The sequence below is a fragment of the Thermobrachium celere DSM 8682 genome, assembly GCF_000430995.1.
GTDB lineage: Bacteria > Bacillota > Clostridia > Clostridiales > Caloramatoraceae > Thermobrachium > Thermobrachium celere.
Genome location: NZ_HF952022.1, coordinates 44,402 through 102,072, shown reverse-complemented (window position 1 = coordinate 102,072; position 57,671 = coordinate 44,402). Strand labels below are relative to the sequence as shown.

Here is a 57,671-nt window from a genome sequence, read left to right as displayed (position 1 = left end):
GATAGCTTAATTAAATTTCTAAATCCAACAATATAAAATCTTCTCCCTGCATAGACTGTAGGTATAGTTAGAATTAACTGAACAAGTGCAAAATTTAATGGGTTTTTGTGATGGTGTATTATTTCTGGAATTGGAAAATTTAGCATATGTCCCATTGCTATATATAAAAGAGGGAGAGTAAATATTGCTGCAATCTTTAAATTAAATAAAGACTTATTATTTTTACCTTTTGTATCCCCTTTTTCTTTCTCTTTTAAATCTTCTACTACATCATATCCTGCCTTTTTTATTATGGACTTTATCATAGAGAGTCTTACCTTTGATGTATCATATTTTACATAGAGTTTTTCTAATGCAAAGTTTACCTCTGCATTTAAAATTCCATCTGACCTACCTAACACCCTCTCTATCGTTTTTGCACAAGTCGCACAGGTCATTCCGCTTATCTTCAAAGTAACTTCTTTTATATTCTTTAAATAGGCACCATAGCCTGCCTTTTCTACTGCCCTAATAATATCATCTTCACTTACCTTTTTTTCATCATACTCCACATAAAGCTCCTCTATAGCCAAATTAACCTCTGCCTTATCTATACCATCAAGCTTTTTGACTGCTCTTTCAACAGCCCTTGAGCAGGCTGCACAAGTCATACCTGTTATTTTAAATTTATTTTTCATATATTCACCTACCTTGTTAATTTATCAAATACATCTATTATTTCATCCACCTTTTCTTCTCCACTATTGTTTAAAAAGGCCTCCTTTACACAGCTATTCAAATGTCCCTTTAAGATTAACATATTTGCCTTTCTTATCTGTTTTTCTGCTGCAATAATTTGATTTGAAATGTCTATACAGTATCTTCCCTCATCTATCATTTTTAATATTCCTTCAATTTGCCCTTTTGCAGTTTTTAAATATTTTTTTGCCTCTTCTCTTTCCTTATTCATAGCATCCTCCTTCCTCCCCCACCCTGTGGGGGTATTATTATAATAACATACATATTTATTTTTTTCAATATGTATAGTAAAAATAAATAGGTGGCCTTCGCCACCTATTGCAGATGCTTTAGATTTTCAAGCTGTTCTCTTCTATGCTCCTGTTTTTCCATTGTTTTTTGTAGGGTAAATTCATCCATATTGTGCTTATTATGGTCAAGATAATGCTCTGTATAGATTAGATTTTTTTCAATATTTTCTACTTCCCTCTTGTAAAAATCATCATCTTTACCATATGCAATAAGATTTCTTAAATGCTTAATCTGTTCCTCCCTCTGTCTTTGAAGTTCAAGTACATATTTAATCTCATCTAAATCAGTAATATTTGAATGCTCTTCAAGATGTCTCTCTGTTCTTGTATGTTTTTCAACTAAATCTATAAGCTGATCAATCCTTCTTGCATTAACTTCCTTCAAGCTGTCCTGTCCGTCACATTCATTATGATTATTCTTCATATGAGGCATATAAACACCTCCTTTTAGATCTTACTATTAGTTTGTATAAATTAAAACTAAATATGTCTTTAAAATTAAATCAAATATTCCAGCCTTTAACCTTAACAACATTATTTAAAATATTTGTTGCTTCTTTTATATCTATACCACTATTTAATGATAGAATAAGTCCAAAGATTGCAGATTTAGTCAACATCTTTGGCAAAAAGTTTATTTGTTGTTTATCTATAATCTTATTATCCTTTGATATCAAACTAAACCATTTATTGTTAATTGAAAAGGCTAAATTTTTGTATATTTTATCTAACTGCTTTATATTAAAATCTATTATTTGTATTCCCCTTGAGTTTTCTGACTTAAAGCATACTATGTTGTTTATTTTTTCATATATACTTAAAAGTCCTATTTCCTTTTTTACAAATTCAATGTCTTCATATCCTTTATCAATACATTGCTTTGCAAAACTATTACAGAACTCTTTAATTTCCTTTACCTTTGATTTTAATGGTCTACTTAATATAAGGTTATCTCTCTCAAGAAAATACAAAAATTTTTTATCCTTCTCAATAAGTTTATAAAAATTTTCAATAAAGCTTATATAATCAATTCCTCCAAAATCTCCTTCACCATAATATGTTAAAACATAATGTATATTATCGTGTCTTCTTTTTAATTCATATAGTATTTCTATATAGTTCATATAACACATATCTAAAAAGAGTAAATCCAATCTTTTTCTACAGTCTAAAAGAGCTTTATTTATGCTATAGCACATATCCTCTATAGGCATAACATAAGGAACATCAAAGGTTAAATCAGTAATTCCTCCAACAAAGGAAAAACCATGGGAGGCAATAACAAGTACATTATATTTTGCACTACAGCCATTTAATCCCCAACATATAAAATCATATAGTTCCTTGGGGTTTGCCATATTTCTTTTACCTAAATCAATATACTCTATATTTCCATCCTTTATGTGATACCTTTTTACACCAGTCCATGTATCTTTTGAATAGGATATATTTTCAAAGGGTCTTATCACCTTAACAAATTCTCTATCCTCCCTTCCAACCTCAACAAATAAATCAACATCCTTACATTTAAATTGCAAAAGCTTTTCTAATGAACTATATATTTCAGGTTCAATCTCATTATTTCCATCTAAGTAAAAAAGAACACATAAACTCTTCATATAAATTCCTTAAGCTTGCTTTATTTTATTATATGTATACTTATTAAAAAGTCTTCTAATAATTTAATATAATCTTATCCCATTCATCATAATTATATAAAGTGAATATAATAATACGAGAAATAATCCTAAAGGAGGTTATTATGGCACTATCTCCATCAGAATTTATAGTTAACCAGTCACCACAACCATTAAAAATTGTACTTGGTAAAGTTTCAACATTAAATCTTACCTTCTCTAATACAAGTCTTATAAATAGAGGCTACAACCTATATTTTGAACTTACAATTCCAGATGGTTTTTCTTATGAATCAAGTAGCATCTCTCCTACAGAAATTGTTAATAATTTAGATGGAACAAGTACAATAAAGTGGGTTAATGTTAAAGATCTTGCTCCTAATGAGATAAATTATACAGTTTCCGTTCAAATAAAATCCGATGAATACTTTAGAAACACTCTACTTCCTGTTCCCTTTGATATACCTGTACCAAATCTAACCCTAATTGCAAAGGTTGATACTCTCCCAAGAGGAAATGATGACCCAGGTAATGTAGAAATTATAAAAAACGTTTCAAACACTATAGTTCCTTTAAGATACAATTTAATTAAAAAAGGTCCTGGTAAGATGCCAAAGGGTGCAGGATTAATTCCAACACCAAATCCACTTTGGCCCTTCACCTACACGCTAATACTCGATAACAATACTCGTGAATCATCGGATATAACATTGATTGATAACCTACCAAACGGCATTAGATATCTAAATAATATTTCAGCAACCGGTCCTAATGCATCAAGTTTTTTAAACCCAACTGTCACAACTCCAACACCTTCTCCAAACTGCAAAAACTATACAGTAATAAACTGGGGAAATAAAACATTGTCTGCTGGAAGTACAAATACAATAAATTTTGATGTGGCAATATGGGATAATTATTCTACTTTATGTGTTGAAAATTCAGGAAGTAAAATACCTCATAATACACCATTAGTAAATACCGCAATACTTGATGGCCTATCTGGTCCTGTAACTGCAAACCTAACTACTATTGCAAAGGATATAACAATAGATAAGTCTATTATAGGCTCATCTATGACTGATGTAGGCCTTACAAATTCTTATAGACTGGTTTATAAAGTAAATCAATATGATAATGTAAACAATGTTGTAATTGAAGATATAATACCTGATGGAATGGAATATGTTTTGGGCTCTGCCAGTCCTTCTCCTTCATCTATTTTAGTAAATCCAAATGGAACAACTACACTTACCTGGAATTTAGGAACTCTCCTTGCCGGTACAACAGGCACAATAACATTCCAAACACTAACTAAATCAACCTATATAGATAACAGTCCTGTCGCATCAAACGACAGCCTAACAAATAGTTCAAATGTAAATGGAATAAATGCAAATACACTCTGGCAAACACCTGATAGTTCCTCTGTAACACAATACATCAGAAAACCTTATATTAAGAAACAAATACTTGGATACTACTATAAGGATGGTACACCAAAACCATATTCTGTTGCCTCTCCAGGAGATTTAGTTGAATTTTATATAGAGTATAATGCCTCAAATTTAAATGCAACCCAACTTAATATTGAAATAGATGACTATGTGCCTTATAATATGGGACCATTGCCACCTTCACCTATTACCTATGGTGGAAACCTTCCAGGACCATTTACACCTTATACTGTGTCACCAAATGGATTTAGATGGGCTTTGGGAAATTTACCCGGTAATACACTATGGACTGCAACCTTCAAAGTTCCTGTTTTAAATATACCTATTAATGCTGTTAAAAATAATCTTGCAAAGCTTGCAGGTAGAAATAGTTTAGAATTATCCTACAGCGATAGAGACCAAGTTTTAGTTAACTTTGGAACACCAAATATTGAATTCTATAAATCTGTTACAGGTCCTAATGTAAATGCAATTAAATCTGGCGAAGTTTATACCTATACAATAACAATAAAAAATACTCAAACTTTAGATAACTTGACAACCGATGCCTTTATGATGACTTTGACTGACGTAATACCTGATGGACTTGTGTATAACGGAAGCTATACTATAACAGGTACAGGAATTTATGACCCCCCAAACTTTGCAGGTCAAAATGTAACAATGCTAATAAAAAAACTTGCCCCTGGTGATAGTTTAACCTTTAGCTACGATGTATTAGTCACAAACTCTGTTGTAAGCGGTCAAGTTTATATAAATAAAGCCACTCTTACAAGACCTTATTCGCAAATGGATATGTCCTATCAATATGAAGGTGACCCCTTTGAAGACTCTACAATACTAAAAACTGAAAGGCTAAAAATAGTTAAAACCATATCCCCTGCCTACCTTAAAATTGGTGATATTGCAACCTATATGCTTGAAGTGACTATTCCAAAAGGAACTATTGCATATAATATTAAGGTTACAGACACTTATAAAACTCCTGAGCAGACCTATATAGGAAATGCAACACTAAATGGAAACCCAATATCTCCAACGGTTACGCCACCAAATGTAGTTTTCCCAACAATACCAATTGTGGATGCTACACAAAACGAAGTTAAACTACTTTATTCATTTGATGTTAGAGTAATATCTGCTGCCCATACTCCTCCATTTAGTGAAAACCAACCTAATACCGCAAAGGTTGAATGGGAAATAGATAGCTTAGGAACTCCTGCAATACCTGAATCAACAACTAAAAATTTAGTAGTTAGAACTCCAAATATAATTGCAACAAAGGAACAGAGAAACTATACACTAAATGGAACCTTTAGAACTACTGATTTAAGCTTCAACGTAGGAAATATTATAGAATATAGAATTACTGTAACAAACAATGGGCTTGAAACAGCATACAACACAGTTGTTACAGATGTATTAAATCCTCTTTTAAACTTTGTAGCAGGAAGCTTTAACGCAACTTTAGGTACTCCATCCTATTCAATGGGAACAGTAAGTTGGACTATACCTGAACTTCCCTTTGGCCAGTCTGCAACTTTAACTTTTAGAGTTGAAACTCTACCAGGCTTTGCTGCAAACTCATCAACTCCAAATAAAGCAACATTTATATATAATACCAATAACAATGGATTTGGAGTGGAATATAGTGGAAGTTCAAATACTGTTAACCTTATTGCTCCAAATTTAACTTTAGTAAAATCTGCATCGCTTCTTCAGGCAGAAATAGGAGATGATATCGAATACACCTTAACTGTTACAATACCTTATGGAGTATATGTATATTCCCTTAGAGCAAGAGATACACTGCCAACTGGTCAGATTTATATAGGGCCTGCAACAAGACAACAGGATGAAGGTCCTATTACACCTATAACTCCTTCTGTTGTAGGCCAAGTAGTAACCTTCCCAACAGAACCAGACCTATACTCCTATCCTAATGCAATAACAATTAAATATAGATTCACTGCAAGAGTAATAAGTGGAAACCATACTCCACCATTTACCCAAACACAACAAAATCAATCAAGAATAGACTGGGCACTTGTATCTGGAGGAGCTTTAACAAAAAATAGAACATCTAATCTAAATATAACTGTTAGAACACCTAACATTGTAATTACAAAAGAACAAAAGAACTATACACAGGGAGGAAGCTATACACAAAATGAAATAGCTGCAAATCCAGATGATATAATTTACTATAGAATAACAATAAATTCAAACGGCGCATCACCAGCTTATAATATAAACCTTACTGATACATTAGATTCCAATTTACAGTTTATTTCAATTATTGGAGCATCCGCAGGCACTCCGTCCTACTCTGAAGGTCCTCCAGAGACAATAACTTGGAATATACCAGTTTTAAATAATGGCTCTAATGCCACACTTGAATTTTCTGTTAAAATTAAAGCCCCAATTGCAGCATCAAGTTCAATTACAAACAAATCAACATCAACCTATGATTCAAACGATGTAAATCCAGTAACCTATACTGCAGATTCAAACACAACTAAAATAAATATACCTGCACTTACAATTACAAAGGAAGCTATGCCAAACCCTGCAAAGATAGGTGATGAAGTAACCTACACCATAACCATACCAATACCACAAAATATAGTTGCCTATAATTTAACATTAACAGATGTATTCTGTATAAAACAGGAGTATGTATTAGGTAGCTTTACAAGAAATACTATTCCTGTTACCCCAACAGTTGTAGGAAATACAATAACCTATCAAGAAACAGCACCCGTATATGGTCCAACAACACTCATATATACCTTTAAGACTATTGTTAGAGATGGAAAAACAACATCACCTTATACAGAAATGCAAAGAAATAATGTATCAATAAAGTGGAACTTAACCGAAGGTGGCCAATCTGCACCAATTGTTTCAACCTTTGTGGATGTTGAAGTTAGAAGCCCTCATATAAAAATTGAAAAGTGGCAAAAGAACGTAACAAAGGGCGGAGATTTTACTAAAAATCCTCTACTTGATGTTGAATCAGGTGATGAAATTCATTATAGGATAACAATTACAAATGACGGGCTATCTGATGCATTTAATATAGTAACAACAGATAACCTCTCAAATTATCTAACATTTTCATCAGTTGTTCCACCTGCACCAACAGGTACTGTAAATCATCCAACTCCTCCAACACCCGATGGAACAGTTACTTGGACAGAACCTACTTTAAATGTTGGTGAAACAAAAACACTTATATTCTCCTGCATAGTAAATTCTAACCCTACTCCAGGTGAAGCTGTTGAAAACTATGCTGAGAGCCTATATGATACAAATACAGTTAATCCAAAAACTTTAGGCCCTGTTAAGTCAAATATAGTAACCTTTAACTATGCTTACCCTGAAATAATAAAATCAGTAGATAAAGAAGCTGCACTTGTTGGAGAAGAAGTTTTATATACAGTAAATGTAAAGGTACCACTTGGAGTTAAGGTATATGATGTAACTATAAACGATATACTTCCAACAGAGCAGAGCTATGTTCCCTTTACCCTAACTAAAAATGGTATAAATATTGGTGCTGCAACTTTAACCTTCCCAGTTGAAAACGAAATAGATGCATCAATATCAGAAGTTAATATTGAATACAAGTTCAGAGCAAAAATAAATAGTATATCAACACCCCCTCAACAAGAACAAATAAATACTGTTACACTTGATTGGAAGTATACCCCACTTGGTCCAAGTGGACCACAAAAAACAGCAAATTCAACTATTTATGTGTCAAATGCAAACCTAATATTAACAAAATCCCAAAAGAACTCAATGACTAATCCATTTACAACTGATGATATAAAAGTTAATGTTGGAGATTTAATATATTATGAACTAAAGGTTTACAATCCAAACAGCTATGCACTTGTTGATGTAGTTGCAACTGAAATATTTGAAGAATTATTGTCATTCATTGAAATTATTTCAATAGATACAGGAACGTTAACTACAGAATCTGGTAACTTAACTTGGACTATACCAATAATTCCTGCAAATACTGAATATAAAGCAGTAGTTGCCTTGTCTATTAATTCAGGTGGACTCACAGGGCAGAGGATTCCAAATAAATTTAGTGCAACCTTTGGTATTGAAGGTATAACACCACTTGTTTACTATGGTCCAAAAACATCAAATATAGTCTATACTGTTTTAGGTGAACTTTCCGTTTTTAAATATGCTTCAAATGACAGTTTTAAAGTTGGAGATATAATAACCTACTTTATTGAAATAACCGTACCATATGGAACAAAGGCTAAAAATATAATGATTAAGGATACACTTCCTTCTAAACAGATTTATTTAGGACCTGCAAGTTATAACTCAACAATGTTACAACCATTGTTTTCTAATGGTGATATCGTATTTACTATTCCACTTGTTGATGCAACATTAGAGGAGAAGAAAATAACAATAACATTCCTTGCAAGGGTAATTGATGGTAATAACGAAGAACCATATATCGAAATTCAAAGAAATATTGTTAAAGTGAAAAGTGAAATAGACGAAGAAGGAACATTTGGACCTGAAATCGAAGAATATGTAGATGTTGAAATAACAAGACCATTTGTATTTGTTGCAAAAGAACAAAGAAATATAACACAAGAAACCTCATATACAACAGAAATGATATCTGTTTTGGCAGATGACACTTTAGAATTTAGATTGACTGTCCACAACTTTGGTTCATCACCTGCATACAACACTATAATTGAAGATGATATATCACCTTATTTAGAATATACAGGTTATTATGAAGCACCTATCGGAGCAGTAAATTACTCCTCTCTTTTAAGAAAAATAGAATGGGTAATTGATGAACTTGAACCCAGTAAAGTTTATTCTTTAATATTTAGAGTAAAAGTAATCGGTGGTATTCCTGCTGGTGGATTCTCTAAAAATAAAGGACGTTTTATTTACTCTACAAACAATACAACACCAATAACCTATCCTAAGGAGGATACAAACGAAGTTATTCAAAAATTCCCTGATATTGAAATAAGTAAAGTTGCAAATATATACTATACTACAATTGGAAGCATAATTAGATATACTGTAACCTTCAAGCTACCAAAAGGAACAAGCATAGTAAATGGACAGTTTACCGATATACTTCCTATAGGTCAAACCTACGTTGGAAATGCAACATTAATGGGGCATCCTATACAACCTGTTTTAGTTGAAGCACAAAAGGTTGTATTCCCTGTTGTTCCCTATGCCTATGCAGAAGAGGATGAATACTTTAACTATGCCTTTGATGTATTGATAAGTTCTGCTGTTCCTAATCCTATAACTTTAATTGACACACAACAAAACTGTGCTTATGGAGTATGGTATTTAAAACCTGATGAAATTGGTCCTGGAATTCAAACATGTACAAATGTATATGTAACTGATTCTGAAATAAATTTATTAAAAGAGCAGAGAAATAAAACAAAGGAAGGAGAATTTACAGCTAATGATATTATAGGTTCTCTTGGACAACTTGTTGAATATAGACTTGCTATAACAAATAGTGGACCACATCCAATTTATGAAGTTAAAATAAAGGATGTATTAAGCGATGACCTAAGATTTGTTGAGGTTGTATATTCTGAGGGAACAGTAACCCATACAGGAGAAACAAGCAATGGAACAGTGGATATCTATATTGACAGTATAGCTGTAGGAGAAACAAAGACCTTTATATTTAAAGTTAAAATATTAAGACGTTCTAAAGGAACTATAAAAAATAATGCTAATTTGACTTTTAAGTTATCTCCTGAATCTGAAACTGTATTCGAAGGAATTAAATCAAATACAACCACAATAAACAACCAAGGTTCTGGCAGCCGTGGAGTATCTGTTAAAAAGCTATTAGAATTAAATAATACTAACCTTGATTAACAAAAACCCCTGAACATCTTTAGATGCTCAGGGGTTTTTTAGCTTTTTATTCTACTAATTATTAATTTTAGATTTAGCATCCCTTTAAATAACCTAAATTTAACCTTATCTTAAATCTGTCTTATTTTAAAACAAATAACATTTAATTAGAGAATTCTTATTATAGGATGTGAGTTTATGCTATCTGCAACCCATAAATTAATAGGTAAATCTATTCTTTTGAATATAAAACAAAAATATAATATACCCATAAATGAAGAAAGCTTCTTAAATGGTTGTCTAAAGCCTGATTATTCTCTTCCATTCTTTTTTATACCACACTATAAAGAAAAGTCATTTAATTTTATAATTCAAATGATAAAGGACCTTATAAATTACAACCTATCTAATACTAAAAGTATAAAAAACTTTTACACTAAACTTGGTATTATTACTCACTTTCTATGCGATTACTTCTGTTATGCTCATAACAACAAAAAATTAGATAACATGTTTTTGCATTTAAAATATGAAAAAGCTCTCCACAGCCTTTATGAAGAACTTGTAATTGATAAAATAAACACTACATCTATTCAAAAAGTTTACTCCCTAGACAACCTTATAAATTTTATAAACAACATGCACTATGAATATATGATTATACCACCTTCTATGGAAAAGGACATCCTTTACGCATTAGAAGTATCAAACTATACCGTAAATTTTATTATAGACTATGTTAAAAACTGTAATAAATATAATGTAGCATAAAAAAAATATATGATATATAATATAATTGAAACATATCTATAGGGGGTAAACTTATGAAGAAAGTGGCTGTTGTTTTTAATGGCGGAACTATTACAATGAAAGTTGATCCAAAATTAAAAGCTGCTGTACCTAGCTTAAGTTCAGAAGAAATAATGGCGATGGTAACAGGTGTTGAGGGATTTGCTTCAATAGAAAGCTTCACATTTTCAAAACTTCCAGGACCTCATATGACTCCTGAAAAAATGCTGGAATTATCAAAATATCTAAAAGATATACTTGATAGAGAAGACATATGTGGCGTAGTTGTAACCCATGGTACAGACTCTCTTGAAGAAACTGCATACTTCTTAGATTTAACATTGAACACAGAAAAGCCTATAATTGTAACTGGAGCCATGAGAAACAGCTCTGAACTTGGATATGATGGACCTGCTAATCTTGCAGCATCAATATGTACTGCAATCTCAGAAGAAGCAAAAGGAAGAGGCGTTCTTGTATGCTTTAACGATGAACTATTCTGTGCAAGTGAAGTTACTAAGAGAAATTCAATGAGTTTAAATGCATTTCAATCACCTTTATTTGGGCCAATTGGAATTATAGACAGTAACAAGGTTATATTCTATCGTGACAGCATTAGAAAGCAGCATATCGAAATAGACAGTGTAAATGCAAATGTTCAGCTCATCAAATGTGTAACAGGTATGGATTCCACTTTAATAGATTACTGTATTGAAAAGGGAATAGATGGTCTTGTAATTGAAGGAATGGGAAGAGGAAATGTTCCTCCTAATATGGTACCTGGAATTAAAAGAGCAATCGATCTTAACATTCCTGTTGTAGTTGTTTCAAGATGCTTTGAAGGACGTGTTCTTGATAGCTATGGATATCCAGGTGGAGGACGCGACCTTAGAAACTTAGGTGTAATATTTGGAGATACTCTACCAGGTCAAAAAGCAAGAATAAAACTTATTGTTGCCTTAAGCAAAACGAGAAATATAAATGAAATAAAGAAGATATTTGAAATGGAATTGTATAATTAAAAAAGTGCCATTGATGGCACTTTTTTAATATGCTCTTCCCCAGTAAACCATATGCTTTGCTGGTTTACCACAGCATACACACTTGTCACTTAGAGTCTCTTGTTCAAATGGTATACATCTTGAAGTTGCACCTGTTTCCTCTTTTATCTTATCTTCACATGCTCTATCTCCACACCACATAGCCTTTATAAATCCTGGCTTATTTTCAACTATATCCTTAAATTCTTCCATATTTGTTGCTACATATGTGTGTTCATCTCTATTCTTTCTTGCCATTTCAAGCATGTTGTTGTGTATATCATCAAGAAGTTTTAATACTTCTTGTTCTAGGTTATCCATTGAAACTGAGATCTTTTCCATTGTATCACGTCTAACAAGAACAACTTGGTTCTTTTCTATATCCTTTGGTCCTACTTCAAGTCTTACTGGAACACCCTTCATTTCATATTCTGCAAACTTCCAACCTGGCATCTTATCAGAGTCATCAAGCTTAACTCTTACTACCTTTGAAAGTCTATCTTTTAATTCATTTGCCTTATCAAGTACTCCTTCTTTATGCTGTGCAATTGGAACTATTACTACCTGAATTGGTGCCACCCTTGGTGGAAGTTTCAAGCCATTGTTATCTCCATGTACCATAATTACTGCACCAATTAATCTTGTTGTAACTCCCCATGATGTTTCATGCACATATTGAAGTTGACCATTCTTATCAAGATATCTTATATTAAATGCCCTAGCAAAATTATCTCCAAAGTAATGGGAGGTTCCTGTTTGAAGAGCCTTTCCATCATGCATCAAGCTCTCAATTGTGTATGTTGCTTGAGCTCCAGCAAACTTTTCTTTATCTGTTTTTCTTCCCTTTATTACTGGAATTGCTAAAACTTCTTCACAATGCTGTGCATACACATTTAACATTCTAATTGTTTCTTCTTCAGCCTCTTCTGCTGTTGCATGAATAGTATGGCCCTCTTGCCATAAGAATTCAGTTGTTCTTAAGAAAGGTCTTGTAGTTTTTTCCCATCTTACAACAGAACACCATTGATTATATAGCTTTGGAAGATCTTTGTATGATTGAACTATCTTTGAAAAATGTTCGCAGAATAAAGTTTCTGATGTAGGTCTTACACAAAGTCTTTCTGCAAGCTGTTCACTTCCTCCATGTGTAACCCACGCAACCTCTGGAGCAAAACCTTCAACGTGTTCTGCTTCCTTTCTTAATAGGCTCTCTGGTATAAAAAGTGGCATATAAACATTTTCATGTCCTGTAGCCTTAAATCTTGCGTCTAAATCCTTTTGGATATTTTCCCATATTGCATATCCATAAGGTCTAATAATCATACATCCCTTAACACTTGAATAATCTGCTAGCTCAGCCTTCTTTACTATGTCAGTGTACCATTGTGCAAAATCTTCATCCATTGAAGTTATTGCTTCAACAAGCTTCTTATCCTTTTCATTTGCCATATTCTCTCCTCCTTTATTTTATGTATATAGTTTACTTTATTTTCTAAAACTTAAACTATAAACAAAAAGCCTCGAATCCCAAAAGGGACCGAGGCATGAATTCGGCGGTACCACCCTAATTAATATGCAAAAAGCATATTCTCTCAATAGGATAACGGTCAAACCGCTGCAGCCTACTTATATTTCGGTGCAGGACTCCGAGGTGGGTTCAAAATTAGTCCTTTAGGAATTCGCACCAACCATTCCCTCTCTGAAAAGGATCTAATTTTTACTATTCCTCATCATAGTCTTAAATATTGTGTTTTCTTTATTTTACCATATTTCATCATTTTTTCAATAGCTATATGATATCATTATATATAATTTCATTTATTATTTCAATATTTTATTCATATTATGCATGTTTTATAGTATTATATTCTAGGGGGTGAAAAAATGTTAATAGCAGTTGTTGACGGACAAGGTGCTGGAATTGGTCAAACAGTTATAAAAAGAATTAAAAAGGAATTTGAAGATAAAGTCAGAATTGTAGCCTTAGGCCTTAATAAAACTGCCCTTAAAAACATGTTAAAATCAGGTGCAGAAGACGGAATAATAGGAAGCAAAAACATTAGTGAGTTTATATTAAATAATCATATAGATTTCATAATAGGACCTATTGGGGTACTTTGTGTAGGTGGAATATGTGGAGAGGTTACCTCTACTGTCTCAAAGGCAATATTCAACTCCCCTGCAACCAAACTAATTATTCCACTACAAAAACACGGAATATACATACCTAATACTCAAGACCTATCTATTAAGGAGTGTATAGATATATTTATAGAAAAAATAAGGGAGCAAATTTAGCTCCCTTATTTTATACAAGATTATACTTATCTATCATCTTAACAACAAACGGAATTAAAATAAGCTGTATAACAATTCCCCAAATGCATTTTACAAAGGATGCTGTTATAAACATATTTAATACATACTTCTTACCCATAGAAGTTAAAAGAATATAATTTGCAGCACCTGAAACCAACCTTCCAAGAAGCATAGCAATAACTAGAGAAACAAATACTTTCATTTTTCTTCTCTTATATAAATATCCTGAAACAAATCCATATGTTGCAAGCTCAAAAGCCATAGCTACAGCAACAGGATATATAGGGGGCATCCCTGTGAGTATTGAACTTAAAAATGGAGTTACAAATCCAATAAGTACACCATACTTTTCTCCTAAAACAAATCCACAAAGAAGAACTGGAATGTGCATAGGTAAAAATACATTGCCTGGTAGACCACTCATATGAAATATGCTTGGAATAAGAAGGCCTAGTGCTAAAAATAATGCTGCAAGTACTAATTTTTTTGTTTTTGTCATAAAGAACCCTCCTTAAATTTAATATCAGTGATAAAACTTCCACTTAAAAAACAAAAAAGGTAGAGCAAATCGCCCTACCTTCGTGGTAAGCAAATGTTATTAATAAATCATCTAAGAAGCCTTCGTGACTTCTCCTATATTATAATATATATTCTAATCCATTTCAATATTAGAACTCACAGTTTCCTGGTGTTCTTGGGAATGGGATAACGTCTCTAATGTTACTCATACCTGTTAGATACATTATCATTCTTTCAAATCCTAATCCAAATCCTGAATGTTTAGTTTCTCCATACTTTCGAAGTTCTAAATACCACCAATAGTCTTCCTTCTTCATTCCAAGCTCTTCTATTCTTCTTACTAGAACATCATATCTTTCTTCTCTTTGGCTACCTCCTATTATTTCTCCTACACCAGGAACTAATAGGTCTGCAGCAGCAACTGTCTTACCATCATCGTTTAATCTCATATAGAAGGCTTTTATATCCTTTGGATAGTTAGTTACAAACACAGGCTTTTTGAATATTTCTTCTGTTATATATCTTTCATGCTCTGTTTGAAGGTCACATCCCCATTCAACTGGATATTGGAATTGTTTACCTGATTTCTTAAGTAATTCTATTGCTTCAGTATAAGTAATTCTAGCAAATTCAGAATTTAGAACATTGTTTAATCTATCAAATAGAGTATTATCTATGAAATTATTGAAGAATTCCATTTCTTCAGGAGCATTTTCTAAAACATATTTTATAATGTACTTAACCATTTCTTCTGCAATATCCATATAATCATTTAAATCAGCAAAAGCCATTTCAGGTTCTATCATCCAGAATTCTGATGCATGTCTTGCTGTATTTGAATTTTCAGCTCTAAATGTCGGTCCAAATGTATAAACCTTCTTATATGCAAGTGCAAATATTTCTGCCTCAAGCTGACCACTAACAGTTAAATTTGCTTCTCTTCCAAAGAAGTCTTCTGAAAAATCTACACTTCCATCCTCTTTTCTAGGAATATTATTTAAATCTAATGTAGTAACTCTAAACATTTCTCCAGCGCCTTCACAGTCACTTCCTGTAATAATAGGCGTATTTACATACACAAAACCTTTTTCTTGGAAGAATTTGTGTATAGCAAATGCAGCAACCGAACGCACTCTAAATACTGCTGAGAAGGTATTACTTCTTGGTCTTAGGTGTGCTATTGTTCTTAAATACTCAAATGTATGTCTCTTCTTTTGAAGTGGATAATCAGAGCTAGACATACCTTCAATTATTATTCTTGTTGCATGAACCTCAAAGGGCTGTTTAGCACCTGGTGTTTCAACCAACTTTCCTTCTACTGTTATAGATGAACTTATTGGAAGTTTTTCGACCTGTTTGAAATTTTCTAGCTTTTCATCAAAAACAATTTGCAAATTCTTAAAGAAAGTTCCATCATTTAATTCAATAAATCCAAAAGCCTTTGATGATCTTACAGTTCTAACCCAACCTGAAACTCTAACATCTTCATTTAAATATTTTTGGCTCTCTCTATAGAGCTGTTTTACTTCAACTGTATGCATAAGCAACCTCCTTTTTATATAATTTATATCTAGGATATATATTCTAAATTAAATCTTTTAATAAAAAAACTCTTCATCCCAAAATGGGACGAAGAGCTAATCTTCGCGGTACCACCCAAATTGCCTATACAGGCCACCTTTAGTGGATATAACGTTCCACAGACGTCTTAGTCTACTCTCATTAGATTTCGGTAAGAGACTCCGGGATGTTCTTCAGCTTAAGTCCAGTACCAGTCTCCCACCACCACTGGCTCGCTTTAACCTTCTCTTAAGCCTACTCTTCCCTTCACAGTCTTTACAATATATTATTACCAAAATTATATAATTATTAATTTGTTTTGTCAATCAATAATAAACTCATCATACAGTTTTGGTATCTCCACTTTATAATTAAACATTCTCTCTAATTCATTTTTAAAGTTTTGAGATGCTTCTTGCTCTCCATGTGTAACAAATATCTTTTTGGATACACCATTTTTAATATTTTTTACCCAATTTAAAAGTCCTCCTAAATCTGCATGTCCTGATAAGGATGAAATACTGTAAATATTGGCATTTACAACCATTTCTTCCCCAAATATCTTAACCTTCTTTTGCCCATCTAATATTCTTCTTCCTAATGTTCCCTCTGCTTGGTACCCTACAAAAATAATAGCCGTATTCTTTTTCCAAATGTTATGCTTTAAATGGTGCTTTATTCTTCCTGCCTCACACATACCACTTGCTGAAATTATTACAACACCCTGCTTTTCATTTAAGGACTGTGATTCCTCAACGGTTTCCACAATATGAAGATTTTCAAAATGCAGAACATCAATATCATTCTCAAGTAGTTTTAGAGTCTCTTCATCATAGCACTCTTTATGTTTTTCAAAAACCTCTAATGCCTCCTTCGCAAGAGGACTATCTAAATAAACTTCAATATTTTTAAACTCCTTCTTCTGCTCTATATCAATATACTGATTTAATATATAAAGTATCTCCTGTGTTCTGCCAACAGAAAAAGCTGGTATAATTACGTTGCCTCCAGATTTTACTGTATTTATAATAACATCATATAGAGATTTTATTTCTTGGGCTCTTGTTTCATGATATCTATTACCATAAGTTGATTCTATTATTAAATAGTCAGTATAATCTATATACTCATAATCTCTTATTATTGGAATGTTGAAATTTCCTAGATCTCCACTAAATGTTATTATGTGCTCCTTTTTATTCTCCCTTACCTTTAAAACAACAATAGAAGAACCCAAAAGATGCCCTGCATCTTTAAACATAAATTCTATATTTTTATCTATTACTATCCACTTATTGTAGGATTGCTTTAAAAGATAATCATTTACAATAAGAGTATCTTCTACTGTATATAAAGGCTCAACAGGCTCAAGTCCCTTTCTTAACCTCTTTTTTGTCCTCCATTTTGCCTCAAACTCTTGGATATGCCCACTATCCTTAAGCATTATACTTACCAAGTCACAGGTTGCAGATGTTGCATATACTGTTCCTCTAAATCCCTGCTTAAAAAGCATAGGTAATCTTCCAGAATGATCAATATGTGCATGAGTTAATATAACAAAGTCAATATCCTTTGGATTGAAGGGAAATGGCTCATAGTTTAAATCAAAAACACTTCCTTGAAACATCCCACAATCTATCAAAAACTTTCTTTTGTTTGTTTCAATCAGATAACATGAGCCTGTAACTTGTCCAGCTGCTCCACAAAATTTAATTTTCATATAAACTCCCCCTTTCATTTATTATATCATAAATATAAAAAATTTTCTTTTAATTGACTAAATCATTTTAATTTGATACAATTTTGTTAAAATTACAGTTTGGAGGTGCGATATGAGTCAAATTTTGTCGCTTTTTATCAACCAAATCAACAACATACTATGGTCCTACGTTATAATTGCATTACTAATTGCAGCCGGACTTTACTTTTCCTTCAAAACTAAATTTGTTCAGCTAAGATACTTCAAAGAAATGTTTAAACTTCTTACAGAAGGTACAGACAGTGCAAAAGGGACAAGCCATATTTCATCCTTCCAAGCCTTCTGTATAAGTACTGCATCCCGTGTTGGAACAGGAAACCTTGCAGGCGTTGCAACTGCAATTACTGTAGGAGGCCCTGGAGCAGTATTTTGGATGTGGGTTATAGCACTAATTGGTGGTGCATCAAGCTTTGTTGAAAGTACACTTGCTCAGGTTTACAAAATTAAAGATGGTGAGAACTACAGAGGTGGTCCTGCTTACTACATGGAAAGGGCTCTAGGAAAAAGATGGATGGGAGTTCTTTTCTCAATCCTTATAACTATCTGCTTTGGACTAGTATTTAACTCAGTTCAAGCAAACACAATATCTCAAGCCTTCCAAAAGGCCTTTGGAATACAAACTTATATTACAGGAAGTGTAATCGCTATTATAACTGCCTTTATAATATTTGGTGGTATAAAAAGAATTGCAAAGACTGCAGAAGCAATTGTTCCTGTTATGGCAATAGCTTATGTAATAGTAGCACTTTTTATAGTATTAAAGAACATTACACTAATACCTTCAGTATTTAAGATGATTATTGAAGGTGCCTTTGGAGTAAAACAGGCAGTTGGTGGAGGAATTGGAGCTGCCATCATGATGGGTATTAAGAGAGGTCTATTCTCAAACGAAGCTGGTATGGGAAGTGCTCCAAATGCTGCTGCAACAGCACATACAAGCCACCCAGCAAAACAAGGTCTTATTCAAACACTTAGCGTATTCACAGATACTCTTTTAATCTGTAGTGCAACAGCTTTTATAATATTAACTTCAGGAGAATTTACAAATCCTGAAATTAAAGGAATCCAACTTACTCAAAGTGCGCTTATCCACCATGTAGGTTCATGGGGAAGTATATTTATAGCAATTTGTATATTCCTATTTGCCTACAGCTCAGTTATAGGTAACTACTACTATGGTGAAACAAACATCGAGTTTATAAAACCAAGTAAAACATATCTAACTGTTTATAGACTTTTTGTTGTAGCAATGGTAATGTGGGGCTCAGTTGCTTCACTTCAAATAGTTTGGGATTTAGCCGATCTATTTATGGGACTTATGGCAATCCTTAATATAATTGCAATTTTAATGCTAGGCAATGTAGCATTTAAAGTATTAAAGGACTACGAAAGACAAAAGAAACAAGGTCTTGATCCTATATTTAAAGCTAAAAATATAGAAGGACTAAAGAACGCAGATTGTTGGGAAGAATAAAATAAAGGCTTGGTTTTTAGCCAAGCCTTTTTATTATATACCTGCTATCTTCTTTATTTCACTCTTTATTATATCTGACTTTGGTCCGAATATTGCTTGTATGCTGTCACCAACTTCAAGCACTCCTGCAGCACCAAGTTGCTTTAATCTTTCTTTGTCAACCTTCTTTATATCTGCAACATTTACTCTAAGTCTTGTTATACATGCATCAAGATATTTGATGTTTTCCTTTCCACCTAGAGCTTCAAGTATATTTGCTGCTAGAGTTGAATTTGTAGCTGCAGCTTCAGCTGTTGCTTCAGCTTCATCATCTTCTCTACCTGGAGTCTTTATGTTAAATGTTCTTATTGCAAATCTAAATCCAAAATAGTATATTACTGAGAATACTAAACCTACTGGAATTACAAGCCACCATGCAGTTCTATTTGGTATTACACCAAATAGTATAAAGTCTATTATACCACCTGAGAATGTCATACCTATCTTAACATTTAGTATGTGCATTAACATAAATGAAAGTCCTGCAAATACACAGTGTACAGCATATAATGCTGGTGCTACGAATAGGAATGTAAATTCAATTGGTTCTGTTATACCTGTTAAGAATGATGTTAGTGCCGCTGAAGCCATGATACCTGCAACAACCTTTTTCTTTTCTGGTCTTGCTTCATGGTACATAGCAAGTGCTGCTGCTGGAAGACCAAACATCATGAATGGGAACTTACCTGTCATGAATGTACCAGCTGTAAACTTAACTCCATCCTTAAGCTGTGCAAAGAATATTGTTTGGTCTCCTCTAACAATTTCTCCAGCCTTTGTTGTGTACTCACCAAATTGATACCAGAATGGGTTGTAGAATATATGATGTAGACCAAAAGGAATTAATGCTCTTTCAATAACTCCAAATATAAATGCTGCTAAAGTCTTATTTGCATCTATCATTGAGCTTGAGAATGCATTTAAACCATGTTGAATTGGTGGCCATACAACAACCATTACAAGTCCTAATACTATTGATGTAGCTGCAGTTATAATTGGAACAAATCTCTTTCCTGCAAAGAATCCTAAGAATGGTGGTAGTTCTATAGTATAGTACTTTTCATATAGAGCATAAGCTACAAGACCAACAATAATACCACCAAAAACTCCTGTTTGTAGTGTTGGAATACCAAGTACATTTGCGTATGCTGGGTTTTTACCAATGTGAGCTGGTGTAACACCTGCCACTATTCCCATAGTCACATTCATTATTAAGAAACCTACTATTGCCGCAAGCCCTGCAACACCTTCTCCTCCTGCAAGACCTACTGCAACTCCCACTGCGAAAATAAGTGGAAGGTTACCAAAAATTATACCTCCTGATTGTTCCATAACCCTAGCAATAGCTTGTACACTCGCTGAACCAAAGGCAGGTGCCTTCTCTAAGAATGCAGGGTTTTGGAACATGTTACCTAATGCTAGTAATATTCCTGCTGCTGGAAGTAGAGCAACTGGTAGCATTAGGGCTTTTCCTACTTTTTGTAGGATACCAAATGCTTTCTTTGTTGACATAAACTTTCCCCCTCCTAAAGAGTTTTTTATTTTAAAATTAAATACAAAAGGCATGAGTAAAGGTACAAGAAATTAGGCATTAAATTTAGCCTAATTTTTCATACCTTTTACTCATGCCTGATCGAATCAGTAACACGTAAAGGTCTTTTTATTTATTTTTCACTGCAATATTGATTATAACAGCAAGAAATTAATTATGCAATATGGTATAAATATTAAATTTTCTAAATATTTTACCTTGAAACGTTAGGTAAGTTTATTCCATAAAAAATTTCTGTCATCTCTCTCTTAAGCTTTTCTGTTATATCCTTCTTTTCTGCTTCTGTTAAGTCGCTTTCTGACTTCTCAAATAGATAGTTATCAAGCTTTATATCCCTTACCATCATTTTGGTATGGAATATATTTGATTGATATATATTCATATCAATTAGATTGTATCTATCTATTGTTTCCTTTGCTATATAATCTTGAATTGATGTAATATCATGGTCAATATATAGCTTATGGCCATGAATATCCCTTGTAAATCCTCTAACCCTGTAATCTATTGTTATAATATCTGAATCAAAGCTGTCAATTAGATAATTTAGCGCCTTAAGTGGTGAAATCTTACCACAAGTTGATACATCAATGTCAACTCTGAATGTGCTTATCTCATTTTGGGGATGAGTTTCTGGGTACGTATGCACAGTAACATGGCTCTTATCTAGGTGCGCAACAATATTTTCCCTCGTAGGAGTTATAATACCCCTGTTACATGAAGGGTCTAAAATATATAGAGGAACCTCTTCCTCAGAAATTAATAAAGTTACGCTTGCACCTTGTGGGTCATAGTCCTGCTTTGCTATATTTAAGACGCATGCTCCTATCATTTCTGTAACATCTGTTAGTATCTTTGTTAGTCTGTCTGAATTGTATTGTTCATCGATGTATTCAATGTATCTTTTTCTATCCTCTTCTGTTTTAGTATAGCATACGTCATAAATATTGAAACTCAATGTTTTTGTTAAATTGTTAAATCCATATAACTTTAATTTGTTCTTTCCGCCTTCCAATTCAACTCCCCATTCCTTTCAATTTATATTTTCAGTAAAATTATATAACTTTTATAGCAAATGTCAAGAACTTTATACTTACAATAAAAGCAATTTTTATGATATTATTTTTCCACCTTCTATGTTTATTATTCTATCTGAAATGGAATGGGAAAACTCCTTGTCATGACTTACTATCAAAACAGCAATTTTTTCACTTTTAAATTCCATTATAATTTCAGCAATACTCTTTTTAACTTCATCATCTACTGCCGATGTAGGCTCATCAAAACAAATTATTTTAGGTGATAATATACATGCACGAGCAATAGCAACCCTCTGTCTTTGTCCTCCCGATAGTTCATATGGATAAAAGTCCCTTTTATCTAATATTTTTAATCTATCAAGCAGTAATTCTGCCTTTTTTACAGCCAATTCTCTATCTAAATTATATACATTAATAGGAGCTAATATAATATTCTCTAAAACTGTTAGATTTGAAAAAAGATTAAAGTTTTGAAAAACCAACCCTATAGATTGTCGTATTTTCTTTAAACTTTCACCTTTTGCAACCTCAACATAAATTCCATTTTGCCTATATAGATATTCTCCATTTATTTTTATACTCCCTTTATCTATAGTTTCAAGCCCATTAATGCATCTTAAAAGAGTTGATTTTCCAGCACCCGATTTACCAAAAATAGAAACAATCTCTCCCTCTTTAACCTCAAAGCTTATGTTATCTAAAATTCTCTTTCCTTTATATGATTTTGCTACATTTTTTAATTCTAAAACCACATTACCACCTACCTATAGTATTCAAATCTTCTTTCTACCTTCTTAAATAAATCACTTAAAACATATATAAAACCTGCATAAAACATTGCCACAACCAAAAAAGGTAAAAGCGTTGCATCTCTATTTACAGCTATCTTGCCTTCCCTTAATACGTCAGCAATCCCAACAACATAAACAAGAGAAGTATCTTTAACTAATGTAATAACCTCATTTGCAAGTGCAGGAAGAATGTTTTTAAACATTTGAGGAAGTATTATATATCTATAGGATTGAAATTTACTTAATCCAAGCACCTTTGCTGCTTCAAACTGTCCTTTATCAATAGATTGAATACCAGCTCTAAATATTTCCGTAAAATATGCAGTATAGTTTAGTATAAAAGCAATAAATACAGCTGTATATCTTTCAAACGTTACCCCTATCATAGGTAATCCAAAAAATATAAATATAATTTGAAGAAGAAGAGGTGTCCCCCTCATAATAAAAATATAGAAGGAGACAACCACCCTTATAATTTTTATGTTGGATATTCTAATCATTGCAGTTATAATTCCTAATATAATCGAAAACACTAACGTTATAAAAAATATATAAATAGTTACAAACATACCACCTTTCATAGATAAAAGCAAATTAACAATGTAATTCACAAAATCACCTCTTATTTCTCAAACCAATTATTATATATTTTTTCAAAGGTACCATCCTTCTTCATTTCATCTAATGCTTTTTCTACTTTATCCTTAAGTTGATCTCCCTTCCTAAAACCGACACCATACTCTTCGCTCCCAAAATTTTCTTCTAATATTCTAAAATTCTCTTCACCCTTAAGCTTTATATAATACCTTGCCAATATTTCATCTACAACAACTGCATCAACTCTACCATTTTCAAGTTCCATAAGTGCATCATTATTCGTTTCATAAAGATATAGTTTTCCATCCTTTAGTTTAGATAAAAAATCCTTTTGTTTTTCTACTGCCTCTTGAGAACTTGAATTTAATTGTGCTGCAACCTTTTTACCTTCTAAATCAATTTTTTTATTTATATTTGAATTTTTTAATACAACAATAACCTGCCTATTTATAAGATATGGCTTTGTAAAGTCGACCTTTTGCTTTCTCTCTTCAGTTATTGTATATCCATTCCAAATTAGGTCTATTTTATTAGAATTCAATTCAGATTCCTTCATAGCCCAATCAATAGGTTGAAATTTTACATCATATCCTAATCTTCTAAATACTTCCTTAGCTAAATCAACATCAAATCCAACTATTTCACCCTTTTCATTTTTAAACCCCATAGGTGCAAAAGTATCATCTAAACCTACTACCACAATTTTACTTTCACTGTTTGAAACCTGAGTCTCTCCACAAGATGCAAGAAATATTGCACTAAAAATTAGTAATAAAGCTAAAGTGAATCTTTTCATATCAATTCCTCCTTATCATTTTATATCCAAAGCAGCGCTGCTTTTTGACAAAACAAAAAGCTCCCATCCTCATTTTGAGGACGAGAGCTTACTCCCGTGGTCCCACCCCAATTCATTAATGCCTCGCGGCATTAACCTTATTAGGTACATACATACCCTATCACTATAACGGGTGAAGGTTCCCGTGACAGCCTACTATAATTTCGGTGCCAAGCTCCAAGATGTGTTCAAAATAGCCCTCATACACTCTTCCACCAACCGAGTGCTCTCTTTAATGAGGAGACTATTTTTACTTCTTCTTTTCATCGCCTTTTACTTTATTTGTTTATCAATTTACCATATTAAAGTTCTGCTGTCAATTAAATTTTTGTTAAAAAAATAATTTGCTTAAAATTCAAAATAATTTTAACATTATTGCTGCACAAATGTTTTTTTTATGTTATAATTAAGTTGGAATGAGGGAATGTGTTACACAAAAATCCTCTCAATTATTATATGTGAGGTGAAGGATATGAGTAAAACAGTAAATTTAGATTGGGGAAAACTTGGTTTTAGCTATATCAAAACAGACTTCCGTTATGTATCCTATTGGAAGGACGGAAAGTGGGATGATGGTAAACTAGTAGAAGATAATATGGTTACCATCAGTGAAGGTTCAACTGCTCTTCATTATGGCCAACAATGTTTTGAAGGTTTAAAGGCATACAGAACAAAGGATGGTAAAATCCAACTATTTAGACCAGATCAAAATGCAAAGAGAATGAACACAAGCTGCAGACGTCTAATGATGCCTGAAATACCAGAAGAAAAGTTTATTGATGCATGTATACAAGTTGTAAAGGCAAATGAACACTTTGTTCCACCTTATGGAACAGGAGCTTCATTATACTTAAGACCATATATGATAGGAATTGGTAACAATCTTGGTGTTAAACCAGCACCTGAATATATGTTCTCTGTATTCTGCTGCCCTGTTGGTCCATATTTTAAAGGCGGAATGCAACCTGTTAACTTTACTGTATCAGATTATGATAGAGCTGCACCATATGGAACAGGTGGAGTTAAAGTTGGTGGAAACTACGCAGCAAGCTTACTTCCACATGAACTTGCAGTAAAGAGAGGANACCATCAGTGAAGGTTCAACTGCTCTTCATTATGGCCAACAATGTTTTGAAGGTTTAAAGGCATACAGAACAAAGGATGGTAAAATCCAACTATTTAGACCAGATCAAAATGCAAAGAGAATGAACACAAGCTGCAGACGTCTAATGATGCCTGAAATACCAGAAGAAAAGTTTATTGATGCATGTATACAAGTTGTAAAGGCAAATGAACACTTTGTTCCACCTTATGGAACAGGAGCTTCATTATACTTAAGACCATATATGATAGGAATTGGTAACAATCTTGGTGTTAAACCAGCACCTGAATATATGTTCTCTGTATTCTGCTGCCCTGTTGGTCCATATTTTAAAGGCGGAATGCAACCTGTTAACTTTACTGTATCAGATTATGATAGAGCTGCACCATATGGAACAGGTGGAGTTAAAGTTGGTGGAAACTACGCAGCAAGCTTACTTCCACATGAACTTGCAGTAAAGAGAGGATTTGCAGACTGTATCTATCTTGACCCTGCTACTCATACAAAAATTGAAGAGGTTGGTGCTGCAAACTTCTTTGGAATTACAAGAGATAATAAATTCGTAACTCCAAAATCACCATCAATACTACCAAGTATTACAAAGTATTCTCTAATGCACATCGCAAAGGAATATTTAGGTATGGAAGTTGAAGAAAGAGATGTATATATAGACAAACTTGATGAGTTTATTGAAGCTGGTGCATGTGGTACAGCAGCAGTTATTACTCCAATTGGTGGAATTGAATATAAAGGAAAACTACACGTATTCTACAGCCAAACTGAAGTTGGCCCAATAACTAAGAAGCTTTATGATACACTTGTTGCTATACAATTAGGAGATGAAAAGGCTCCAGAAGGATGGATAGTTGAAGTAAAATAAAAAAGAAGGGGGAGGATGAAAACCTCCCTCTTATTTCTTTTTTATGTACTTTCTTGTATCTATGGCAACTGCACTTATGATTATTAAACCTTTTATTATATATTGTAGGTAAACACTTACACCAATAAACGCAAGTCCATAGTTTATAACTTGGAATATGATTACACCTATTACAACTCCACTTATTGTTCCTATACCACCACTAAAGGATACTCCACCTACAACACAGGCAGCAATAGCATCAAGTTCATACATATTACCAGTATTATTAGTCGCGGTACCAACACGTGCTGCCTCTAGTGAACCTGCAAATCCATATAAGATACCTGCTATTGTATATAGTATTATAAGGTTCTTTGCAACATTAACCCCAGAAACTGCAGCAGCCTCAGGATTTCCACCTATTGCATACATATTCTTTCCTAATTTGGTTTTATTCCATATAAACCACATTATTAACGTTACTATAGCAGCATATATAACTAAGTATGGAATTATGAACCCTCCTATATTAAAGCTTCCCTGTGCAAACTTCATAAACTTAGGATCCAATCCTCCAATTGGCTGTGCACCATAAGGAGGTCTATCAAAATAGATTGAGTTTACTCCATATACAATAATCATCATACCTAGTGTAGCTATAAATGGAGTTACATGCAGTTTTGATATAACAATACCATTTAACATACCAAATATTCCACAAATAATCATAACAAGAAGTATAGGAATAAATATATTAAGTTGCTTTAAATTTGGATACATCCTATATGCATAATTTGGAGCTTGAAGCAATGAAGCAGACACAACTGCAGCAAGTCCAACTTGTCTTCCAGCTGATAGGTCTGTTCCTTGTGTTATTAAAAGTCCTGCCACTCCAAGTGCAATTATGATACGTGTTGAGGCCTGAGTTAATATATTTCTAAAGTTAACTATGGATAAGAAATCCGGAGACATTATTACAATAATAACAAGTAATGCTACTAAAACAACGTAAATTGCATTATTCATTAAAGTCTCTTTTATATTTTTTGTATTTATCAATTTAATCACTCCCTCTATAGATACTTAGCAGCAAGTCTCATTATTTCTTCTTGGTTTGTTTTCTTTGTTTCAACAATTCCTGCAAGATATCCATTACTCATAACCATTATTCTATCTGTAACTCCTAAAAGCTCTGGCATTTCTGATGAAATCATGATAATTGCCTTACCCTTTTTAGCAAGATCAATTATCAATTGATATATTTCATACTTTGCACCTACGTCAATACCCCTTGTTGGTTCATCTAGCATTAATATATCTGGTTCAGTTAAAAGCCATCTTCCTATAATAACCTTCTGTTGATTTCCACCTGATAATGTACCGATTGCAGTCTTTTGAGAAGGCGTCTTAACACGCATACTATCAATAACCCACTGCGTATCCTTTTGACACCTTTTATCATCAACAACTCCAAATTTACAATAACTATTTATATTTGCTATTGTAGAATTAAACTTTATATCAAGCATCCCGAAAATTCCTGTGCTTCTTCTCTCCTCCGTAACTAACGCAAATCCATTTTTAATGGCATCTCTTGGGTTAGATATCTTTATGCTCTTACCATTTACTTCTATATCCCCTTTTTCAATCTCCCTCAAACCAAAAAGCGCTTCTACTATATCTGTTCTCTTAGAACCAACAAGTCCAGCAACTCCAAGTATTTCCCCTCTTCTTAATTCAAATGAAACATCCTTTATCGAAGGCTGTCGTTTTGCTGTAAGATTACTAACTCTTAATATTACATCCCCTATTTTATTATCCTTTTCAGGGAATCTATGGGTTAAATCTCTTCCAACCATCATTTTTATAATTGTATCAATATCAAGTTCACTAGCTGGTTTTGTATCTATCCATTTACCATCTCTCATCACTGTTACATCATCTGAAATCTCAAGTATCTCATCCATTTTATGAGATATATAAATAATTCCGACGCCCTTTTGTTTTAATGCTTTTATAATCTTAAATAGATGAGCAACTTCCTTTTCTGTTAATGATGAAGTAGGCTCGTCCATTACAATTATCTTAGAATTATATGAAACTGCCTTCGCAATTTCAATCATCTGCATCTGTGAAACGGAAAGTTTTGAAACCTTTTCTCTAGGATCTAAATCAATATCCAACTCATCAAATATCTTTTTAGTTTCCTCATACATCCTCTTTTCATCTATAAACAGTCCAGACTGTGGATATCTTCCAAGCCAAATATTATCCATTATATTCCTTTGCCTTACTAAATTTAATTCTTGATGAACCATTGAAACTCCATTATCAAGTGCTTGTCTTGCATTTAAAAACTTTACCTTTCTACCATCAAGATATATCTCACCTTCATCAGGGTGGTATATACCAAACAAACACTTCATCAAAGTCGATTTACCTGCTCCATTCTCTCCTACAAGAGCATGGACCGTTCCCGGTCTTACCCTTAATGTTACTTTATCTAGAGCTTTAACCCCTGGAAACTGCTTGCTTATGTTTATCATTTCAAGTAAATATTTGTTTTGCATATTCTCCTGCATAGGTTACACCCCGCTTATCGTAACTATTTTAAAGCAAGGATGCATTTGCATCCTTGCCTATTTTAATTATTTATAAGCTTCTTCTGCTACATTTAAGTTATCCTTTGTTATAGCTATGTATGGAACACGAACAGCTTTGTTTTCATCTAGTTTCCATTGAGTTCCTTCAATTGGATCCTTTCCTTGAGCTGCATTTAATGCTAGTTCTAATGTTGCTTTTCCTTGGTTCTTTGCATCATTTAATACTGTTCCAACCATTAAGCCATCCTTAATTTGTTGGATAGCATCTGGAATAGCGTCAACTCCAACAACTGGCATAAACTTACCGTTTGTAAAGTATCCTGCAGCCTTTAGAGATTGAATTGCTCCTAATGCCATAGCATCGTTATTTGCAATTACAAATTCAATCTTATCGCCATGCTTTGATAACCATGCATCCATTAATTCTTTACCCTTTACTGTATCCCACATACCTGTTTGAAGCTCAAGCTGTTCAACTTCTATACCAGCATTCTTAATTTCTTCTACAGCATATTTTGTTCTAGCTTCTGCATCTGGATGTCCTGGTTCTCCCTTTAATAAAACATATTGTATTTTACCATCCTTATTCTTATCCCAGTTTGGATTCTTTTTCCATAGATCTGCAATCATCTTTCCTTGAATTATACCTGCTTCCTTTGATTCTGTTCCTACATACCAGCACTTTTCGTAGCTCTTTAAAACTTCTGCGTTTGGTTCTTTGTTGAAGAATATAATTGGCAGATTCTTAGTCTTTGCCTTCTCAATTATTGATGGAGCTGCTTGTGGGTCAACTAGGTTGATTGCAAGTGCCTTTACACCCTTTGAAATCATCATATCAACCTGTTCATTTTGTGTAGCTTGGCTGTTTTGTGAGTCGTTTAAAATTAATTCTGCCTTACCTTGTGCGTTTGTTTCAATTGCACGGCGTACAAATGACATGAAGTTGTCATCGTACTTGTAGATAGTTACACCTATCTTTGGATTACCTGCTTGTCCACTATCTCCTGTCTTTTGACCACATGATGCAAGTGTTAGCATAAGCATACCCGCTAAGGCTAGTGACATGAATTTTTTGTTCATAAATATCCCCCTTCATAATTTAAATTAATTTATATATTTACTCTTTAAAAAAGAGTAAATATTCCGAAAACGCTTTCTAATATTACTCTAATATTTTTATATTTAATTGTCAATATATTTTGTATTTTTAGAATTATATCTAATAAAAGATATTGTTATAAACATTTGTTTAGACATTAAATAAATTTAAACTTTATTTCCTTAATATTCTAAAATTTTCTATCATATTCTTGTTCACTTATATATAATAATAAAGTATAATAAAAATTAGGCTTTTACTTTAACGGTAAAGGGGTGAACTTATGAAAAAAAAGATGGTTGAAGCCTTAGGTGTAGTCTTAGGCATTTCACTCTCTTTAAATGCAATTAGTTTGGCTGAAAATAATGTGACATCACTTGAACATATAAAATCATCATATACATATAATTCTAAAGTATATGTAAAAGCAGAAGATGAGGTAACAAAACAAGAAAGCCTAGATTTTACTTTAAATAAAAACAGCACACATTTAACACCTAAAAATACTTTAAAACAAACTTCAGCTAAAAGAACAATTAATAATTCTAATTACAAAAAATCCAACAGATATGGTGAATTGCTTGACTGGTGGAAAAGTGCAAGATATATATTCAAAATAGGTACAGTTGCAGAAGTAACGGACCTATATACAGGTAAAACATTTAGAGTTAAAAGAACAATGGGTACAAATCATGCCGACTGTGAAGCTTTAACAATTAATGATACTAAAATAATGATGAGCATATGGGGTGGCTATAGCTGGGATACAAGACCTGTTATAGTAAAGGTAAATGGTAGAAAAATAGCTGCATCTATGTCCTTTATGCCCCATGCTGGAATAGATTCTAAACCAGCATTTGCTGTTGTTAGCAGTCGTTCTGGAGGATATGGAAGAGGAGAAAATTTAGATGTAATAAAAGGAAATGCTATGAATGGACATATTGACATACATTTCTTTAACAGCACAACCCATAAAACAGGTAAGAAAAACCCCGAACATCAAAAATCTGTTTTAAAGGCAGCAGGAAAATAAACTGCTGCCTTTAAATTTTTATAAAAATTAAACAATTTCAAGAAGGATTTTTAGATTTTATGTCTAATAATACTAAAGGATAGTACTAATTGTGACATGATAACACAATATATATAAATTTGTGTTAAATTTTCAAATTTATGGTTGAAGATTATCAAAATATGTGCTATTATATTAATGTGAGTTGGAGGTATGAAAATGGACGTTTTGGCAGTACAAGACACAATAAACAAAATAGAGGGTGTTATACGTTCAAAGGTTGTAAAGGAAAATGGAGAAATAACTGAAGTACATGTACTAGCAAACAACTCTAAATCTCCAAAGCAAGTTTTAAGAGATATTGAATCTGCTTTATATGCAATGTATGATTTAAAAATAGATAGAAATAAAATCAGTATTGCTTCTATACAATCAGAAGATGTTATATCTACAAAGAGGGTTAAATTTAACAGTGTTCAACTTAAAAACCAATTAAACACTTTAGAGTGTAGTGTAAGTTTAATATACGATGATAATGAGTATAAGGTTGAAGACGTTGCTATAAACACTTCCATAAACAAAAAGAAGCTAGTTTCTAAAACAACCCTTAAGGCAGTAGAATCAATTTTAGGACAAGAGTACATATTTGATGTTCAGGATGTGCTAATTAACACAAGTAATGATATATCTGTAGTTACTGTTATAGTAAATGCCCTGTTGTATGGAACTGAAGAGGTACTTGTAGGTTCAGCACTTGTTAAAAATGATTTAAATGAAACAATAGCAAGAGCAACACTAGATGCAATTAACAGGGTAATACAAAAAATAACCTCTTAAAACTTAATATCTTGTAAAAAAGGCCGATTTAATTTATATTTTATCCTTAGCGGAGAAATGCGACAGGTGATTAGCGAAGACCTGTTAGCCTAAACGCGAAGGAGTGATAGTAATGAAGAGATTTTTACCTGCAGTTCTAGCTCTTTTAACACTTGTTTTAGCAGGTGGTTCACACATAACTTGGATATAATAAAAATCGGCCTTTTTATTATTAAATTTAGGAGGTAATTATTTTATGCAAAAAAAAATTAAATTATATTTATATATGTCAATCATATATGCTTTGTATATATATTTATTTTATATAGCATTTAAAAATAATATAAACAAACATAATTATATTAGTATTCTATTCTTTTGTGTTCTATCAATAGTTACTGAATCCCTTTTAGTAGTTTATAAAAAAATGTCAATTAGTTCAGGATTTGCAATTACGTTAGCTTCAATTATGATATTTGGTACTTTTTATACAATGATTATAATTAGCTTTGGTATTGCTCTTAGAATATTTAAACATAATAACAAATACCAACATATATTCAACATACCAATATATAAAATATTTTTTAATGTATGTAATATAGGAATATCTGTATTTATTGCTTCAAATATTTATCAAATCATAGAAAGATATTCTAATAATAATATTATAAAAATTATTTTGCAAGTGCTTTTAGTTACAATTTCTTTTGTTACAACTAACATTTTAATAATGTCTATTCTTATAGCTATAATTACTAATGATAATTTAAAAAATGTATTTAACAGAAGTTTTTCTTTTGGACTTTTGAGTGTTATTCCAATGGTTCCTTTTGGTTATCTAATTGCATATTTATATAATGAATATAACATATTAGGAATATTATTGCTAATGGTACCAGTATTATTAGTTCGTTATACATATATGTTGTATATTGAATCTAAAACAAAATATCAAGAAACAGTCAAAGTCCTAATGACTGCTCTTGAAATGAGAGATAAGTATACAGAAGGTCATTCAAGAAACGTTGCTAAAATAGTTAGAGCAATAGGAGAAGAGCTAAACTATAGCGACAGCCATATAGAAGAGTTAGAACTTGCTGCATATTTACATGACATTGGTAAAATAGGTATTCCCGACAGTATATTAAATAAGCCAGAAAAGTTAACAGAAGATGAATATAAACAAATTAAAAGTCACACAGTTATAGGCTACGATATAGTTAAAGGAATAAAGGACCTAGGAAAAATTCCTGAACTAGTTAGACACCACCATGAAAGATATGATGGTAAAGGATACCCTGATGGCAAAAAAGGGGACGAGCTAGATATAGATGTATATATATTACAGCTTGCTGATTCAGTAGATGCTATGTCTACAGATAGAATATATAGAAAGGCATTAAGCCCAGAACAAATAAAAGCTGAACTTATAAAAAACCGTGGACTTCAGTTTCATCCAAGAATTGTTGATATATATTTAAAAATTTGTGATAAAGAAAATCTATGTAATTCGAGGGGTTAAGTATGTTTTTAGCATCACTTATTATCGGACTTATAATTGGTTTTATTCTAAAGGGTGACATAAGAAAAATAGATGTTTCTAACATAAAAGGACCTTATCTTGCAGTAGCTGCCTTTTCTATTGAATTTATTCTTTTTAATCTCATAAGAAGAGGCGTTATAGAAAGAAGTAACTTAACTTATATATTTTATCTAACTCAATATCTACTCATATTAATCTTCATTTATCTCAATAGAAAGGATTATGCCTTCCTTGTAATAGGTTTAGGCATAATATTAAATGCACTTGCCATATTTTTAAACGGTGGTGCAATGCCTGTAAGCCCAGAAGCTATGGTTAAAGCAGGAATGGCACCTTCAATTGAATATGTAAAGGAAACAATGGCTTCATCTGAAGGCTTATACACAGTACAAAACTCAAAAACAATTTTACCTTTTTTAGGTGACTACATAGCATTAGGTCGTTACGTAATAAGCGTAGGAGATATATTTATATCCCTTGGACTTATGGGCTACGTAATAAAAGAGATGAAAAAGTAAGATTACTTTTTCATCTCTTCTTTATTTTGTTCCTTTTCATTTATTTCTTTGTTTATTTTGTTGTTTATTCTCTGCTTTGCTAACCTATATAGCTCCTCTACTGTCTGGCATTCATTTGGAAAATTAGTTATGCCAAAATACCATTTTTCATTTAAATTAGCCTTTATCTTATTAACCACAACATTCGCTCCATTTAAATTAGTAAAGGGCAGTACTAAAGCTAAAGTAGATTTTCCTAATTCTATAACCGTATCTACCTTTCTTAATTCTCTTTTAATTTCCTTTACTACTTCTTCTATAAGTATACCTTCAGAAAACTCCCTGCTTGCAATCACTAAACTTAGTTCATACTCGCCTCGTTTTGCCCTCTCTATTTCTTCATTTAAACACTCTATAAGTAATGAATATAAACTCTCTTCTGTATCTAAAAGCAGCTTCTTTATTCTTGATATTAACTCTTTTGTTGTAAATGGCTTATTTAGATATTCCTTTGCTCCCTTTTCTACTGCCCTTCTTACAGTTGTTGAAGTAGCATCAGCAGATAAAATCATAATTGGTGTTGATTTATGAATACTATATTCTTTATTTGACTTTAGTGTATCTATAATATAAAAACCGTCCCTTTGAGGGAGATGTATATCAGTTATTATTAAATCATATGGTATATCCCTTGATTTAATCTGATTTAATGCATCCTCAGCTGAAACTGATACATCTACAATATATCCTTCTAATTCCAGTATCTTTTTTATTGTAATCTGGGTTAAATTAGAGTCATCAACCAGTAACAAGTGTTTTTTTCTATCGTTTTTCATTTAAATCCCCCACCTACAACATTTGCATACTTATATGTCTGTTAAATATATGATATAATACGACAAAGTTTTTATCAACGTGCCTAGGGGATTAAAAATTTGTAATAAAAATAAAATTATTACATTATGTTGTTGATCTTATAATTAATTTTGGCATAAAATAATATACCTTTTCTATATTTTCTTCTCCATTGATTATATCAATCAATAAACTACAAGCCCTTTTACCCATATCATATATAGGTTGTGCTATAGTTGTAAGCTCTGGTTCTATGAATTGTGATATCTGTATATTATCAAATCCCATAATACTAATTTTTTCTGGAATCTTAAAGCCATTTCTTAATAAAACCTTTATACCTCCAAAGGCCATAACATCATTACTATAAAATATAGCATCAAAATCCTTAAGTTCATTTATTATCCTCTGAGTTACTATTTTACCTCCCTCTAGAGTAAAATCAGATTCATAAACTAATTTTTCTTTAAACAGACCATATTTCATCATAGTATCTTTATATCCTTGAAATCTCTGCCTTGAGATTTCAAGATCCTTAGGCCCATTAACAAATACTATATTTCTCTTATTTTTACTTAATAAATACTCCACTCCCTCTACAACACCATCATAGTTCTTACAAAATACCCCATAACATTCTTCATATCCATCTATATATCTATCTACAAGCACAAAAGGTATATTATTATTTTTAATAAGATCAATACTTCTTTTACTTTCGCCACCTGCAATAAATATAATTCCATCTATTAATTTACTAATTAAAAGCTTTACGTATTCTTCCTCTTTTTTGACTTTGTTATCAGTATTACAAAGTACAACATTATATCCTAATTTATTTGCCTCATCTTCTATTGCCCTTGCTATTTCAGAGAAAAACGGATTTGTTATATCTGGTAATATAATCCCTATAGAATAGCTTTTTTTAGTAGCTAGACTCCTTGCTATTGAATTAGGTATATAATTTAATTCCTTTGCTATATTTAATATTTTTTCTCTAGTCTCCCTACTTATATTTTCATCTTTATTATTAAAAACCATTGAAACTGTCGTTTTTGAAACCCCTGCCATTTTAGCTATATCATTTATAGTAACCTTTCTCATAAAACCACCCTTTTAAAATTATTGCGTCACCTTTTAAAGATGACGCAACTTTAACTTTATATTACTTCTTTATTACTTTTAAATCAACTGGAATTTGTTTTTCTACACTTTCACCCTTCATTAGCTTAACTGCATTTTCAATAGCTAAGCTTCCCATTAGGTCTGGTTGTTGTGCTATAGTTGCTGCCATTTCACCATTATTTACTGCTGTAACTGCATCTGGTGTACCGTCAAATCCTACTACAATTACATTTTTATTTGCTGTCTTTAATGCCTTTATTGCACCTAATGCCATTTCATCATTATGTGCAAACACTGCGTCAAAGTCTGGTGTAGCTTGTATTATGTTTTCCATTACGTTTAATCCCTTTTGTCTATCAAAGTCTGCTGATTGGCTTGCTACAACCTTTACATCTGCCTTATTATCAACAACTTCATGGAATCCCTTTCCTCTATCTCTTGTTGCAGATGCCCCTGGTATACCCTGTAATTCAACTATCTTTGCCTTACCACCTAATTTTTCTAAAATAAATTCTGCTGCTAACTTTCCTCCAGCTACATTATCTGAAGCTATATGGCAAGCAACTTCAACTCCATTTGCACCTCTATCTACAGTAATTACAGGTATATTCTTTTCCTTTGCTACATTGATTGAATTTGCAACTGCATCACTATCAGTTGGGTTAATAATAAGAACTGAAATTCCTTGTTGAACTAAATCTTCTACATTTGATCTTTCCTTAGATGCATCATTTTGTGAATCTAAAATAACTACTTCATATCCTAACTCTTTAGCCTTCTTTTCTGCGCCTTCCTTCATTGATACAAAGAATGGATTGTTAAGCGTAGAAATAACCATACCAATTTTTTTGCTGCCTTCATTTGTTGTCTTGCTAGAACATCCTGTAAATGTTCCAAATACAAGTGTTAAAGCTAAAATTGTTGATAGAACCTTAATAATTTTTTTCATAAGTTTACCTCCTTTTATTTTTTATTCTTCTTGTCTAGTAATACTGCAAGAAGAATTACTAAACCTTTAACAATTGATTGATAAAATGGAGAAACATTCATTAAATTTAATCCATTGTTTAAAACCCCTATTATCATCGCACCTATAATTGTTCCTGTAATTGAACCTTCTCCACCTGATAAGCTTGTACCTCCTAAAACCACAGCTGCTATAGCATCAAGTTCATAACCAGAACCTGCATTTGGTGAGGCTGAACCTATTCTGCTTGTAACAATTATTCCACTTATAGCTGCAGCAATACCTGAAATTAAATATACTGTTGTCTTGATCTTTTCTGTATTAATTCCTGATAATCTAGCTGAATCTTCATTACCACCTAATGCATAAACGTATCTACCATATCTTGTTTCGTTAATTAAATACCATGTTATTACAAAAACTATCGCTGTAATTATTACTGGAAAAGGTATGCCTATTATTTTAGCATTACCTATAAAGCTAAACTTTCCTAACAATCCAGATATAGGTGTACCATTTGTATATACATAAGTCACTCCTCTAAATATAGTCATTGTTGCTAATGTAACTATAAATGGTTGTATCTTACCCCTAGATACTAAAGCTCCATTAATCAATCCTATTAATGCACCTATTATAATACTCACAGCTAATGCTAAAAATAAACTGTGTGTTTTAATGTATATACTTGCAGCTACTGCTCCGGAGATTGCTAATATAGATCCTACTGATAAATCTATTCCTCCTGTTAAAATAACGAAGGACATACCTATTGCAATTATTGCATTAACTGAAACTTGAGTTAATACATTTAATATATTGTTTATATTTAAAAACCTTGGAGTAATTATTGATATAATTACACATAAAGCAATTAGCCCTATTAAAGACTTAAATTTTATAACAAACGCCTTTATATTGCTCATTTTTTACACCCCTTAATTTGTAATTCCAACAGCATATTTCATTATTGTTTCTTGATTTGCTTCTTCTCTAGTTAGTTCTCCACTAATCTTTCCTTCATGCATTACAATTATTCTATCACTTATTCCTAATATTTCTTCCATATCAGATGATATCATCATTATTGCTTTACCTTGAGCCTTAAGTTCATTTAAAAGCTCATAAATTTCCTTTTTAGCTCCAACATCTATTCCTCTGGTTGGTTCATCAATAATTAATATATTTGGTGAATTTAAAAGCCATTTAGCAAGAATAACTTTTTGTTGGTTACCACCACTTAAATTTTTAATAATTTGATATGGTGAAGAAGTTTTAATTGAAAGTTTTTTAGTATACTCTTCACAATCCCTAAGTTCCATCTCTTTATTTATTCTAAATCCTCTACCTTCATATCTCTTTAAATTTGCAAGACTCATATTATGAAGAACTGTTAGATTAAGAACTAGCCCCTCTTTTTTTCTATCTTCAGATAAATAAGCAATACCACTCTCTATTGCATCCTTAGGTGATCTTATTTCAACCTTTTTTCCTTCTACAAAAATTTCTCCACCTGTTTTTTTGTATTCTCCAAAAATAAGCTTAGCAAGTTCTGTTCTTCCTGATCCCATCAAACCTGCAATCCCTAAGATTTCTCCCTTTCTTAGCTTGAATGATATATCTTTTAATTTTTTACCCATACATACATTATTAACTTCTAAAGCTATATCTCCTAAATTTGCTTTTCTATAAGGGAACTGTTCTTCAAGCTTTCTTCCTACCATCATAGAAATTAATTTTTCTTTATCAACATTACTTAATAATTCTTCTCCAATAAATTCACCATCTCTTAATACAGTAACTCTATCACATATTTCATATATTTCTTCCATCCTATGTGAAATATAAATAATTGCTACACCCTGTTCCTTAAGTTGCCTTATAATCTCAAATAGTTTCTTTGTTTCTACGTCTGTTAGAGCAGTAGTAGGCTCGTCCATAACAATAATTTTTGAATTCTTTGACGTAGCCTTTATTATTTCAATCATCTGCATTTCTCCAACTGTAAGCTCTTTAACTAATGTTTTTGGAGATATATTAAAATCAAACTTTTTCAGTAATTCCTCTGTTCTTTTTATCATTTCGTTTTTATTTAGTTTAAACATTGAGGAAGTTATTTCATGTCCTAAAAAAAGATTTTCATATATAGTTAGGTTTGATAAAAGTGAAAGTTCCTGATGAATAATAGAAACACCTAGTTCTTCAGCATGTTTTATTCCTTGTATTTCAACTTCTTTGCCGTTTATTTTTATACTTCCTTCGTCCTTTTTATATACACCACTTAGGATTTTCATAAGAGTTGACTTGCCTGCTCCATTTTCTCCAAGCAAGGCCATAACTTCTCCTGAATAGGCTCTTAAATTTACTCCTTTTAACGCCTTAACTCCAGGGAAAGATTTTTTTATATTTATCATCTCTAAAATAGGTTGTTTAATCATTTTTTTGCCCCCTTAAAATACAACTCCTGATTTCAATATTACATTTGCATAGGGAGTTTGTTCACCTGTTCTTATAACTGCCTTACAATCCTTAAGTTTTTCTTTTAACTCTTCATGAGATACTATTGTAATTTTTACATCTCCAACTTCTTTTTCAATTTGTTCATATACAAAATTGCTTACCTTAATAGTCTCTTCTGCAATAACTACTTCCTCTACCTTAAGTTCAATTAAAACAGCCTTCAATGTATCTATAAATGAAGGTATATTTTTCACTAGAGCCAAATCTATTCTCCTTACATTATCAGGAATAGGAAGTCCGCAATCTCCTATAGCTATTGAATCTGTATGCCCCATTTTTGCTATTACTTCAGAAATTTCATGATTTAATATACCAATCTTTTTCATATTAATTCCTCCCCAAATATCTCCTTTAATTCCCACATATATGGAATTGATGATTGTGCACCTTCTCTTGTAACTGCTATTGCAGAAACCTTATTTGCAAATTTAACCGCTTCTATTAACACATCAAAACTTAAATTGCCTTTTTTAGAAATATAATGTGACAAACCACCTATAAAAGAATCTCCTGCTGCTGTTGTATCTACTGCATTTACCTTTTGGGCTTCAACTATAGTAAATCTTTCATTATCTATAATTGCAGCTCCCTTTTCCCCTAATGTTATAATCACATACTTAGCTCCTTTTTGAAGCATTATTGCTGCTGCATCCTTTATACTCTTTTCATCAATTGGCTTTATTCCTGTTATAACTTCTGTCTCTGTTTCATTTGGAATTACTATATCTGATAATTTTATTAACTCCTCTGGTATTTCTCTTGCAGGAGCTGGATTTAATATAGTTATACTGTTATTTTGTTTTGCTAGTTTAAATGATTCTATTGCAGTTTCAACAGGTGTTTCAAATTGTGTTATTACTATTTTGGATTTTATAATATTACTTAATCTATTTATATCTTCATTATTTATATTAAGATTAGCACCTGCATAAACTGATATATTGTTTCTACCATCTTTATCTACATAAATAAGGGCTACCCCTGTTGGAGTTTCTTCATCTATCTTTAAATACTTAGTCTCTACTCCATCTTTATTTAAATTATCTATTAGTATCTTCGCATTTTCATCGTCACCTACACATCCTACCATAACCACACTACTTCCCATTCTTCTTGCAGCAACTGCTTGATTAGCTCCTTTACCTCCAGGTATTTTTTTAAACCCCTTTGCTAAAACAGTCTCTCCTATGTTTGGTATTCTTTCAACATTTACAACCATATCCATATTTAAACTTCCTACAACACATATATCATACATATTATATACACTCCTTTTGTTACTTTGAGTAAACCGTTTTAGTAAACCGGTCAAGTATATTATAATATATTTTTAATTTTTCTGTCAATTTTAAATTTAATTTATTTTTTGTTAAAATAATAACCTGCACTTTAGTCTGTATGTATTTTTCAAAATATTTAGTAAACATTCAGTGGATATGCTATAATACAAATGTACACTTAATCTATAGGGGGGATAATATGAAGAAAAAAGATCTCATTTGGATTGCTACAATAATACTAATAGCCTTTCTTCTAATCTATAAACCAACTCATTTAGCTTTTATTAATGCAACCAAATCGCACCCATATATCATGGGCTTTATTAAGGTTTCTATACTTGCTACATTGGGGGAACTACTTGCTATTAGATTAAAAGTTGGAGACTATAAAAAGCCATACGGATTAACATATAGGTTTATAGTTTGGGGGTTATTTGGTATGGCATTTACACTTGTATTTGAAGTTTTTGCACAAGGTGTATTAGCTTCAATGAATAAAGGCCTGCTTCCAAATAGCAGCTATCCCTTTGTATTTGCTTTTTTTACAAGCTTCATAATGAATACAATATTTGCTCCTACCTTCATGGCACTACATAGGATTACTGATACATATATAGATCTTGGACAAGGTAAGTTAAGTTTAATATTAAAAACAAATCTTAAGGACGTAGTAAATAAAATAGATTGGTATGGGTATATAAGTTTTGTAGTTTTAAAAACCATTCCTTTCTTCTGGGTTCCTGCCCATACAATTACTTTTCTTTTACCCTCTGAATATAGAGTTCTTATGGCTTCATTTTTATCTATAGCCCTTGGTGCAATTCTTTCAATAGCTAAAAGATAAAGGAGAGCTAGTGCTCTCCTTGTTTCATTAATATTCTCTTTATCTTAAGCTCCCTTATATCCTTTAAAGTCTTTTCATTATAAATATTCAGCATCCTACTTTTACTCTTATATACCCTTTGAGATGTATAAATTCCATAGTGTCCTGAAAAAAGGTAGCTTACTATACATGCAATAAACATAAATACAACTCCATGACTTCCAAACATCTCAATACCCAAAATAAATGATGAAATTGGTGTATTAGTAGCACCACAAAATACAGATATAAGACCAAGTGCAGCTAAAAATGAAGCAGGAAGCAAAAGTATATTAGATAGTATATTTCCTAAAGTTGAACCAACAAAGAATATAGGAGTTACTTCTCCACCTTGAAAACCTGCACCTAACGTAACAGATGTAAATAAAGTTTTTAAAATAAAACTGTATTTTGGTACATGCCCATCAAATGCAGCCTTAATCATAGGAAGCCCTAACCCTAAATACTCCCTTGTATCAAAAATATATGTTAATAAAATAACCATACATCCTCCAATAAAACTTTTTAGGACTGCATTCTTAGTTATTCTATTAAATAGAGATTTTGATATATGAACACCCTCACTAAAAATAATGCTCATTATTCCAAAAATTGCTGCCGCAACTATAACCTTTATTACATTTATTGGTGTTACAGCTGGTACAGAATAAATGTGATAATGTGAATGTGTTGCTCCAACTAAAGTAGCAACATAATCTCCTATAAAAGCAGACATAAATGAAGGGATGAGAGCCTCATAATGCATATATCCTATAGCAATAACTTCCACAGCAAATATAGTTCCTGCAAGAGGTGTACCAAAGACTGAACCAAACCCACTGCTTATACCACACATTAAAATAATTTTCATATCATGCTTATCTAATTTAAATAATCTTCCTATAAATTCTGATACACTTCCACCCATTTGTACTGCCGTACCTTCTCTTCCTGCTGATCCTCCAAATAAGTGTGTTAAAAATGTACCTAAGAACACCAAAACAGACATCCTTAACGGTATTTCCCTATCTCCATAATACGCCTGTTCTATAATTAAATTGTTTCCTTTAGCAGAATTTTTTCCATACCTTGAATATAGAAAACTTACAAATGCTCCTGCAAAGGGAAGTAAGAATAAAAGCCATGGATTTAACTCTCTTAAATCTGTTGCTAATTTTAAGCTTTTTAAAAATAAAGCTGACAGAATCCCCATAACACATCCAACTATACTACTTAAAAAAAACCATTTTATAAGAGAAAGCATTAAAATAAAATGATCAAGCTTTTTTATAAAATTGATCACCCTTCTATGCATCTATCTCCCCCCAATTTAGCTAACCTCTCTTTGCAATCTATCCTCTTCCCTTTCTAGTAAGTAGTTTGCCGATAGCTTTATAAACACCGCTCCAAGTGGTGCTGTTACAAGAATAGACAATACTGCAACAGCTAAAATAACTTCACCTGAAGGAATACCTAATGATAAAGGAATTGCTCCTATTGCCGCTTGAACAGTAGCCTTTGGAATATAGGCTATCATACAAAATACCCTTTCCTTCCAATTCAAATCTGTTCCAAGTGTTGAAACTAAAACCCCTAAACTTCTACCAATAAGTCCAATAAAAATTACCAACAGTCCCTTAAGACCTGCATTAAGTGCAACATTTATGTTTACTTGAGATCCTACTAGAACAAATAAAAATATCTCTGCAAATACCCACATTTTATTAAACTTTGAAGCCAATCTTTTGGCTACATTTGGAATTTTTTCAAGTAGTATAAAACCTATAGTCATTACTCCTAAAAGTCCTGCAATTTCAATTTTATTTTTCAACTCATTCTCTATTACTGTAAGCAGAATAGCTGAGCCTAAAATTAAAGCTACCTTCTTTGTATCTCTAATATGGTACTTTTTAAACATCCAAACCATAATAAATCCAATAATTAAACCTAATAGTATACCTAAAATTATTGATACAGGTATTTTAAATAATTCTATTCCTATATTTACATGGCTTCCACTATAAAGTCCTAAAAATGTTGAAAATAACGTTATTGCAAAAACGTCATCTATTGAAGCCCCTGCTAATATTATTGTTGGTATACCTTTATTTGTACCTATTTTCTTTTCCATAAACTCTAACATCTGAGGTACAACAACTGCTGGAGATACTGCTGCAATTATAAAACCTAGTATTCCACCCTCTATAAATGAAAATCCTAATATCTTTGTTGATATAAATGCAATTGTAAATCCTTCAAATATACCTGGAATACAACTAAATTTAAGTGCTGTTGCACCTACCTTATTTAGATCATTTCTACTAATACCAAGCCCAGCTCTAAGAAGAATAATAACTAAAGCTATCTTTCTTAAGTCAGCAGATATTTTTAAAAGTTCAGGATCAAGTATATTAAATACATAAGGTCCTGCAACAACACCTAAAATTAACATCCCAAGAAGTCCTGGAAGCTTTATTTTGGTAAATATGTAGTTTGAAAATAAACCTAAAATTAAAAGTAATGCTATACTTGCCGTCATTTTAAACCCTCCCTCAATAATATTATGTCCAAAACAAAAAAACTCCTACAGAAAACATAAAGTTATCTGTAGGAGTCATTAGCCAAAAGGCGGTTAAAGGTGAACTCCATCACCTTAGTTTATTTTAGCAAAATTAAAACTATATATCAAGTACTCAAAATCAATTTACCCAAACAGTTGTCTTTGAAGGTATATTTTTGTAAAACCAATATGAATCATCTACCTTCATTCTTATACATCCGTGAGATAATTTTTTACCAACATTAGGATTTAAAATAGTCTTTCCATCCTTAGCAAATAGTATAGAGTGGAATAGATATCCTCCCTTTAATCTTATCCAATTCTTTACTCCAACCTTGTATTGAGGGAAGTATTTCCATGTACCTCTTTGTCCATCAAGTTCAAATAATCCTATTATCGTTGGAGTAGCATCCTTACCTGTTGCAACTACAAAATCCTTTATCAAGTTGTATTTTCCCTTTTTATCTTTCATAAATACATATGTTCTCTGTCTTGCAATATCAACCCATACAAAATAATTTGTTTTTGACTTAAAATTTTTACTATTTACATATAGCTCTAAGTCCTCTTTTCTTAGTGTATCCTTTAAAATTGGGCTAGGATTTATAATTAAATAACTTTTTTTAATCCAGCCTACTATTCCATTTTGAAGCTTTATTAAATACCACTCTTCTTTATTATCTAATATTATTACCTTTGTTCCCTTTAAAACCTTAGTTTTAACTTTTCCTTTAACACTAGATGTATATATATTTGTATCTAACTTTATTGTTGCTGTAGGAATAGATGAAACTATTCTTTTTTCAATATCCTGAAGATTTAAAGGTATAACCTCTACTTCACATTCTGCTTTAAATCCCCCATCTAATGTTGTAACAATGATTTTTGCAGTTCCAATTCCAACTGCAGTTACTTTTCCATTGTTGTCAACTAAAACTACATTTTTATTTTTATCTTTATCCTTTATATCCCATTTTACTCCTTTATTTGTTGCATTTTCAGGAAATACCTTTGCAGTTAAATTAAATGTTTCACCTATCTTCACTTTTTTCTTAGTTTCAGTCAATATTACACCAGATACATTAATAGGCTCTACAATTATTTTACATTCTGCTGTCACTTCTTTTATCTCTTCATTTATCTTTGACTTAACTGTAACTTTTATTGTTAATTCACCTATCGTCTTTGCAATAACTTTACCATTATTATCAACTACAGCTACTTTTTCATTACTTGAACTCCAAATAACTTCTTCATATACTGCATTTTCTGGTTGGACTTTTATCTTAAGTTCAAAACTCTCTCCTACTTTTAGCTTTTTCTGATACTTATCGTTTTCAACCTCTACATTTTCAAAAACTACCCTCTCCACTGGAATTATTTCGTTACCTTGTTCTGCATTCCCTTCCGCTTTAGCTACACTAAAGTATGTAATCGGAATGAGTGCTGTAAAACAAAAAACAAACAGTAGTGTTAATAGAAATTTTGATATTAACTTTCTTACCATAAACATATACCCCCACATATTACTTATATTTAACAAACACTTTTAAATTATATTTTATTTACTTTATAAATATAAGTGATAAAAAAGCTTAAAATAAGCAATAAAACTCAAAAACCACTTAAATAAACAGTTTTTCTCATGTTTTCTCTTTAAATCAGTATATTTATATCACTTATGGTACGGTTCACCGTTTATAATCCTAAATCCCCTGTAAATTTGTTCAAGAAGAATTAGTCTCATAAGTTGATGTGGAAAGGTCATCTTTGAGAAGGATAGTTTATAGTTTGCTCTATTTAAAACTGATTGAGAAAGACCTAGAGAACCACCTATTATAAAAGCTATACTACTCTCTCCTAAAAGAGCCCTTTGGCTTAAAAATTCTGCAAGCTCCTCAGATGAAAGCTGCTTACCCTTTATATCAAGTGCAACAACATACATATTGTCCTTTATATGTTTTAAAATCCCTTGCCCTTCCTTTTCCTTAACCAATTCCTCTTCCTTTGGTGAGAGGTTGTCCGGAGCCTTTTCATCTGGAACTTCTATTATATCTACCTTTGCATATTTTGATAACCTCTTTAGGTACTCATTTATTCCTTCCTTTAAATATTTTTCCTTCAACTTACCAACTGATATTATTATAATATTCATATCCCTTCTCCTTTCTGAATAAAAATAGGCCTGTTTAGGCCTACAAATTAACATCCACTGTTTTTATTGTCCCAACAGGTGTTTTAATGGTTACCTTACAAGTACTTCCTACACCCTTTTTATATATTTCCTCCTTTAGTTCCATCATTGTGTTTACTTCCCTATCATCAATTGCTATTATTATATCTCCCTCTTTAATTCCTGCTCTAGCTGCAGGGCCACCTCTTAACACATCATAAACATATATCCCCTTTTGTATCTTAAATTCAAAATACCCTGCAAGGTTCTTATCAAAGGCTTTAATTCCAAGAGATGGAGTTTCAAAGCGACCTGTTCTTTTAATTGAATCTATTATTGGCTTTATTATATTAACCGGAACTGCAAATCCTATCCCTTCTGCTGAAGTTACTTTAACAGTATTTATACCAATAACCTCACCAGATGTATTTACAAGTGGTCCACCACTATTCCCAGGATTAATAGAAGCATCTGTTTGAATCAAATCCTCCATAAAAACACCCTCAGAAACTTCAATTGTTCTATTTAGCGCACTAATTATTCCTGCGGTTACTGTCCTTTGGAATGTAAGCCCAAGGGGATTACCTATTGCAATAACTGTTTGGCCTATCTTAACATTTTTAGAATCTCCAAGCCTTGCAACATTTAAGTTCTTTTCCTCTATCTTTACAATAGCAAGGTCTAACACTTCGTCTGCCCAAACTACATTACCATTCGTTTCTCTACCATCATATAATGAAACTACTATATCTGAAGATGAATACCCTGCCACATGATTATTAGTTAAAATATATCCATCCTTATCTATAATAACCCCACTTCCTATACCCTGTATCCTCTTATTTTGAAAAAAGCTTCTTTGAATTTTTGTTGTTTTTATACCCACAACCGCTGGAATAACCTCTTCAGCTGCACTTGTGATATCTGTCTTTACAGTTTCATAAACTACCTCTTTTTTAGTTTCAACCTTTGGCTGTTCCTTGGGTTGAAACTTTTGTATAAGTGCCTCTGGTGCAAAGGTTAATATTAAAAATCCTCCTAATATTGCTCCGAACATTGCTGCTAAAAAATAGCCAAATACAGAAGGCCTCCTCCTGCCATAATACTCCATAACCTCACCTCTTATATGGAATAATATTTACCTACCCTATCCCTATGTGCAATATCTAAGTCCAAATCCACTCCATCTTTAATGCCATTTGATTCTAAAATTGATACAACTGTTCTATAGGCCAGTTCTGGATAGTTGTTTATTTTACTTAAATGTCCTAGTACAACCTTTTTTATCCTACTATTTAGTATATCCACAATCGTCCTGCCACAATCCTCATTTGATAGATGTCCTATATCACTTAAAACTCTTCTTTTAAGATGGTATGGATATGGCCCAACCTTCAACATTTCAACATCATGATTAGATTCTAGAAGTATTAAATCGGAATCCTTGATATTATTTTTAACCTCCAAGCTTGCATGACCAATATCTGTTGCTATTGATATTTTTTTATTTTTTTCAACAAAACTATATCCACATGGGTTAGATGCATCATGAGGAATTTTAAATGGAATAACCGTAATATCACCTATTTCAAAAGGTTCATATCTATTAAAAACTTTAATATTTTCTTCTTTTACATCCCCTATCTGTGATTCCATTGCAATCCAAGTTTCTGCATTAGCATATATGGGTATATTAAACCTTCTTGATAGAATACCAGCCGCCTTTATATGATCATCATGTTCATGAGTTATTAATATAGCCTTTATTTCACTTGGATTTACCCCTATTTCCAATAGAGCTTCTTGTATTTTCTTCCCACTTAATCCCGCATCTACCAAAATCTTTGTCCTGTGCGTACCTATATATATAGAATTACCACTACTTCCACTGTATAATGTACAAAAATCCATAATCTCTCTCCTTTCATATGTATATTTTACTTTTTTTCCTTTATAACTACAATGGAAATTATTTATGTTATAATATTCTTGATATTAATTTACGGGGTGATACTATGAGCATTTATGATGAAGCACTGAAATTTCATGAAGAAAAAAAAGGTAAGATTGAGGTTATATCAAGGGTTGAGGTAAATAATGCATCTGACTTATCCCTTGCATATACACCAGGAGTTGCTCAACCATGTATAGAGATACATAAAAATCCTGAACTTGTATATACATATACAAGAAAATGGAATACCATTGCGGTTGTATCTGATGGAACTGCAGTTTTAGGCCTTGGTGATATAGGTCCTCTTGCTTCTCTTCCTGTCATGGAAGGCAAGGCAGTTTTATTTAAAAAATTTGCCGATGTAGATGCATTTCCAATTGTTCTAAATACAAAAGATGTAGATGAAATTGTAGATACAATAGTAAAAATATCTCCTTCCTTTGGTGGAATAAATTTAGAGGATATATCTGCACCAAGATGCTTTGAAATTGAAGAAAAACTAAAGCAAAAGCTTGACATTCCTGTATTTCATGATGACCAACATGGCACTGCAATTGTTTCTTTAGCAGCCCTTATTAACGCCCTTAAAATAGTAAATAAAAGGCTTGAAGATATTAAGATAGTTATAAATGGAGCTGGTGCAGCAGGAACCTCAATATGTAAACTCCTTATATCCTATGGAGTTAAAAATATAGTTGTTTGTGATAGAGTTGGAGCATTATATAGGGGAATTGAAAATGTAGATGAGTCAAAGAAAAGGTTAGCAGAAATTACAAATCCAAATAATGAAAAGGGTGCATTAAGGGATGTTATAGTAGGTGCAGACGTATTCATAGGTGTTTCTGCTCCAAATGTACTAACCAAAGATATGGTAAAGACAATGAATAAGGATGCCATTGTATTTGCTATGGCAAACCCAACACCAGAAATTTTCCCAAATGAAGCAAAGGAAGCTGGAGCAAGAATTGTTGGAACCGGTCGTTCTGATTTTCCAAATCAAATTAATAACGTATTAGCCTTCCCTGGAATATTTAGAGGTGCACTTGATGCAAGAGCTAAAATAATAAATGAAGAGATGAAAATAGCTGCAGCCCTTGCTATTGCAGAATCAGTTACAGAAAATGAACTAAATGAAGAATACATAATTCCTAAACCATTTAATTTACAAGTACAAAAGAAAGTTGCAAAAGCTGTATATGACGCCGCTTTAAAAAGTGGTGCAGCAAAAAGGGGCTAATTAGTTAGCCCCTTATTTTACTCTCTTTATTTTTGCACCCAATTTTTGTAATTTATACTCTATTTTCTCATATCCTCTATCTATATGTCTGATGTTAGTTATTTCAGTTACACCATCTGCAACAAGTCCAGCAACAACTAGAGCTGCTCCACCTCTTAAATCTGTTGCTGCAACTTCTGCACCTGATAGTTTATCTATCCCTTCAATTACAGCTATTCTTCCTTCTACTTTAATTTTTGCTCCCATTCTTTTTAATTCATCACAGTGTTTAAAACGTCCTTCCCATATACTTTCATTTATTATACTTACCCCTTCAGCTATTGTACACAACGTTGACATTGGTTGTTGAAGATCTGTTGGGAATCCTGGATATGGAAGTGTCTTTATATTTACACCCTTAGGTCTTTTTTTACAATAAACTCTTACTGTATCTTCTCCTTCCTCAACAATAACACCCATCTCTAAAAGCTTTGCAGTTATTGATTCTAGATGTTTTGGTATTACGTTCTTTAATACAACATCGCCTTGTGTTGCAGCTGCTGCCACCATATATGTTCCTGCTTCTATTTGGTCTGGTATAACACTATAGTTACATGCTTCTAATTCTTTAACACCATATATCTTAATTACATCTGTTCCTGCACCTTTAATTTTTGCCCCCATGCTATTTAAAAAGTTTGCAACATCTACAACATGAGGTTCCTTTGCAGCATTTTCAATTATAGTTACACCTTCAGCCTTTGTTGCAGCAAGCATTATGTTTATTGTAGCACCCACACTTACAACGTCTAAAAATATATGTGCTCCCTTAAGCCCTGATTCTGTATAGGCCTTTATCACACCATGTTCTATTGTTACCTTTGCTCCCATTGCTTCAAATCCCTTTATATGCTGATCTATTGGTCTTACACCAATAGGGCAGCCCCCTGGGAAAGCAACTTCTGCACGACCAAATTTAGCCAAAAGTGAACCTAAAAGATAATATGAAGCTCTCATCTTTTTAACTTCTTCACTTAAGGCTCTAAAATCCTTTACTCCCTTAACATCTATTTTTAATGCACCTTCTCCTACTTCTTCAACATTTGCTCCAAGAGACTTTAAAATTTCTTCTAGGCATTTTATATCCTCTATTTGTGGAAGATTCTCTATTACAAATTCACCTTTATCTGCAAGTATTACTGCAGGAAGAATCGCAACAGCTGCATTTTTAGCTCCGCCAATTACAACCTCTCCCTTTAAAGGAATTCCACCTTCTATAACTAATTTTTCCATAAACAGCACCCATCCTTCTATCTATATTAATTTATCTAATTATCCATATTTCTACCCATAGTTGATATTATAGCACTTAATCTTTATTTTTTTAATACATTTTTTTATTTTTTTTGATAACAAATTATAACTATATTGTTAATGAATAAAAAGTATTTTGTTTAAAATGTTGAAATTTTTGTTATATTCATTTACTATATAATTGGGGTGGTGTTTATGGACTTTAAACAAATAGAAGCATTTGTTAATGTAGCTAAATATAAGAGCTTTTCAAAGGCAGCTGAAGCAACATTCCTATCACAACCTACCATAAGTTCCCATATACTATCTCTTGAAAAGGAATTAAAGGTAGTTTTGTTTGATAGAAATGGAAAGGACATACGATTAACAGAGGCTGGTAAAATATTCTATGAATATGCCGTAAATCTTATAAACATTAGAAATTCTGCAATTTCTAATCTATCAGATTACGATAACAAAATATGTGGTAGAATTACTATAGCTGCTAGTACTACACCTTGCCGTTTTCTTCTTCCATATATGATTAAAACATTTAATGATATATATAATGAAGTAAATTACGACATTAAGGAAGGTAGTACACAATACGTAGTTGATCAGCTTCTTGCCTTTGAAGCAGATTTAGGAATTGTGGGAGAAATAATAGAAGATTGTAAATTAAATTATACTAAGTTATTTGAAGATGAATTAATTCTTGTTAGTAACCTAGATTACTTACCAGAAACAATAAAAATAAACGATTTAATTAAACTCCCATTTATTCAAAGGGAAGATGGTTCTGCCACAAGGCATGTATTTGAAAGAAGTTTAGAAGCTAAAAATATAAATATTGAAGATTTAAATGTTGTGTTAAATGTAAATAGCCTTGAAGCTGTAATTCAATTTGTTAAAAACAAGCTTGGGGTTGCAATAGTTTCATACTATGCTTGTAAAGATTTAATTGAAGCTGGTATTTTAAAATCCCACACCATTGATGACTTTAAAGTGTCAAGACCTATATACTTGGTATGTCATAATAAAAAGACTCTATCACCAGCTGCAAGAGAATTCATTTTACACATTAAACAAATGCAGTTTAATTTTTTTGATTAGATAAACTATTTTTTAACAAATATTGACTTTAACTTCTAAAAATGCTAAAATGTTTTCTGTCGCTGTCTTTAAAAGTGTAAATGGTGGGGGATAAATATGGTAAAAAACGAACTAAAGAAGAAAATTGAAAATCTATCAAATGAATTGAATTTACAACTAAAAAATGGTATAAGAAAAGAAAACTATTCAAAAGTATTATCCTTAAGCCAAGAACTTGATAAGTTGATAGTTCTTTACACAAAGCTTTCAGTAACAGTATAAAAGCGTGGGTTTCCCACGCTTTTATTAATGGCATCCTGAGCATGTAGAGCATCCACCACTGCAACTTCCCTTGCCGTAAAACTTTCCTTTATATATTCTTTCTACATTTTCACTTTTACACTTTGGGCATAATACCTTATCATTACTATTTACTATTTCAAAAAACTCATGTCCACATTCCTTACATTTAAAGTCAATTAACGCCATAATAATCCCTCCCTGTAATCATTTTATCACCTATAAAAAACATAAGCAACGTATAAGGCTACCATAATATACTAAATAATTTTTATACAAAAGGATTTTAATGCATATAAAAATATGTAACAAACTTAGTATTAGATGCATATAATGTATTGCATAAATTTAAATAGGTGATATAATGTTTTGGTTTTTAAACAAAAAGATAGATAAAAAATTAAAGGAATATATGAACATAAACTCTAAAAGAAAAATACCTGTTATAGTAACCTATAAAAATAATCTAAAATCTAGTAAAAACTCTATTGTTTATAATGGTGGTAAAATAAAATATGAATACAAGATAATAAATGCAATAGCATGTGAGCTTTCTCCTATATCAATTGACAAAGTTACAGAAAACCCAGACATATCTTATATTTGTTTTGATTACAAAGCTATGCTTTGTTTAAATAATATTTCTCAGACTATTGGTGTAAAATTTGCCCACAGCCTTTCTCTAACTGGTAAAGATATAGGAATAGCACTAATTGACACCGGATGTTTTCCACATCCTGACCTTATCTCAAATAAAAATTCAATAGTGTATTTTAAAGATTTCATTAATAATATTAGCAAGCCATATGATGATCATGGACATGGAACTTTTTTATCTGGAATAATTGCATCAAGTGGACATACAAACAAATCCTATAAGGGAATTGCACCTGACTCAAAATTATGTATATTTAAATGTTTTGATTCTTTAGGCTATGGATATATGTCAGACATTATAATAGCAATTGAATCAATAATATTAATGAAGGATGAATTTAATATAAGGATTGTCTGTTTACCCTTCGAATTTCCATATATAAATAGCTTGCCTAATAATCCTCTTGAAAAGGCAATAAATAAACTTATTGAAAATAACATAGTTCCTGTCGTATCTTCAGGAAATTTAGGTCCGCAAAGTATGAGCATATATTTCCCGGGTAATATGAAGGATGTCATAACAGTTGGAGGTGCTTATGTTGATTCAGATAGAAAAACTATTAAAATTGCAAATTTTTCAGGAAGGGGACCGACTATTGACGGAATAAATAAACCCGATCTTGTAGTTCCATGTATAAATGTGCTGTCATTAAACTGTGATAGAAATTATAACCCTTTAAGAACTTACAAATATTCAATTCAAAATCCCTACACTTATGCATCAGGCACCTCCATATCTAGTGCTGTTATATCTGGATGTATAGCACTTTTACTTGAATATAACCCTAATCTTACAGTTAAGGATATAAAAAGCATTCTTATTTTATCTTCAAAATCTATAGGTGAAAACAAAAATGCTCAAGGTGCAGGAATGTTCGTGTTTGATAAAATACTAAAAAAATAAGCCCCTATGGGGCTTATTTTATATACTTAATTGGATTTTGAGGTACTCCATTTTTTCTAATTTCAAAATGAAGATGTGGTCCTGTTGATCTTCCTGTTGAACCTACTGCTGCTATCAACTGTCCTTTTGATACCCTAGTTCCCGCAGATACATACAATTTACTTGCATGGCCGTATACTGTTCTATATCCGTTTCCATGATCTATCATTATGCACTTACCATATCCTGACATCCAACCTGCAAAAACTACCCTTCCTGCATCTGCTGCATGTATTGGGGTACCTGTAGGTGCTGCTATATCAATTCCTTCGTGCATTCTTCCCCATCTTCTTCCAAAGTGAGAGGATATGTATCCTCTTGAAGGTCTTATAAACATTCCTGAAGCAACTATATTAGATTGTTTAGTTCCTATGACAACAACCTTATTCTTAGGTTCCTTTATTAGTTTTGATGCTATCAGAGTTTCATCAACAACATTTCCATTTACTACTTTTATATTCTTAGTAACTTCAGCTAAACCATTACTTCCATATTCCTTTACTACCTGCTTACCCTTATTTATAGTTTTATCATATACTTCCTTTACTTCATAAGGAACTTCTTCATTGGTTACTACATTTAAATCCATTTCCACATTAAAATATGGCTCGTTTTTCACTATTTTTATTTCCTGTCCTGGTTTAATCTTATTTAGATCCAGCTTTGGATTATATGTAGTAATTTGATCAATGCTTAACCCAAACTTTGATGAAATTTCCCAAATAGTGTCTCCTTCTTTAACTATATATGTCTGTTCAACTAATTTTCCCTTTATTATTTTTTCTGCTACTTCATCTACATCTTCAACTAATATGGCATCTACATATTGAACTGTAAAGTTTATATTTTCATCTATTTTAAATGAATTGATCTCTACTGAAATTGTTTTATCATACTTTGGTATATATCTTTTCTTTAAAGTTTCAACTAATAATTCATAATCATTCTTTGAAGCTAAAACTGCAACCTGAACATCTCCAACTCTTACTATATATGCTGGAATTTTAAGTTTCAGCTCTTTTCTAAGCCTTGTCTCTATCTCCTGTGAATTTAAAGTTTTTCCGCTACCATCTTTACATTTATCTATTTGTACATCCTTTAAAACATACTTTCCATCTGTCTGCTTTATTCTTTCTACTGCCTTATTTACTTCATCTATTCCTTTTACATAGCCTAATTCTTTTCCTGAAACCTTAACCATATAAATTGCGTTAGACTGAACATAAAGATTAAGAGTAAGTACAGTTAACGCAATCCCAAATAGTACCCCCATTAAACCACTATACTCAATTCTTTTAATAAACTTAACAAAATTATTCACCACTTCCCCTCCTTTCGTACATATTTATAATACTATAACTTACCTTCAAGTGCAACAAACAGTTTCTTACTTAATATATGCTATATTTTATTTTTTATTCATATTCTACTTTATTGAGGTATATAATCACTTCTGTTATAATATTATAAGCTAAAAAATCCATTAGGAAGTGATAAAATGCCAAACATCACATTGTCTCCTCCAGAGGCTAAATTTATCCCTTTATCTACAGTATTTATTGATAAATACTTACCAAAAGCTCATGGAGACTATATTAAAGTTTACTTAACCCTTTTAAGATTGTCTTATACTAATACCATATGTTCTACAGAAATTATTTCTAAAAAATTAAATATACCAGAATCTGAAGTTATAAACGCATTAGGCTATTGGCAGGAGAATAATTTAATTTATATCTCTGACAGCGGAGAAATAAGTTTTAATTCCTTCAATTTAGATGATGATTCCTGTTTTGTTGTTATAGATAATAACAAAAATATATTTAAAGAAATAGAGATAGCTCTTGGAAGACCTCTTACCCCTTCAGACTATAAGTTTTTCACTATGCTTATGGATAAATTTAATTTTTCATTAGAGGTCCTAATTTTTCTTATTGAATATTGTGTATCTAAAAAGAAAACAGATATTAGATATATAGAAAAAGTTGCAATAGGCTGGCATGATAAGGGAATAAAGACCATAGAAGATGCTCAAAATCATATAAAAAAGCATGAAGAAAAGTGGGCAAATTATAGAAAGATATTAAATTATATAGGATTGAAGGACACAGATATATCCATACCTCAAGAACAACTATTAGAAAAATGGGTATATACCTATAAAATGCCTTTAGATGTTATATTAGAAGCCTGTAGAATTGCTATTATGAGAATAAACGAAGCTAATCTTAATTATATAGATAAAATAATTACCGATTGGAATAATTTAGGGGTAAAAACAATTCAAGATATTAAAAAGCTTGATAAAAAGGCAACTAAAAAAGATAAAACAGTAAAAAATGTACATCCTTATATAGCTTACAGTGGTCAAAGACAATATGATATAAATGAACTTGAAAAGAAGCTCCTAGGAAGGGGGGAATTAAATGAAGAATAAATATATATCTGAAATTTTAAATGAGTACGAAAAGCTAAGAGAAAATGCAAAGTTAGAACAGTCAAAACGTATTGAAGAAATATATGAAAAGATACCTAGAATAAAGGATATAGATAAAGAAATCTCACAAATAGGATTTAGAATTGCAACTTCTGTTGTTTCTAAAGATATAGATAATATAGAAGAATATATAAATACTCAAAAAGAAAAAATTACAGATCTTAAAATTGAAAAGACTGAACTTCTATCTAGATATGGATATCCAATAGATTATATGGAAATAAAGTATAAATGCAAAAAATGTAAAGATACAGGATATATAAATAATAAATACTGTAGTTGTTTTAGACAAAAACTCATAAATAAGTATTATCAACAATCAAACTTAAATGAAATATTAAGAACAGAAAACTTTGATACATTTAACTTTGAATATTATTCCTCTAGACCTTATGAAAATGAAGAATTAAGTCCACGTGACAATATAGAAAGAATATATGCATATGCTGTCAACTATACAAAAAACTTTGATAAAATAAATGAAAGCCTATTTTTTTATGGCAGTTCAGGTCTTGGAAAGACATTCTTATCAAACTGCATTGCAAAGGAGTTATTAGATAAGGGAAAGGTTGTAATATATCAAACTGCTGCAAATCTTATGGACATAATAAGAAGGTGTAGATTTGAAGAAAATTCCAACTATAATGAACTTAATGAACTCTTAGAGTGTGATTTCTTAATTATAGATGACCTTGGAACAGAACCTGTAACCCCCTATTCATACTCAGAACTATTTAATATAATAAACACTAGAATACTAAATAAGAAAAAAATGCTTATATCCACAAATTTTCAACTAAACGATATTATACAAAACTACCCTGAAAGAATAACATCAAGAATACTAGGACATTTTACTCTATTTAAATTTTATGGAGAGGATATTAGAATTCAAAAGAAATTTAAAAAATAAATGCTGGGGCTTCCCAGCATTTATTTTTATAGGTTCTATAATAAATGTTGGGGCGTAGCCCCAGCATATTTTTTTACAAAAAAAATATGCACCTGTTTAGATGCCTGATATAATAAATTACACACACACAATTTGAAAGGAGGCATCCAACAAGTGCACAATAATAATTTTATCAAAAACCTACTCGGTTTTAAAGATGTTATTGTAACAAAAATACTTAATACAGATAATTGCTTTGAGATTTATTTAGAAATGAAGAAGAAACCTCATACTTGCCCTTGTTGTAACTCTCAAACTCGTAGAGTTCATGATTATAGAATACAACGTGTTAAACACATTCCTCTATTCTTAAAACCTACTGTTCTCGTTATTAAAAAGCGTAGATATCGTTGTAATATTTGTGGTAAAAGATTTTATGAGCATATTGAATTCTTGCCACGTTATTATAGAATCACTAATCTTTTATCTATGTACGTTATAACAGAGCTTACTAATACTTATAGTATGTCAAGTTTAGCTTAAAAGAGTTAAATTTGTCTGTTGATACTATAAAGCGCWATTTTTAATAATGTCTCCTATCCTTCTGCTACTAC

Annotated in this window: 49 protein-coding genes, 2 pseudogenes, 1 riboswitch and 3 other annotated features (1 of these 55 cut by a window edge); of the genes and pseudogenes, 19 read left to right on the top strand and 32 right to left on the bottom strand. The window is 31.8% G+C overall.

Features of this window, described 5'->3' with window-relative positions:
- The 4 genes from TCEL_RS10935 to TCEL_RS10920 all read right to left on the bottom strand — a co-directional run.
- A protein-coding gene (locus TCEL_RS10935) for a heavy metal translocating P-type ATPase (protein ID WP_018664273.1) crosses the window boundary here: on the bottom strand, nt 1-677 show its 5' portion. 1,759 nt of this gene lie to the left of the window's left edge; 677 of the gene's 2,436 nt are visible here — the first part of the coding sequence; the start codon lies at nt 675-677; its stop codon lies beyond the left edge, outside the window.
- A gap of 8 nt (nt 678-685) precedes the next feature.
- Complete coding sequence (locus TCEL_RS10930; RefSeq protein WP_018664271.1) at nt 686-949, bottom strand: metal-sensing transcriptional repressor; 264 nt, start codon at nt 947-949, stop codon at nt 686-688.
- A 104-nt stretch (nt 950-1,053) separates the two neighbouring features.
- Nucleotides 1,054-1,461, bottom strand: a complete 408-nt coding sequence (locus TCEL_RS10925; protein WP_018664269.1) for a hypothetical protein — start codon at nt 1,459-1,461, stop codon at nt 1,054-1,056.
- A gap of 70 nt (nt 1,462-1,531) precedes the next feature.
- Nucleotides 1,532-2,647 carry a clostripain-related cysteine peptidase gene (locus tag TCEL_RS10920; RefSeq protein WP_018664267.1) on the bottom strand — a complete coding sequence of 372 codons (1,116 nt, stop codon included), beginning with the start codon at nt 2,645-2,647 and terminating at the stop codon, nt 1,532-1,534.
- A 143-nt stretch (nt 2,648-2,790) separates the two neighbouring features.
- On the opposite strand from TCEL_RS10920, the gene TCEL_RS10915 reads away from it, so the two are divergent.
- From TCEL_RS10915 to TCEL_RS10905, 3 genes are all read left to right on the top strand, one after another.
- Nucleotides 2,791-10,041 carry a DUF11 domain-containing protein gene (locus tag TCEL_RS10915; RefSeq protein ID WP_018664266.1) on the top strand — a complete coding sequence of 2,417 codons (7,251 nt, stop codon included), beginning with the start codon at nt 2,791-2,793 and terminating at the stop codon, nt 10,039-10,041.
- 177 nt (nt 10,042-10,218) lie between these two features.
- Nucleotides 10,219-10,791 carry a zinc dependent phospholipase C family protein gene (locus TCEL_RS12910; RefSeq protein ID WP_018664265.1) on the top strand — a complete coding sequence of 191 codons (573 nt, stop codon included), beginning with the start codon at nt 10,219-10,221 and terminating at the stop codon, nt 10,789-10,791.
- Nucleotides 10,792-10,844: 53 nt separating this feature from the next.
- The gene (locus TCEL_RS10905) at nt 10,845-11,831 is read left to right on the top strand and encodes an asparaginase (protein WP_018664264.1); all 987 of its coding nucleotides are present in this window, start codon (nt 10,845-10,847) and stop codon (nt 11,829-11,831) included.
- Between the two features lie 24 nt (nt 11,832-11,855).
- Here the strand turns inward: TCEL_RS10905 and proS are convergent, their stop codons facing one another.
- Nucleotides 11,856-13,298 carry a proline--tRNA ligase gene (gene proS, locus TCEL_RS10900; RefSeq protein WP_018664263.1) on the bottom strand — a complete coding sequence of 481 codons (1,443 nt, stop codon included), beginning with the start codon at nt 13,296-13,298 and terminating at the stop codon, nt 11,856-11,858.
- An 80-nt stretch (nt 13,299-13,378) separates the two neighbouring features.
- Nucleotides 13,379-13,592: a binding site (T-box leader), on the bottom strand.
- A gap of 141 nt (nt 13,593-13,733) precedes the next feature.
- Here proS and TCEL_RS10895 point away from each other — a divergent pair.
- Nucleotides 13,734-14,147: a DUF3842 family protein gene (locus TCEL_RS10895; protein WP_018664261.1), complete on the top strand. Its 414-nt coding sequence runs from the start codon at nt 13,734-13,736 to the stop codon at nt 14,145-14,147.
- Nucleotides 14,148-14,157: 10 nt separating this feature from the next.
- On the opposite strand, the gene TCEL_RS10890 is transcribed toward TCEL_RS10895, so the two are convergent.
- From TCEL_RS10890 to TCEL_RS10880, 3 genes are all read right to left on the bottom strand, one after another.
- Nucleotides 14,158-14,667, bottom strand: coding sequence for an ECF transporter S component (locus tag TCEL_RS10890; protein WP_018664259.1), 510 nt, complete (start codon nt 14,665-14,667; stop codon nt 14,158-14,160).
- A 169-nt stretch (nt 14,668-14,836) separates the two neighbouring features.
- Nucleotides 14,837-16,228: an asparagine--tRNA ligase gene (asnS, locus tag TCEL_RS10885; RefSeq protein WP_018664257.1), complete on the bottom strand. Its 1,392-nt coding sequence runs from the start codon at nt 16,226-16,228 to the stop codon at nt 14,837-14,839.
- A gap of 81 nt (nt 16,229-16,309) precedes the next feature.
- Nucleotides 16,310-16,527: a binding site (T-box leader), on the bottom strand.
- A gap of 42 nt (nt 16,528-16,569) precedes the next feature.
- A complete protein-coding gene (locus TCEL_RS10880; RefSeq protein ID WP_018664255.1) occupies nt 16,570-17,967 on the bottom strand; it encodes an MBL fold metallo-hydrolase in 1,398 nt (465 codons plus the stop codon).
- A 112-nt stretch (nt 17,968-18,079) separates the two neighbouring features.
- On the opposite strand from TCEL_RS10880, the gene TCEL_RS10875 reads away from it, so the two are divergent.
- Complete coding sequence (locus tag TCEL_RS10875; RefSeq protein WP_018664253.1) at nt 18,080-19,480, top strand: alanine/glycine:cation symporter family protein; 1,401 nt, start codon at nt 18,080-18,082, stop codon at nt 19,478-19,480.
- A 33-nt stretch (nt 19,481-19,513) separates the two neighbouring features.
- On the opposite strand, the gene ptsG is transcribed toward TCEL_RS10875, so the two are convergent.
- From ptsG to TCEL_RS10850, 5 genes are all read right to left on the bottom strand, one after another.
- A complete protein-coding gene (gene ptsG, locus TCEL_RS10870; RefSeq protein ID WP_018664251.1) occupies nt 19,514-21,031 on the bottom strand; it encodes a glucose-specific PTS transporter subunit IIBC in 1,518 nt (505 codons plus the stop codon).
- A gap of 233 nt (nt 21,032-21,264) precedes the next feature.
- A complete protein-coding gene (gene speD / locus TCEL_RS10865; RefSeq protein WP_018664250.1) occupies nt 21,265-22,086 on the bottom strand; it encodes an adenosylmethionine decarboxylase in 822 nt (273 codons plus the stop codon).
- Between the two features lie 96 nt (nt 22,087-22,182).
- A complete protein-coding gene (locus tag TCEL_RS10860; protein ID WP_018664249.1) occupies nt 22,183-22,863 on the bottom strand; it encodes an amino acid ABC transporter ATP-binding protein in 681 nt (226 codons plus the stop codon).
- Nucleotides 22,864-22,871: 8 nt separating this feature from the next.
- Nucleotides 22,872-23,513 carry an amino acid ABC transporter permease gene (locus TCEL_RS10855; RefSeq protein ID WP_018664248.1) on the bottom strand — a complete coding sequence of 214 codons (642 nt, stop codon included), beginning with the start codon at nt 23,511-23,513 and terminating at the stop codon, nt 22,872-22,874.
- Nucleotides 23,514-23,524: 11 nt separating this feature from the next.
- A complete protein-coding gene (locus tag TCEL_RS10850; RefSeq protein ID WP_018664247.1) occupies nt 23,525-24,295 on the bottom strand; it encodes an amino acid ABC transporter substrate-binding protein in 771 nt (256 codons plus the stop codon).
- 73 nt (nt 24,296-24,368) lie between these two features.
- Nucleotides 24,369-24,610 (bottom strand) — a binding site (T-box leader).
- A 196-nt stretch (nt 24,611-24,806) separates the two neighbouring features.
- On the opposite strand from TCEL_RS10850, the pseudogene TCEL_RS10845 reads away from it, so the two are divergent.
- Nucleotides 24,807-25,418: pseudogene (locus TCEL_RS10845) on the top strand (branched-chain amino acid aminotransferase); the annotation flags it as partial.
- A 1-nt stretch (nt 25,419) separates the two neighbouring features.
- Nucleotides 25,420-26,316 (top strand): annotated as a pseudogene (ilvE, locus tag TCEL_RS10840) (branched-chain-amino-acid transaminase); the annotation flags it as partial.
- Nucleotides 26,317-26,346: 30 nt separating this feature from the next.
- On the opposite strand, the gene mglC reads toward ilvE, so the two are convergent.
- The 3 genes from mglC to mglB form a co-directional block, all read right to left on the bottom strand.
- Nucleotides 26,347-27,366 carry a galactose/methyl galactoside ABC transporter permease MglC gene (gene mglC, locus TCEL_RS10835; protein ID WP_040684044.1) on the bottom strand — a complete coding sequence of 340 codons (1,020 nt, stop codon included), beginning with the start codon at nt 27,364-27,366 and terminating at the stop codon, nt 26,347-26,349.
- Nucleotides 27,367-27,371: 5 nt separating this feature from the next.
- A complete protein-coding gene (gene mglA / locus TCEL_RS10830) occupies nt 27,372-28,880 on the bottom strand; it encodes a galactose/methyl galactoside ABC transporter ATP-binding protein MglA (RefSeq protein ID WP_018664243.1) in 1,509 nt (502 codons plus the stop codon).
- 66 nt (nt 28,881-28,946) lie between these two features.
- Complete coding sequence (gene mglB / locus TCEL_RS10825) at nt 28,947-29,981, bottom strand: galactose/glucose ABC transporter substrate-binding protein MglB (RefSeq protein ID WP_018664242.1); 1,035 nt, start codon at nt 29,979-29,981, stop codon at nt 28,947-28,949.
- 302 nt (nt 29,982-30,283) lie between these two features.
- On the opposite strand from mglB, the gene TCEL_RS10820 reads away from it, so the two are divergent.
- The 4 genes from TCEL_RS10820 (at nt 30,284) to TCEL_RS10805 (ending at nt 33,892) form a co-directional block, all read left to right on the top strand.
- Nucleotides 30,284-31,033 carry a hypothetical protein gene (locus tag TCEL_RS10820; protein WP_018664241.1) on the top strand — a complete coding sequence of 250 codons (750 nt, stop codon included), beginning with the start codon at nt 30,284-30,286 and terminating at the stop codon, nt 31,031-31,033.
- 198 nt (nt 31,034-31,231) lie between these two features.
- Complete coding sequence (locus TCEL_RS10815) at nt 31,232-31,849, top strand: hypothetical protein (protein ID WP_018664239.1); 618 nt, start codon at nt 31,232-31,234, stop codon at nt 31,847-31,849.
- Nucleotides 31,850-32,084: 235 nt separating this feature from the next.
- On the top strand, nt 32,085-33,353 hold the full coding sequence (locus tag TCEL_RS10810; protein ID WP_018664237.1) for an HD-GYP domain-containing protein: 1,269 nt from the start codon (nt 32,085-32,087) through the stop codon (nt 33,351-33,353).
- A 2-nt stretch (nt 33,354-33,355) separates the two neighbouring features.
- Nucleotides 33,356-33,892: a DUF5317 domain-containing protein gene (locus TCEL_RS10805; RefSeq protein WP_018664235.1), complete on the top strand. Its 537-nt coding sequence runs from the start codon at nt 33,356-33,358 to the stop codon at nt 33,890-33,892.
- A gap of 2 nt (nt 33,893-33,894) precedes the next feature.
- Here TCEL_RS10805 and TCEL_RS10800 read toward each other — a convergent pair whose 3' ends face one another.
- From TCEL_RS10800 to rbsK, 7 genes are all read right to left on the bottom strand, one after another.
- Nucleotides 33,895-34,707, bottom strand: a complete 813-nt coding sequence (locus TCEL_RS10800; RefSeq protein ID WP_018664233.1) for a response regulator — start codon at nt 34,705-34,707, stop codon at nt 33,895-33,897.
- A gap of 124 nt (nt 34,708-34,831) precedes the next feature.
- Nucleotides 34,832-35,830, bottom strand: a complete 999-nt coding sequence (locus TCEL_RS10795) for a LacI family DNA-binding transcriptional regulator (RefSeq protein ID WP_018664231.1) — start codon at nt 35,828-35,830, stop codon at nt 34,832-34,834.
- 61 nt (nt 35,831-35,891) lie between these two features.
- Nucleotides 35,892-36,800 (bottom strand): ribose ABC transporter substrate-binding protein RbsB, encoded by a 909-nt coding sequence (rbsB, locus tag TCEL_RS10790; protein ID WP_018664229.1) that lies wholly within the window; start codon nt 36,798-36,800, stop codon nt 35,892-35,894.
- A gap of 14 nt (nt 36,801-36,814) precedes the next feature.
- Entirely contained in the window at nt 36,815-37,744 is a 930-nt protein-coding gene (locus TCEL_RS10785; RefSeq protein ID WP_018664227.1) for an ABC transporter permease subunit, read from the bottom strand.
- A 12-nt stretch (nt 37,745-37,756) separates the two neighbouring features.
- Nucleotides 37,757-39,256, bottom strand: coding sequence for a sugar ABC transporter ATP-binding protein (locus tag TCEL_RS10780; RefSeq protein WP_018664225.1), 1,500 nt, complete (start codon nt 39,254-39,256; stop codon nt 37,757-37,759).
- 12 nt (nt 39,257-39,268) lie between these two features.
- Nucleotides 39,269-39,664 carry a D-ribose pyranase gene (gene rbsD, locus TCEL_RS10775; RefSeq protein WP_018664223.1) on the bottom strand — a complete coding sequence of 132 codons (396 nt, stop codon included), beginning with the start codon at nt 39,662-39,664 and terminating at the stop codon, nt 39,269-39,271.
- Nucleotides 39,661-40,596: a ribokinase gene (rbsK, locus tag TCEL_RS10770; protein WP_018664221.1), complete on the bottom strand. Its 936-nt coding sequence runs from the start codon at nt 40,594-40,596 to the stop codon at nt 39,661-39,663. The genes rbsD and rbsK overlap by 4 nt, the downstream gene beginning before the upstream one ends.
- 221 nt (nt 40,597-40,817) lie before the next feature.
- Between rbsK and TCEL_RS10765 the strand changes: the two genes are divergently transcribed.
- Entirely contained in the window at nt 40,818-41,462 is a 645-nt protein-coding gene (locus TCEL_RS10765; protein ID WP_018664219.1) for an Mpv17/PMP22 family protein, read from the top strand.
- Between the two features lie 7 nt (nt 41,463-41,469).
- Here TCEL_RS10765 and TCEL_RS10760 read toward each other — a convergent pair whose 3' ends face one another.
- From TCEL_RS10760 to TCEL_RS10735, 6 genes are all read right to left on the bottom strand, one after another.
- Nucleotides 41,470-42,795, bottom strand: a complete 1,326-nt coding sequence (locus TCEL_RS10760) for a voltage-gated chloride channel family protein (protein WP_018664217.1) — start codon at nt 42,793-42,795, stop codon at nt 41,470-41,472.
- 15 nt (nt 42,796-42,810) lie between these two features.
- The gene (locus tag TCEL_RS10755) at nt 42,811-44,019 is read right to left on the bottom strand and encodes a cation:proton antiporter (RefSeq protein WP_018664215.1); all 1,209 of its coding nucleotides are present in this window, start codon (nt 44,017-44,019) and stop codon (nt 42,811-42,813) included.
- 62 nt (nt 44,020-44,081) lie between these two features.
- Nucleotides 44,082-44,142: riboswitch (Fluoride riboswitch) on the bottom strand.
- A gap of 37 nt (nt 44,143-44,179) precedes the next feature.
- Nucleotides 44,180-45,547 (bottom strand): Ig-like domain-containing protein, encoded by a 1,368-nt coding sequence (locus TCEL_RS12905; RefSeq protein WP_018664213.1) that lies wholly within the window; start codon nt 45,545-45,547, stop codon nt 44,180-44,182.
- Nucleotides 45,548-45,715: 168 nt separating this feature from the next.
- Nucleotides 45,716-46,195, bottom strand: coding sequence for a 23S rRNA (pseudouridine(1915)-N(3))-methyltransferase RlmH (rlmH, locus tag TCEL_RS10745; RefSeq protein ID WP_018664211.1), 480 nt, complete (start codon nt 46,193-46,195; stop codon nt 45,716-45,718).
- A 40-nt stretch (nt 46,196-46,235) separates the two neighbouring features.
- Nucleotides 46,236-47,324: a S1C family serine protease gene (locus tag TCEL_RS10740; protein ID WP_018664210.1), complete on the bottom strand. Its 1,089-nt coding sequence runs from the start codon at nt 47,322-47,324 to the stop codon at nt 46,236-46,238.
- An 11-nt stretch (nt 47,325-47,335) separates the two neighbouring features.
- Nucleotides 47,336-48,124, bottom strand: a complete 789-nt coding sequence (locus tag TCEL_RS10735; RefSeq protein ID WP_018664208.1) for an MBL fold metallo-hydrolase — start codon at nt 48,122-48,124, stop codon at nt 47,336-47,338.
- Nucleotides 48,125-48,228: 104 nt separating this feature from the next.
- Here TCEL_RS10735 and TCEL_RS10730 point away from each other — a divergent pair, with 104 nt between their 5' ends.
- Nucleotides 48,229-49,404 (top strand): NAD(P)-dependent malic enzyme, encoded by a 1,176-nt coding sequence (locus TCEL_RS10730; RefSeq protein ID WP_018664206.1) that lies wholly within the window; start codon nt 48,229-48,231, stop codon nt 49,402-49,404.
- A gap of 12 nt (nt 49,405-49,416) precedes the next feature.
- Here the strand turns inward: TCEL_RS10730 and TCEL_RS10725 are convergent, their stop codons facing one another.
- Complete coding sequence (locus TCEL_RS10725; protein WP_018664204.1) at nt 49,417-50,676, bottom strand: UDP-N-acetylglucosamine 1-carboxyvinyltransferase; 1,260 nt, start codon at nt 50,674-50,676, stop codon at nt 49,417-49,419.
- Nucleotides 50,677-50,892: 216 nt separating this feature from the next.
- Here TCEL_RS10725 and TCEL_RS10720 point away from each other — a divergent pair, with 216 nt between their 5' ends.
- Both TCEL_RS10720 and TCEL_RS13245 read left to right on the top strand, forming a co-directional pair.
- The gene (locus tag TCEL_RS10720; RefSeq protein ID WP_018664196.1) at nt 50,893-51,789 is read left to right on the top strand and encodes a selenium metabolism-associated LysR family transcriptional regulator; all 897 of its coding nucleotides are present in this window, start codon (nt 50,893-50,895) and stop codon (nt 51,787-51,789) included.
- Between the two features lie 96 nt (nt 51,790-51,885).
- Nucleotides 51,886-52,050: an aspartyl-phosphate phosphatase Spo0E family protein gene (locus tag TCEL_RS13245; RefSeq protein ID WP_018664194.1), complete on the top strand. Its 165-nt coding sequence runs from the start codon at nt 51,886-51,888 to the stop codon at nt 52,048-52,050.
- 24 nt (nt 52,051-52,074) lie between these two features.
- Here TCEL_RS13245 and TCEL_RS10715 read toward each other — a convergent pair whose 3' ends face one another.
- Entirely contained in the window at nt 52,075-52,257 is a 183-nt protein-coding gene (locus TCEL_RS10715; RefSeq protein WP_018664192.1) for an FmdB family zinc ribbon protein, read from the bottom strand.
- A 175-nt stretch (nt 52,258-52,432) separates the two neighbouring features.
- Between TCEL_RS10715 and TCEL_RS10710 the strand changes: the two genes are divergently transcribed.
- Nucleotides 52,433-53,629, top strand: coding sequence for a S8 family serine peptidase (locus tag TCEL_RS10710; protein ID WP_018664191.1), 1,197 nt, complete (start codon nt 52,433-52,435; stop codon nt 53,627-53,629).
- A gap of 13 nt (nt 53,630-53,642) precedes the next feature.
- On the opposite strand, the gene TCEL_RS12900 is transcribed toward TCEL_RS10710, so the two are convergent.
- Nucleotides 53,643-54,989 carry a peptidoglycan DD-metalloendopeptidase family protein gene (locus TCEL_RS12900; protein ID WP_018664189.1) on the bottom strand — a complete coding sequence of 449 codons (1,347 nt, stop codon included), beginning with the start codon at nt 54,987-54,989 and terminating at the stop codon, nt 53,643-53,645.
- Nucleotides 54,990-55,166: 177 nt separating this feature from the next.
- On the opposite strand from TCEL_RS12900, the gene TCEL_RS10700 reads away from it, so the two are divergent.
- The 3 genes from TCEL_RS10700 (at nt 55,167) to TCEL_RS14415 (ending at nt 57,600) form a co-directional block, all read left to right on the top strand.
- Nucleotides 55,167-56,105, top strand: a complete 939-nt coding sequence (locus TCEL_RS10700; protein ID WP_018664187.1) for a DnaD domain protein — start codon at nt 55,167-55,169, stop codon at nt 56,103-56,105.
- Nucleotides 56,095-57,078 (top strand): ATP-binding protein, encoded by a 984-nt coding sequence (locus TCEL_RS10695; RefSeq protein WP_018664183.1) that lies wholly within the window; start codon nt 56,095-56,097, stop codon nt 57,076-57,078. The genes TCEL_RS10700 and TCEL_RS10695 overlap by 11 nt, the downstream gene beginning before the upstream one ends.
- Before the next feature lie 252 nt (nt 57,079-57,330).
- Nucleotides 57,331-57,600, top strand: coding sequence for a transposase family protein (locus TCEL_RS14415; protein ID WP_423219076.1), 270 nt, complete (start codon nt 57,331-57,333; stop codon nt 57,598-57,600).
- Nucleotides 57,601-57,671 lie beyond the last annotated feature (71 nt).

Coding starts and splice junctions, on each gene's coding strand:
- TCEL_RS10930 (WP_018664271.1), bottom strand. CDS start 949: ATGAATAAGGAAAGAGAAGAGGCAAAAAAATATTTAAAAACTGCAAAA.
- TCEL_RS10925 (WP_018664269.1), bottom strand. CDS start 1,461: ATGCCTCATATGAAGAATAATCATAATGAATGTGACGGACAGGACAGC.
- TCEL_RS10920 (WP_018664267.1), bottom strand. CDS start 2,647: ATGAAGAGTTTATGTGTTCTTTTTTACTTAGATGGAAATAATGAGATT.
- TCEL_RS10915 (WP_018664266.1), top strand. CDS start 2,791: ATGGCACTATCTCCATCAGAATTTATAGTTAACCAGTCACCACAACCA.
- TCEL_RS12910 (WP_018664265.1), top strand. CDS start 10,219: ATGCTATCTGCAACCCATAAATTAATAGGTAAATCTATTCTTTTGAAT.
- TCEL_RS10905 (WP_018664264.1), top strand. CDS start 10,845: ATGAAGAAAGTGGCTGTTGTTTTTAATGGCGGAACTATTACAATGAAA.
- proS (WP_018664263.1), bottom strand. CDS start 13,298: ATGGCAAATGAAAAGGATAAGAAGCTTGTTGAAGCAATAACTTCAATG.
- TCEL_RS10895 (WP_018664261.1), top strand. CDS start 13,734: ATGTTAATAGCAGTTGTTGACGGACAAGGTGCTGGAATTGGTCAAACA.
- TCEL_RS10890 (WP_018664259.1), bottom strand. CDS start 14,667: ATGACAAAAACAAAAAAATTAGTACTTGCAGCATTATTTTTAGCACTA.
- asnS (WP_018664257.1), bottom strand. CDS start 16,228: ATGCATACAGTTGAAGTAAAACAGCTCTATAGAGAGAGCCAAAAATAT.
- TCEL_RS10880 (WP_018664255.1), bottom strand. CDS start 17,967: ATGAAAATTAAATTTTGTGGAGCAGCTGGACAAGTTACAGGCTCATGT.
- TCEL_RS10875 (WP_018664253.1), top strand. CDS start 18,080: ATGAGTCAAATTTTGTCGCTTTTTATCAACCAAATCAACAACATACTA.
- ptsG (WP_018664251.1), bottom strand. CDS start 21,031: ATGTCAACAAAGAAAGCATTTGGTATCCTACAAAAAGTAGGAAAAGCC.
- TCEL_RS10850 (WP_018664247.1), bottom strand. CDS start 24,295: ATGAAAAGATTCACTTTAGCTTTATTACTAATTTTTAGTGCAATATTT.
- mglA (WP_018664243.1), bottom strand. CDS start 28,880: ATGCAGGAGAATATGCAAAACAAATATTTACTTGAAATGATAAACATA.
- mglB (WP_018664242.1), bottom strand. CDS start 29,981: ATGAACAAAAAATTCATGTCACTAGCCTTAGCGGGTATGCTTATGCTA.
- TCEL_RS10820 (WP_018664241.1), top strand. CDS start 30,284: ATGAAAAAAAAGATGGTTGAAGCCTTAGGTGTAGTCTTAGGCATTTCA.
- TCEL_RS10815 (WP_018664239.1), top strand. CDS start 31,232: ATGGACGTTTTGGCAGTACAAGACACAATAAACAAAATAGAGGGTGTT.
- TCEL_RS10810 (WP_018664237.1), top strand. CDS start 32,085: ATGCAAAAAAAAATTAAATTATATTTATATATGTCAATCATATATGCT.
- TCEL_RS10805 (WP_018664235.1), top strand. CDS start 33,356: ATGTTTTTAGCATCACTTATTATCGGACTTATAATTGGTTTTATTCTA.
- TCEL_RS10800 (WP_018664233.1), bottom strand. CDS start 34,707: ATGAAAAACGATAGAAAAAAACACTTGTTACTGGTTGATGACTCTAAT.
- TCEL_RS10795 (WP_018664231.1), bottom strand. CDS start 35,830: ATGAGAAAGGTTACTATAAATGATATAGCTAAAATGGCAGGGGTTTCA.
- rbsB (WP_018664229.1), bottom strand. CDS start 36,800: ATGAAAAAAATTATTAAGGTTCTATCAACAATTTTAGCTTTAACACTT.
- TCEL_RS10785 (WP_018664227.1), bottom strand. CDS start 37,744: ATGAGCAATATAAAGGCGTTTGTTATAAAATTTAAGTCTTTAATAGGG.
- TCEL_RS10780 (WP_018664225.1), bottom strand. CDS start 39,256: ATGATTAAACAACCTATTTTAGAGATGATAAATATAAAAAAATCTTTC.
- rbsD (WP_018664223.1), bottom strand. CDS start 39,664: ATGAAAAAGATTGGTATATTAAATCATGAAATTTCTGAAGTAATAGCA.
- rbsK (WP_018664221.1), bottom strand. CDS start 40,596: ATGTATGATATATGTGTTGTAGGAAGTTTAAATATGGATATGGTTGTA.
- TCEL_RS10765 (WP_018664219.1), top strand. CDS start 40,818: ATGAAGAAAAAAGATCTCATTTGGATTGCTACAATAATACTAATAGCC.
- TCEL_RS10760 (WP_018664217.1), bottom strand. CDS start 42,795: ATGCATAGAAGGGTGATCAATTTTATAAAAAAGCTTGATCATTTTATT.
- TCEL_RS10755 (WP_018664215.1), bottom strand. CDS start 44,019: ATGACGGCAAGTATAGCATTACTTTTAATTTTAGGTTTATTTTCAAAC.
- TCEL_RS12905 (WP_018664213.1), bottom strand. CDS start 45,547: ATGGTAAGAAAGTTAATATCAAAATTTCTATTAACACTACTGTTTGTT.
- rlmH (WP_018664211.1), bottom strand. CDS start 46,195: ATGAATATTATAATAATATCAGTTGGTAAGTTGAAGGAAAAATATTTA.
- TCEL_RS10740 (WP_018664210.1), bottom strand. CDS start 47,324: ATGGAGTATTATGGCAGGAGGAGGCCTTCTGTATTTGGCTATTTTTTA.
- TCEL_RS10735 (WP_018664208.1), bottom strand. CDS start 48,124: ATGGATTTTTGTACATTATACAGTGGAAGTAGTGGTAATTCTATATAT.
- TCEL_RS10730 (WP_018664206.1), top strand. CDS start 48,229: ATGAGCATTTATGATGAAGCACTGAAATTTCATGAAGAAAAAAAAGGT.
- TCEL_RS10725 (WP_018664204.1), bottom strand. CDS start 50,676: ATGGAAAAATTAGTTATAGAAGGTGGAATTCCTTTAAAGGGAGAGGTT.
- TCEL_RS10720 (WP_018664196.1), top strand. CDS start 50,893: ATGGACTTTAAACAAATAGAAGCATTTGTTAATGTAGCTAAATATAAG.
- TCEL_RS13245 (WP_018664194.1), top strand. CDS start 51,886: ATGGTAAAAAACGAACTAAAGAAGAAAATTGAAAATCTATCAAATGAA.
- TCEL_RS10715 (WP_018664192.1), bottom strand. CDS start 52,257: ATGGCGTTAATTGACTTTAAATGTAAGGAATGTGGACATGAGTTTTTT.
- TCEL_RS10710 (WP_018664191.1), top strand. CDS start 52,433: ATGTTTTGGTTTTTAAACAAAAAGATAGATAAAAAATTAAAGGAATAT.
- TCEL_RS10700 (WP_018664187.1), top strand. CDS start 55,167: ATGCCAAACATCACATTGTCTCCTCCAGAGGCTAAATTTATCCCTTTA.
- TCEL_RS10695 (WP_018664183.1), top strand. CDS start 56,095: ATGAAGAATAAATATATATCTGAAATTTTAAATGAGTACGAAAAGCTA.
- TCEL_RS14415 (WP_423219076.1), top strand. CDS start 57,331: ATGAAGAAGAAACCTCATACTTGCCCTTGTTGTAACTCTCAAACTCGT.